At 73.0% G+C, this 56,151-nt stretch carries 51 protein-coding genes (2 of these 51 cut by a window edge); 29 read left to right on the top strand and 22 right to left on the bottom strand.

Annotated features, from left to right (window positions below; genetic code table 11):
* The 3 genes in view from ACIBG7_RS14295 to ACIBG7_RS14285 are tightly spaced (each overlapping or abutting the next) and all read left to right on the top strand, a layout consistent with a single transcriptional unit that may run on beyond the window.
* Positions 1-149: the 3' end of a hypothetical protein gene (locus ACIBG7_RS14295; protein WP_397336439.1), read on the top strand. It extends 862 nt beyond the left edge of the window; 149 of the gene's 1,011 nt are visible here — the last part of the coding sequence; its start codon lies off the left edge, out of view; its stop codon occupies positions 147-149.
* Complete coding sequence (locus ACIBG7_RS14290) at positions 146-1,195, top strand: DUF917 domain-containing protein (RefSeq protein WP_397336438.1); 1,050 nt, start codon at positions 146-148, stop codon at positions 1,193-1,195. The genes ACIBG7_RS14295 and ACIBG7_RS14290 overlap by 4 nt, the downstream gene beginning before the upstream one ends.
* Positions 1,192-2,760: a PucR family transcriptional regulator gene (locus tag ACIBG7_RS14285; RefSeq protein WP_397336437.1), complete on the top strand. Its 1,569-nt coding sequence runs from the start codon at positions 1,192-1,194 to the stop codon at positions 2,758-2,760. Before ACIBG7_RS14290 ends, ACIBG7_RS14285 begins: the two co-directional genes overlap by 4 nt.
* A 245-nt stretch (positions 2,761-3,005) precedes the next feature.
* Here ACIBG7_RS14285 and ACIBG7_RS14280 read toward each other — a convergent pair whose 3' ends face one another.
* The 3 genes from ACIBG7_RS14280 to ACIBG7_RS14270 form a co-directional block, all read right to left on the bottom strand.
* Entirely contained in the window at positions 3,006-4,583 is a 1,578-nt protein-coding gene (locus ACIBG7_RS14280; RefSeq protein WP_397336436.1) for a hydantoinase B/oxoprolinase family protein, read from the bottom strand.
* Positions 4,580-6,604 (bottom strand): hydantoinase/oxoprolinase family protein, encoded by a 2,025-nt coding sequence (locus ACIBG7_RS14275; RefSeq protein ID WP_397336435.1) that lies wholly within the window; start codon positions 6,602-6,604, stop codon positions 4,580-4,582. Before ACIBG7_RS14275 ends, ACIBG7_RS14280 begins: the two co-directional genes overlap by 4 nt.
* 313 nt (positions 6,605-6,917) lie before the next feature.
* Positions 6,918-7,751: an AAA family ATPase gene (locus tag ACIBG7_RS14270; RefSeq protein WP_397336434.1), complete on the bottom strand. Its 834-nt coding sequence runs from the start codon at positions 7,749-7,751 to the stop codon at positions 6,918-6,920.
* Positions 7,752-7,894: 143 nt separating this feature from the next.
* On the opposite strand from ACIBG7_RS14270, the gene ACIBG7_RS14265 reads away from it, so the two are divergent.
* The 3 genes from ACIBG7_RS14265 (at position 7,895) to ACIBG7_RS14255 (ending at position 11,158) form a co-directional block, all read left to right on the top strand.
* Positions 7,895-10,159, top strand: coding sequence for an ATP-binding protein (locus ACIBG7_RS14265; protein ID WP_397336433.1), 2,265 nt, complete (start codon positions 7,895-7,897; stop codon positions 10,157-10,159).
* Positions 10,160-10,189: 30 nt separating this feature from the next.
* Complete coding sequence (locus ACIBG7_RS14260; RefSeq protein ID WP_357923345.1) at positions 10,190-10,810, top strand: YigZ family protein; 621 nt, start codon at positions 10,190-10,192, stop codon at positions 10,808-10,810.
* Between the two features lie 144 nt (positions 10,811-10,954).
* A complete protein-coding gene (locus ACIBG7_RS14255) occupies positions 10,955-11,158 on the top strand; it encodes a cold-shock protein (RefSeq protein ID WP_357923347.1) in 204 nt (67 codons plus the stop codon).
* A 546-nt stretch (positions 11,159-11,704) separates the two neighbouring features.
* Here the strand turns inward: ACIBG7_RS14255 and ACIBG7_RS14250 are convergent.
* Positions 11,705-12,949 (bottom strand): isochorismate synthase, encoded by a 1,245-nt coding sequence (locus tag ACIBG7_RS14250; protein WP_357923348.1) that lies wholly within the window; start codon positions 12,947-12,949, stop codon positions 11,705-11,707.
* Between the two features lie 163 nt (positions 12,950-13,112).
* On the opposite strand from ACIBG7_RS14250, the gene ACIBG7_RS14245 reads away from it, so the two are divergent.
* Positions 13,113-13,934 carry a GDSL-type esterase/lipase family protein gene (locus ACIBG7_RS14245; protein WP_397336432.1) on the top strand — a complete coding sequence of 274 codons (822 nt, stop codon included), beginning with the start codon at positions 13,113-13,115 and terminating at the stop codon, positions 13,932-13,934.
* Here ACIBG7_RS14245 and ACIBG7_RS14240 read toward each other — a convergent pair.
* Both ACIBG7_RS14240 and ACIBG7_RS14235 read right to left on the bottom strand, forming a co-directional pair.
* Entirely contained in the window at positions 13,908-14,603 is a 696-nt protein-coding gene (locus ACIBG7_RS14240; RefSeq protein WP_397336431.1) for an HNH endonuclease family protein, read from the bottom strand. The two genes, ACIBG7_RS14245 and ACIBG7_RS14240, sit on opposite strands and share 27 nt — an antisense overlap.
* Complete coding sequence (locus ACIBG7_RS14235) at positions 14,600-15,511, bottom strand: TetR/AcrR family transcriptional regulator C-terminal domain-containing protein (RefSeq protein ID WP_357923354.1); 912 nt, start codon at positions 15,509-15,511, stop codon at positions 14,600-14,602. The genes ACIBG7_RS14240 and ACIBG7_RS14235 overlap by 4 nt, the downstream gene beginning before the upstream one ends.
* A 73-nt stretch (positions 15,512-15,584) precedes the next feature.
* On the opposite strand from ACIBG7_RS14235, the gene ACIBG7_RS14230 reads away from it, so the two are divergent.
* Complete coding sequence (locus ACIBG7_RS14230; RefSeq protein WP_397336430.1) at positions 15,585-16,799, top strand: FAD-dependent monooxygenase; 1,215 nt, start codon at positions 15,585-15,587, stop codon at positions 16,797-16,799.
* Between the two features lie 189 nt (positions 16,800-16,988).
* On the opposite strand, the gene ACIBG7_RS14225 is transcribed toward ACIBG7_RS14230, so the two are convergent.
* Entirely contained in the window at positions 16,989-18,278 is a 1,290-nt protein-coding gene (locus ACIBG7_RS14225) for a glycosyltransferase family 4 protein (RefSeq protein WP_357923358.1), read from the bottom strand.
* A 151-nt stretch (positions 18,279-18,429) separates the two neighbouring features.
* Positions 18,430-21,546, bottom strand: coding sequence for a S41 family peptidase (locus ACIBG7_RS14220; protein WP_397336429.1), 3,117 nt, complete (start codon positions 21,544-21,546; stop codon positions 18,430-18,432).
* Between the two features lie 339 nt (positions 21,547-21,885).
* Here ACIBG7_RS14220 and ACIBG7_RS14215 point away from each other — a divergent pair, with 339 nt between their 5' ends.
* Positions 21,886-23,058 carry an aminotransferase class V-fold PLP-dependent enzyme gene (locus ACIBG7_RS14215; RefSeq protein WP_397336428.1) on the top strand — a complete coding sequence of 391 codons (1,173 nt, stop codon included), beginning with the start codon at positions 21,886-21,888 and terminating at the stop codon, positions 23,056-23,058.
* On the opposite strand, the gene ACIBG7_RS14210 is transcribed toward ACIBG7_RS14215, so the two are convergent.
* Positions 23,055-24,095 (bottom strand): Rv2578c family radical SAM protein, encoded by a 1,041-nt coding sequence (locus ACIBG7_RS14210; protein ID WP_397336427.1) that lies wholly within the window; start codon positions 24,093-24,095, stop codon positions 23,055-23,057. The genes ACIBG7_RS14215 and ACIBG7_RS14210 overlap by 4 nt on opposite strands.
* A gap of 148 nt (positions 24,096-24,243) precedes the next feature.
* Here ACIBG7_RS14210 and ACIBG7_RS14205 point away from each other — a divergent pair, with 148 nt between their 5' ends.
* The 4 genes from ACIBG7_RS14205 (at position 24,244) to ACIBG7_RS14190 (ending at position 26,399) form a co-directional block, all read left to right on the top strand.
* Entirely contained in the window at positions 24,244-24,510 is a 267-nt protein-coding gene (locus ACIBG7_RS14205) for a DUF3040 domain-containing protein (protein ID WP_357923365.1), read from the top strand.
* A gap of 10 nt (positions 24,511-24,520) precedes the next feature.
* Positions 24,521-24,916: a hypothetical protein gene (locus ACIBG7_RS14200; RefSeq protein WP_397336426.1), complete on the top strand. Its 396-nt coding sequence runs from the start codon at positions 24,521-24,523 to the stop codon at positions 24,914-24,916.
* Between the two features lie 64 nt (positions 24,917-24,980).
* Entirely contained in the window at positions 24,981-25,817 is an 837-nt protein-coding gene (locus ACIBG7_RS14195; RefSeq protein ID WP_397336425.1) for an alpha/beta fold hydrolase, read from the top strand.
* Positions 25,818-25,826: 9 nt separating this feature from the next.
* Positions 25,827-26,399 carry a TetR/AcrR family transcriptional regulator gene (locus tag ACIBG7_RS14190; RefSeq protein ID WP_397336424.1) on the top strand — a complete coding sequence of 191 codons (573 nt, stop codon included), beginning with the start codon at positions 25,827-25,829 and terminating at the stop codon, positions 26,397-26,399.
* A 19-nt stretch (positions 26,400-26,418) separates the two neighbouring features.
* On the opposite strand, the gene ACIBG7_RS14185 is transcribed toward ACIBG7_RS14190, so the two are convergent.
* The 7 genes from ACIBG7_RS14185 to ACIBG7_RS14155 all read right to left on the bottom strand — a co-directional run bounded on the left by ACIBG7_RS14185 (position 26,419) and on the right by ACIBG7_RS14155 (position 34,160).
* Positions 26,419-28,017: a penicillin-binding transpeptidase domain-containing protein gene (locus ACIBG7_RS14185; RefSeq protein WP_397336423.1), complete on the bottom strand. Its 1,599-nt coding sequence runs from the start codon at positions 28,015-28,017 to the stop codon at positions 26,419-26,421.
* Positions 28,018-28,168: 151 nt separating this feature from the next.
* Complete coding sequence (locus tag ACIBG7_RS14180; protein WP_357923373.1) at positions 28,169-28,825, bottom strand: lysophospholipid acyltransferase family protein; 657 nt, start codon at positions 28,823-28,825, stop codon at positions 28,169-28,171.
* Positions 28,826-29,232: 407 nt separating this feature from the next.
* A complete protein-coding gene (locus tag ACIBG7_RS14175; protein WP_397336422.1) occupies positions 29,233-30,738 on the bottom strand; it encodes a sigma-70 family RNA polymerase sigma factor in 1,506 nt (501 codons plus the stop codon).
* An 18-nt stretch (positions 30,739-30,756) separates the two neighbouring features.
* Positions 30,757-31,467 carry a YciI family protein gene (locus tag ACIBG7_RS14170; protein WP_397336421.1) on the bottom strand — a complete coding sequence of 237 codons (711 nt, stop codon included), beginning with the start codon at positions 31,465-31,467 and terminating at the stop codon, positions 30,757-30,759.
* Positions 31,464-32,315: a hypothetical protein gene (locus tag ACIBG7_RS14165; RefSeq protein ID WP_397336420.1), complete on the bottom strand. Its 852-nt coding sequence runs from the start codon at positions 32,313-32,315 to the stop codon at positions 31,464-31,466. Before ACIBG7_RS14165 ends, ACIBG7_RS14170 begins: the two co-directional genes overlap by 4 nt.
* Before the next feature lie 348 nt (positions 32,316-32,663).
* On the bottom strand, positions 32,664-33,410 hold the full coding sequence (locus tag ACIBG7_RS14160) for a MerR family transcriptional regulator (protein ID WP_357923381.1): 747 nt from the start codon (positions 33,408-33,410) through the stop codon (positions 32,664-32,666).
* Positions 33,411-33,560: 150 nt separating this feature from the next.
* On the bottom strand, positions 33,561-34,160 hold the full coding sequence (locus ACIBG7_RS14155; protein WP_397336419.1) for a TetR/AcrR family transcriptional regulator: 600 nt from the start codon (positions 34,158-34,160) through the stop codon (positions 33,561-33,563).
* 66 nt (positions 34,161-34,226) lie between these two features.
* Here ACIBG7_RS14155 and ACIBG7_RS14150 point away from each other — a divergent pair, with 66 nt between their 5' ends.
* Positions 34,227-35,198, top strand: a complete 972-nt coding sequence (locus ACIBG7_RS14150; RefSeq protein ID WP_397336418.1) for an SDR family NAD(P)-dependent oxidoreductase — start codon at positions 34,227-34,229, stop codon at positions 35,196-35,198.
* A 5-nt stretch (positions 35,199-35,203) separates the two neighbouring features.
* Here the strand turns inward: ACIBG7_RS14150 and ACIBG7_RS14145 are convergent, their stop codons facing one another.
* The gene (locus ACIBG7_RS14145; protein ID WP_357923387.1) at positions 35,204-36,145 is read right to left on the bottom strand and encodes a tyrosine-type recombinase/integrase; all 942 of its coding nucleotides are present in this window, start codon (positions 36,143-36,145) and stop codon (positions 35,204-35,206) included.
* 63 nt (positions 36,146-36,208) lie between these two features.
* Here ACIBG7_RS14145 and ACIBG7_RS14140 point away from each other — a divergent pair, with 63 nt between their 5' ends.
* From ACIBG7_RS14140 to ligD, 6 genes are all read left to right on the top strand, one after another.
* A complete protein-coding gene (locus ACIBG7_RS14140) occupies positions 36,209-36,901 on the top strand; it encodes an alpha/beta hydrolase (protein ID WP_357923389.1) in 693 nt (230 codons plus the stop codon).
* A 146-nt stretch (positions 36,902-37,047) separates the two neighbouring features.
* Positions 37,048-37,587, top strand: a complete 540-nt coding sequence (locus ACIBG7_RS14135) for a hypothetical protein (RefSeq protein WP_397336417.1) — start codon at positions 37,048-37,050, stop codon at positions 37,585-37,587.
* A 48-nt stretch (positions 37,588-37,635) separates the two neighbouring features.
* On the top strand, positions 37,636-39,066 hold the full coding sequence (locus tag ACIBG7_RS14130; protein ID WP_397336416.1) for a wax ester/triacylglycerol synthase family O-acyltransferase: 1,431 nt from the start codon (positions 37,636-37,638) through the stop codon (positions 39,064-39,066).
* A 10-nt stretch (positions 39,067-39,076) separates the two neighbouring features.
* Positions 39,077-40,174, top strand: a complete 1,098-nt coding sequence (locus tag ACIBG7_RS14125; protein WP_397336415.1) for a winged helix DNA-binding domain-containing protein — start codon at positions 39,077-39,079, stop codon at positions 40,172-40,174.
* A gap of 50 nt (positions 40,175-40,224) precedes the next feature.
* Positions 40,225-41,163: an adenosine deaminase gene (gene add, locus ACIBG7_RS14120; RefSeq protein ID WP_397336413.1), complete on the top strand. Its 939-nt coding sequence runs from the start codon at positions 40,225-40,227 to the stop codon at positions 41,161-41,163.
* A gap of 171 nt (positions 41,164-41,334) precedes the next feature.
* Positions 41,335-42,354, top strand: a complete 1,020-nt coding sequence (gene ligD / locus ACIBG7_RS14115; protein ID WP_397336412.1) for a non-homologous end-joining DNA ligase — start codon at positions 41,335-41,337, stop codon at positions 42,352-42,354.
* A gap of 26 nt (positions 42,355-42,380) precedes the next feature.
* Here ligD and ACIBG7_RS14110 read toward each other — a convergent pair whose 3' ends face one another.
* Complete coding sequence (locus tag ACIBG7_RS14110; RefSeq protein WP_357923401.1) at positions 42,381-43,775, bottom strand: PLP-dependent aminotransferase family protein; 1,395 nt, start codon at positions 43,773-43,775, stop codon at positions 42,381-42,383.
* 37 nt (positions 43,776-43,812) lie between these two features.
* Between ACIBG7_RS14110 and ACIBG7_RS14105 the strand changes: the two genes are divergently transcribed.
* The 7 genes from ACIBG7_RS14105 to ACIBG7_RS14075 all read left to right on the top strand — a co-directional run bounded on the left by ACIBG7_RS14105 (position 43,813) and on the right by ACIBG7_RS14075 (position 52,366).
* Positions 43,813-45,012: an aminotransferase class V-fold PLP-dependent enzyme gene (locus ACIBG7_RS14105; RefSeq protein ID WP_357923403.1), complete on the top strand. Its 1,200-nt coding sequence runs from the start codon at positions 43,813-43,815 to the stop codon at positions 45,010-45,012.
* A gap of 5 nt (positions 45,013-45,017) precedes the next feature.
* Positions 45,018-45,350 (top strand): YciI family protein, encoded by a 333-nt coding sequence (locus ACIBG7_RS14100; RefSeq protein WP_357924065.1) that lies wholly within the window; start codon positions 45,018-45,020, stop codon positions 45,348-45,350.
* Positions 45,347-46,537, top strand: a complete 1,191-nt coding sequence (locus tag ACIBG7_RS14095; RefSeq protein WP_397336411.1) for an RNA polymerase sigma factor — start codon at positions 45,347-45,349, stop codon at positions 46,535-46,537. Before ACIBG7_RS14100 ends, ACIBG7_RS14095 begins: the two co-directional genes overlap by 4 nt.
* Positions 46,538-46,618: 81 nt before the next feature.
* Positions 46,619-47,452: a universal stress protein gene (locus ACIBG7_RS14090; RefSeq protein WP_397336409.1), complete on the top strand. Its 834-nt coding sequence runs from the start codon at positions 46,619-46,621 to the stop codon at positions 47,450-47,452.
* Between the two features lie 75 nt (positions 47,453-47,527).
* Positions 47,528-48,082 (top strand): MarR family transcriptional regulator, encoded by a 555-nt coding sequence (locus ACIBG7_RS14085; RefSeq protein ID WP_357923408.1) that lies wholly within the window; start codon positions 47,528-47,530, stop codon positions 48,080-48,082.
* 126 nt (positions 48,083-48,208) lie between these two features.
* A complete protein-coding gene (locus ACIBG7_RS14080) occupies positions 48,209-51,520 on the top strand; it encodes a right-handed parallel beta-helix repeat-containing protein (RefSeq protein WP_397336408.1) in 3,312 nt (1,103 codons plus the stop codon).
* A 63-nt stretch (positions 51,521-51,583) separates the two neighbouring features.
* Positions 51,584-52,366 carry an SDR family oxidoreductase gene (locus ACIBG7_RS14075; RefSeq protein ID WP_397336407.1) on the top strand — a complete coding sequence of 261 codons (783 nt, stop codon included), beginning with the start codon at positions 51,584-51,586 and terminating at the stop codon, positions 52,364-52,366.
* Positions 52,367-52,420: 54 nt separating this feature from the next.
* On the opposite strand, the gene ACIBG7_RS14070 is transcribed toward ACIBG7_RS14075, so the two are convergent.
* Both ACIBG7_RS14070 and ACIBG7_RS14065 read right to left on the bottom strand, forming a co-directional pair.
* Complete coding sequence (locus tag ACIBG7_RS14070) at positions 52,421-52,723, bottom strand: hypothetical protein (protein ID WP_357923414.1); 303 nt, start codon at positions 52,721-52,723, stop codon at positions 52,421-52,423.
* An 83-nt stretch (positions 52,724-52,806) separates the two neighbouring features.
* Positions 52,807-53,637 carry an SDR family oxidoreductase gene (locus ACIBG7_RS14065; protein WP_397336406.1) on the bottom strand — a complete coding sequence of 277 codons (831 nt, stop codon included), beginning with the start codon at positions 53,635-53,637 and terminating at the stop codon, positions 52,807-52,809.
* A gap of 71 nt (positions 53,638-53,708) precedes the next feature.
* Between ACIBG7_RS14065 and ACIBG7_RS14060 the strand changes: the two genes are divergently transcribed.
* Positions 53,709-54,638: an AraC family transcriptional regulator gene (locus tag ACIBG7_RS14060; protein ID WP_397336405.1), complete on the top strand. Its 930-nt coding sequence runs from the start codon at positions 53,709-53,711 to the stop codon at positions 54,636-54,638.
* A 3-nt stretch (positions 54,639-54,641) separates the two neighbouring features.
* Here the strand turns inward: ACIBG7_RS14060 and ACIBG7_RS14055 are convergent, their stop codons facing one another.
* Entirely contained in the window at positions 54,642-55,175 is a 534-nt protein-coding gene (locus tag ACIBG7_RS14055) for a hypothetical protein (protein ID WP_357923418.1), read from the bottom strand.
* Between the two features lie 128 nt (positions 55,176-55,303).
* On the opposite strand from ACIBG7_RS14055, the gene ACIBG7_RS14050 reads away from it, so the two are divergent.
* Complete coding sequence (locus ACIBG7_RS14050) at positions 55,304-56,056, top strand: hypothetical protein (RefSeq protein WP_357923420.1); 753 nt, start codon at positions 55,304-55,306, stop codon at positions 56,054-56,056.
* Here ACIBG7_RS14050 and ACIBG7_RS14045 read toward each other — a convergent pair.
* A protein-coding gene (locus ACIBG7_RS14045) for an alpha/beta fold hydrolase (RefSeq protein ID WP_397336404.1) crosses the window boundary here: on the bottom strand, positions 56,028-56,151 show its final stretch. Its footprint extends 707 nt past the window's final position; 124 of the gene's 831 nt are visible here — the last part of the coding sequence; its start codon lies beyond the right edge, outside the window; it ends in the stop codon at positions 56,028-56,030. The genes ACIBG7_RS14050 and ACIBG7_RS14045 overlap by 29 nt on opposite strands.

Raw genomic sequence — 56,151 nt, 5'->3', positions numbered from 1 at the left:
ACGCCCGCGACGAGGCCCTCACCCGCGTGGTCAGCGCCGGCGCCGCCCCCGGCTCGGCCCGCGTGGTGGTGACCGGCGTCAACCCGCTGTCCTACCTGCCCGACGGGCTCTACCGGCTGCACGTCGTCGCGGAAGGAGCCACCCCGTGACGGGCGTGGACCGCGCCTCGCTGCCGGCCCTGGCCGCCGGGTCGCGGGTGTTCGCCACCGGAGCGGCCGAGGCGTCGTTCGCGCTGGTCACCGACTGGTGCGCCGACGTGCTCGGCGAGGGCGGGGTGGAGCTGGTCCAGGCCGCCGACCTGCCGGGGGAGACGCTGTGCGTGGTGGTCAGCCTGGTCGGCTCCACGACCGCGCTGGGGGAGCAACTGCCCTCGGGGGATGAGGCGGCGCGGGCCGTACGGGCGCTGGAGCGGTGGCTGGGCACCCGCGCGGGCGCGGTCGTGCCGCTGAACGTGGCGGCCGAGAACGCCTTCCTGCCGGTGATCGCCGCCGCCGGGCTGGGCCTGCCGCTGGTCGACGGGGACGGCAGCGGCCGGGTCTTCCCGCTGGTGGAGCAGACGACCTACACCCTCGGCGGGGTGGCCGCCGCCCCGCTGGCGCTGGCCGGTCCGGCGGGGGAGCTGGTGCTCCTGGACAGCGCCCCGGACGAGGTGGAGAACCTGGTCCGGCCGGTGGTGCTGGCCGTGGGCGGCTGGGTGGTGGCCGCGTGCTACCCGATGAGCGCGCGCACGCTGGCCGAGGTGGTGGTGCCCGGCACGGTCAGCCGGCTCCTGGAGGCCGGCGTGCCGGGCGCGCCGCGTTCGCTGGCCGCGCCGTACGGCGTGCGGAGGTTGTGCCGGGGGACGATCGCGGCGGTCGAGGGCAGCAGCGGCCACGGCGAGGAACTGGCCCTGCCCTCGCTGCCCTCCAGCATCGTGGTGCACGAGTCGGAGGGGCTGCGCCGGCTGGTGCGGCTGGAGGCGCACAACGAGATCGTGCTGGCGCTGGCCGACGGCGCGGTGGTGGCGACCGCGCCCGACCAGATCTGCCTGATCGGCGCGGCGGACGGGCTGGTGGTGGACGTGGACAAGGCGGAACCGGGCATGGAGGTCGAGGTCATGGTGGTGCGGGCGGCGCCGGTGTGGCACACCGAGCGGGGCAGGGCCCTCGGCGGGCTGCGCGCCTTCGGCGTGCCCGGCGTGGAGGGCACGCCGTGAAGGCGGCCGGATGGGAGTCGCCGGTCACGGTGGCCGAGCTGGTCGACGCCGGGCCGCTGGCCGGGGCGACGATGTACGGCACCGGCGAGAACCCGGTGCACCAGGTGCGCATCGTGGACGAGCTGCCGGTGCTGTCCACCGTGGTGCCGCACACGGCGGTGGTGCTCATCGGCTCGGCGGCCAGCGGCGGCTGGGCGGTGGAGATGGCCATGCGGCGGGCCTGGGAGCAGGCGGCGGCCTGCGTGATCGCCCCCGCCAGCGCGGTGAGCGCCGGGTCGGGAGAGCTGCTGGCCGAACGGCTCGGCGTGACGCTGGTCTTCGTCGAGGAGGACCCCCTGGTGACCGCGGTACGGGTGGCTTCGGCGGCGGCCCGGCCCGAAGCGGCGCGCACCCAGCTCGTCGCCCGCTGTGCCACCCGGCTCGCCGAGGCGGGCCTGTCGGCCCGGCGGGTGCTCGGCGTGCTCAACGCCGAACTGCCGGGCACCTCGGTCGCCTTCGTCGACGGGTACGGCAGGCGCCTGGCCGGCCGGGTCGCCCCCGACCGGGCGAACCTCCTGGCCGAGGTACCGGTGCCCGGCCCCGAACTCGCCCGGACGGGGCTGAACCGCCCGGCCGGGCGCGCCGAACTGGACTCGGGGGGACGCGCCGCCATCCTGGGCACGCTGGTCGCGGCCGGGTCGGCCCGTTCGGCGGGCTGGCCGTCGGTGGTGGCCACCGTGCTCGGCCTCGCGGTGGCCCCCCTCACGGCCTGGGCGGCCACCGAACGGCTGGCCGCGGCCCAGGACTTCGACCTCCAGGCCGCCCTGGGCGAACGCCTCCTCGCCGCCCTGGACCCAGCTCCGCCGTCCACCCCCGAATCGGCCGCTTCCCCTGCGGGGGAGGAGCCCTGGGCCCGGGCGGTGGCGCTCGGCTGGCCGGTCCAGGGACCGGTGACCGCCTTCTGGATCCGCCAGGCCGAGCCTGCCACCCCCACCGGCGAGCCGAGCGCCGGACCCGAGCCGGACGCCGGTCCACAGGTCAGGGCCGTCCTCGCCGCCACAGTGGGGGAGGTCCCGGTGCTGCCCAGAGGCAGGAGCTGGGCCGGCTGGTCCGCCCGCCCGCCGGCGGACCTGGCCGCGGCGTTGCAGCGGGCGGTCGGCAGCCTGCCGTGGCTCGCCGCGGCAGGAGCCGGCGCCCAGGTGACAGACCCGGCCGCCCTGGCCGAGTCGTTGCCGGGCGCCCGAGCGGCGGCCTTCGTGGCCGGGCCTGGCACGGTGGCCAGGGCCGACCGCATGGGACCGGCCGAGCTGCTGGCGGCCCTGCCCGCCGGGGTGCTGAGCGCGCCGGCGGAAGTGGTGCTCGGCCCGCTGCTCGCGGTCGACAAGGACGGGACGCTGGTCGAGACGGTCCGCGCGGTGCTGGAGGAGGGCGGGGCGCTCAAGGCGGCCGAACGCCTGGGCGTGCACCGCAACACGGTGACCACGCGGCTGGACCGGGTGCGGGCGGCGGGGTTCGACCTGGACGACCCGCCGACCCGGCTGGCGCTGCTGCTGGCCACCCACCTGCACAAGAAATCTACAATGTAAAGGCGGTGGGTTGTGGGGGCCCCGCCCCCGAGGGGGCCCCCCGGGGGGCCCCAACCCACACCCCGGGGGGGCCCCCCGGCCCCCCCCCCCCCCCGCCTCGCCCCGGCGCCCCGCCCCCCCGGGCCCCCCCCCCCCCCCGCGGGGGGCGGCTCCGGCCCCCCCCCCGCCACACCCAACCACCCAGCCACGCGGGGTGGGTTGGGGCGCCCCGGCCCCTGAGGGAGCCGCCGGTGCGCCACAACCGATCACCGAGGGGGAGCCCCGTAGCCGCCGCCCCCGCCGGACTCGCAGCGGAGCACGTCACCGGCGTGCACGGGCAGGGCGTTGACCTTGAGCATCTCCCGGGCCTGCGGAGTCCCGGGGTTGAGGGTGACCCGCGGCGGCGCGCCGTCGGCCCCGCCGGCCAGGCCCCAGGCCGGGGTGACCGAGCGCTCGAACCACAACGACAACGAGGTGTCGCCGAGGAACTCGTACTCGCGCAGCACCCCGTCACCGCCCTTCCACCGCCCGGCGCCGCCGGTGCCCTCGCGGATCTCGTAGCGGTGCACGCGCACCGGGAAGAGCGTCTCCAGCACCTCGATGGGCATGTCGCGCAGGTTGCCGTTGACGCTGTTGACCAGCGCGCTCTCGCCGTCGCCGCCCTCCCAGGCGCCCCAGCCGCCGACGGTGGCCTCCTGGGAGACGTACAGCTTGCCGGTGCGCGGGTCGAGGCCGCTGAACTGCACGATCATCGAGTCGCCGAAGGAGGCGGCGGCGGTGCTGCCGGGCAGGACGGGGGCGAGTGCCTTGATCACCAGGTCGATGAGCAGCCCGAGGTGGGAGTAGTAGTACTGGCAGGCGGCCGGGACCTCGGCGGCGAGCATGGAGCCCGGCCGGGTGGCGACGGCCAGCGGGCGGAAGGAGCCGCCGTTGAGCGGCACCTCGCCGGAGACCAGCAGCTTGTAGGCGACGCGGACGGCGGCCACGGCCTGGGCGGCGCCGCAGTTGACCGGCCCGGTGGCCTGGTCGGCGCAGTCGGTGAGGTCGACCTCGATCCGGTCGCCGGAGACGGTCACGGTGACGTTGACCGGCAGGGGAGTGGCCAGGTCGATGCCGTCGTTGTCGAGGAAGCCGCCGGCGGTGTAGACGCCGTCGGGGATGGCGGCGATGGCCTCGCGTTCCAGGCGCTCGGTCTGGGTGAAGATCTCGTCGCGGGCGGCCATGACGGTGTCCAGGCCCCACCGGGAGACGATCTCGGCCAGCCGGCGCTGGCCGGTCATCGCGCAGGCGACCTGGGCGCGCAGGTCGCCTAGGGTGGCGTGCGGGAAGCGCACGTTGCGGGAGATGACCTCGTGCAGGTCGCGGCAGGGCTCGCCGCCGGCGTAGACCTTGACCGGGCCCAGGCGCAGGCCCTCCTGGAAGATGGAGGTGGAGTCCATGGAGCCGCCGGGGTCCTTGGAGCCGACGTCGAGCCAGTGGGCGCGGGAGGCGGCGAAGCCGGCCAGTTCGCCGCCGACGAAGATGGGGCCGTAGACGGTGACGTCGTTGAGGTGGGTGCCGCCGACGTAGGAGTCGTTCAGCACCCAGACGTCGCCTTCCTGCCAGACCTGCTCGCCGTACAGCTCCTCGGTGTGGCGGGTGCAGACCTCCAGGTTGCCGAGGAAGATCGGCAGGCCGCTGGACTGGCCGAGCACGTTGTGCTCGCGGTCGAGCAGGGCGACCGCGCAGTCCTTGGCCTCGTAGATGACGGGGGTGTAGGAGGAGCGGATGAGGGTGGTGTTCATGTCTTCCGCGGCCTGGAGGAGGGCACAGCGGATGATCTCTGTGGTCACCGGGTCGATCATGGGGTCACCTTGATGATCAGGAATCCGTTGGCGTCGGTCGAGGCCACGCAGCCCGGGGGCACGACGGTGGTGGCGGTCTCCTCGACGATGATGGCGGGTCCGGTCAGCTCGCCGGTGAGGGCGGAGCGGCGCAGGACGGGGGTGGCGTGGCGGCGGCCGTCGAAGATCACTTCTCGTACGGCAGGCGCCACGGCCTCGGGGGAGGGGGCGGCGGCGGGGGCGCTCTTGGGGAAGGTGCCGAAGCCGGTGGTGCGGAGCATGACGGCCTCGATGGGCGCCTCGGGGGTGGCGTGGCCGTAGCGCGCGGTGTGCGCGGCGGCGTAGCGGTCGGCGAGGACGCCGAGGAAGCCGGGTTCGCCGGGCTCGGCGGCGTCGCGCAGGGGGATGGTGAGGGTGTAGTCCTGGCCTTCGTAGCGCAGGTCGGCCGCGTGCTCGACGCGGCGCCGGTCGCCGGGCACGCCCTGGGCGGCCAGGGCGTCGAGCGCGTCGGTCTCCAGGCGGCGCAGCTCGGCGGCCATGGCGGGGCCGTCGAGGTCGTCCTGGGCGCGGAAGTGCGGGTGGGTGAGGTCGCGGCGGACGTCGGCCTCGAGCATGCCCCAGGCGGAGAAGGCGCCGGGGAAGCGGGGGACGACGACCTCGGAGATGCCGAGCTCGCGGGCGATGAAGGCGGCGTGCATGGCGCCGGCGCCGCCGAAGGCGACCAGGGCGAACTCGCGCGGTTCGATGCCGTGCTCGACGGTGATGGTGCGGATGGCCTGGGCCATCTTGGCGTTGGCGACGTCGCAGATGCCTTCGGCGAGCTGGATCGGGTCCATGCCGAGGGTGCCGGCCAGGCCGGCGACGGCGGTGCGGGCGGCTTCGGTGTCGAGGCTCATCAGGCCGCCGGCGAACCAGTCGGGGTCGACGCGGCCGAGGACGAGGTTGGCGTCGGTGACGGTCGGCTGGGTGCCGCCGCGGCCGTAGCAGGCGGGTCCGGGGACGGCGCCGGCCGATTCTGGTCCGACGCGGAGCGCGCCGGCTTCGGCGTAGGCCAGGGAGCCGCCGCCGGCGCCGATGGTGTGCAGGTTGACGATGGGCATCAGGACGGGGAAGCCCTCGATGGCGGCCTCGGCGCTGATGTCGGGCCGGCCGCCGACGACGAGGGAGACGTCGAAGGAGGTGCCGCCCATGTCGACGCAGATGGCGTTGTCGCGGCTGAGCAGGCGGGCCGCGGCGACGCCGCCCATGGTGCCGCCGACCGGGCCGGACAGCAGGGTCTGCAGGGGGCGGCGGCGGGCGTGGGCGGCGTTGACCAGGCCGCCGGAGGACTGCATGACGTGCACGGGGACGGTCAGGCCGCGGGCGGCGAAGCGCTGTTCGATCTCGGTGAGGTAGCGGCGGGTGACGGGGCCGGTGTAGGCCTCCAGGACGGCGCTGGAGGTGCGCTCGTACTCGCGCCATTCGCGGGCGACCTCGTGGCTGAGGACGACGAGGGTGTCCTGGCCGAGTTCCTCGGTGAGGATCTCGCCGGCGCGCTGCTCGTGGGCGGGGTTGGCGTAGGCGAACAGCAGGCAGACGGCGACGGCGTCGAAGCCTTCCGCGCGGGCCCGGCGGGCGGCTTGCCGTACGGCCTGCTCGTCGAGGGGGAGCAGCTCGGCGCCGCGCCAGTCGAGGCGGCCGGCGGCTTCCATGACGTGCTCGCGGGGGACCAGGGGGAGGGTCTTGCGGTAGCGCAGCTCGAACATGCGCTCGCGGTTGCCCCGGGCGATCTGGTAGACGTCCCGGGCGCCGGCGCTGGTGAGCAGGAGGACCTTGGCGCCCTTGCGTTCGAGCAGGGCGTTGAGGCCCTGGGTGGTGCCGTGCACGAAGAAGGAGATCTCCGCGGGGTCCTCGACGACGCGGTCGAGGGCGGCGAAGACGCCGGCCGCGAGGTCGCCGGGGGTGCTGGGGGCCTTCGACGCGATCACCGTGCCGGTGCGGCCGTCGTAGCGGACGACGTCGGTGAAGGTACCGCCGATGTCCATGGCGACGCGATAAGTCATGCCGGTCACGGTAGGCCTTGCCCGGCCGGAACGGCTGTGCGCGTGGCACAGCCGGCGATGGCCGGCCGGGCATGGTGCCCCCCATGAGCCTCCGGGGGGCCGCATACTGGACCCCTCCACCAGCGTGCGGTCCCGCCCGGAGGCCTTGGCGGCGGGTGAGGCCGCCAAGGGCCCCTGAGGGCCGTCGCCCCCGTCCGGATACCCTCCAGAATCCTTTCGGGGTCCGTCTCAGGAGCCCGCCCAAAGCTTGGCGCGCGGGCCGAGGGCGCGGCATCGGGTGAGATACCGATCTTCCATACCTAGCTGTTGTGATCTACAATGTAAAGGCGAGCGGTGAAGGCAAAACATAGGCCCGTAGGTACTGCGGCATGCGATACCAGCGCGCGTCCCGCGCGAGCACATCGACGACGAGGACCGACTTCTCCACCAGGCGGGCCACGGGCTCGCGGGCGTCGCGGTCGAGCACGGCCTGGGCCTCGTCGAGGCTGAAGGCGCCGGGCAGCGTCGCCAGCAGCGCCCACGTCATGCGGTCGGCCGAGGAGCAGAGCGCGTGGCTCCACGCCGCCGAGGCGCGTAGCGTGGTGTGGCGTTCGGGGTGGTGGGGCGCGGCGGGCAGGTCGTAGAAGGTGCCGTCGTCGAGGCGGGCGGCCAGGGTGCGGGTGTCGAGCAGGTGCTCGGCGGCGATGTGCACGGCCAGGGGCAGGCCGTCGAGGCGGGCCAGGACGAGCGGGTCGACGGCCAGGCCGCCGGAGACCTGGTGGTAGAGGCGGGCGGCGTCGTCGGGGCCGAGGGGGGCGGGGCTGAGCGTGCGTTCGCCGGCGCCGATGCTCTCGCGGCCGGTGAGCAGGATGCGCTGGCCCGTGCCGGCGGCCAGGCGGTCCTCGACGAGCTGGGCGCAGCGGTCGAGGACGTGCTCGCAGGTCTCCAGGACGAGCAGGCCGGTGCGGGGCAGGTCGGTGAGGTCGCTCTCGCGGGCTCGGGCGAGGTCGACGACGAGGCTGTCGGGGTGGTCGTCGGCGGCGGTGCGGGCCAGGACGCTCTTGCCGCTGCCGCCGGGACCGGTGACGGCGACGAGGCGGTGGCCGTCGAGCGCGTCGAGGAGCCGGGCGCGCTGGTGGTCTTGGCCGACGGGCAGGCGAATCGTCACCTATCGAGTGTGACCGAGCGTAGCGGGGTGGGGCAGCGGGTTGCGTACCTAAAGGCGATACCTAAGCGGGTTGTAGGTATGCCCTCACGAGGAGTGTTCGGGCGCGTACGCTAAGGCGATCCCCGGACATCTCGGAGGTTCTCATGTCGCTCGCCACGCATTCGCGTCAGCCGTCGTTGCCGGTGCAGGTGACCGGTTTCGTGGGCCGGCGGCGTGAGCTGGAGCTGCTGGAGGAGTTGTTGTCGCGGGCGCGGCTGGTGACGTTGTCGGGTCCGGGCGGGGTGGGCAAGACGCGGCTGGCGTTGCGGGCGGCGGAGGCGGCTCGTGACCGATTTCCCGACGGGGTGCATCTGGTGGAGTTGTCGGCGTTGAGCGATGCGGCGTTGCTGGCTCGCACGGTGGCGGGGGCTTTGGGGTTGCCGGAGCAGGAGTCGCGTTCGGCGCTGGAGCAGTTGGTGGAGTTCCTGTCGGTACGGCAGGCGCTGGTGATCCTGGACACCTGCGAGCACCTGGTGGAGGAGTGCGCGCTGCTGGTGGAGCGGTTGCTGCGCGAGACGGTGGGGTTGTGCCTGCTGGTGACGTCGCGGCAGCCGCTGGATGTGGCGGGTGAGCACATGGTGCCGGTGCCGCCGTTGCCGGTGGAGGACGGTGACGGCGGGGCGCTGGCGTTGTTCGAGCAGCGGGCGGCGGCGGTGGTGCCGGGGTTCGCGGTGACGGAGGAGAACCGGGCGGCGGTGCGGGCGTTGTGCGCGCGGCTGGACGGGATGCCGTTGGCGATCGAGCTGGCGTCGGTGCGGTTGCGGGCGATCCCGTTGCAGGGGTTGCTGGCGCGGCTGGAGGACCGGTTCTCGTTGCTGACGGTGCGGCGTGGGGTGCCGCGGCATCAGACGCTGCGGACGACGATCATGTGGAGTCATGATCTGTGCCTGCCGGAGGAGCGGGTGTTGTGGGGGCGGTTGTCGGTCTTCGCGGGGTCGTTCGATCTGGCGGCGGTGGAGGCGGTCTGTTCGGGGGGCGTGCTGGCGGCGGGGGAGATCGTCGAGCATCTGGTGGGCCTGGTGGACAAGTCGATGGTGATGCGGACGGAGGAGGAGGGGCGTTACCGGCTGCTGGACACGATGCGGGAGCTGGCCGGGGAGCAGGTGGACGCGGCTGAGCTGGTGGAGTTGCGGCAGCGGCATCTGGAGTACTTCACGGGGCTGGCGGGCCGGTGGTATGACCGGGCGTTCGGTGACGAGCAGGTGGCGATGGTCTCGGGGCTGGGCCGGGAGCGGGCGAATCTGCGGGCGGCGCTGGAGTTCGCGTTCTCGGCGGAGGGGGATGCGGCGGCGGGTGCGCGGCTGGCGTACGTGTTGTGGCCGTACTGGTTGTGTGCGGGGGCGTTGTCGGAGGCGTGTTACTGGTACGACCGGGTGCTGGTGGCGGTGCCGGCTCCGGTGGTGGAGCGGGCGATGGCGGTGTGCCATCTGGGGTGGTTCCGTTCGGTGCAGGGGGAACGGGAGGGTGCGCTGGGCTGCCTGGAGGCGGCGGGTGCGCTGGCGGCGGAGCTGGGGGATGCGGGGTGGCAGGCTCGGGCGCTGATGGGGCTGGGGATGCAGCGCATGATGGCGGGGGATGCGGCGGGGTCGGTGCGGTCGCTGGAGGAAGCGGCGGGGTCGCTGGCCGAGCGTGATCCGCACATGCATCTGTTGTGCCTGGTGACGTTGTGTGCGGCGCATGTGCTGGCGGGGGATCTGGAGCGGGGGCTGGCGTCGGCCGGTCGGGTGCTGCAGGTGCTGGGTCCGGATTCGCGGGAGGCCTATGCGCAGGGGCTGGCGCTGTATCTGATGAGTTTGTGCCGGGGGCTGCTGGGTGAGGGGGCCGAGGCGTTGCGGCTGGCTCGGCAGGGGTTGCGGTTGACGCAGGGGTTGCGTGATCAGTTCTCGGCGGCGCTGGGGCTGGATCTGCTGGGGTTGCTGGCCGTCGGTGAGGGCCGGATGGTGCGGGCGGCGCGGTTGCACGGGGCGGCTGAGGCGGTGTGGGCGCGGTTCACCCGGCCGTTGTACGGGCTGGAGGGGCTGCTGGTGTTGCGTGATCAGACGTTGGTGTCGGTCGAGCAGGCGCTGGGCGCGGAGCGGTTCGAGCTGGGGTTCGCGCAGGGGCGGGCGATGGGGCTGGAGGCGGCGATCCGGCTGGGTGAGCAGGACGGGGACGCGGTGGCCGCGGCGGTGGAGCGGGCGGATCTGGGGGTGTTGTCGGCCCGGGAGCGTGAGGTGGCGGGTTTGCTGGCGGAGGGGTTGACCAACCGGCAGATCGCGGAGCGGCTGGTGATCTCGAAGCGGACGGCGGACGCGCATGTGGAGCACATCTTCGCGAAGCTGGGGGTGTCGTCGCGGGCGCAGGTGGCGGCGCTGGTGGTGGAGGGTTAGCGGGGTGGGCGGGGTCCCTACGATGGGTGGGTGGGCAAGCCGTATCTGACGTTGTCGTCCGTGGTGGAGCATGAGGTCGAGGTGCGCCGGTCGCGGTTCGTGTGTGCGATCGCGCCGGCGGGTGAGGTGGGGGCGGCGCAGGCGTTCATCGCGGAGCGGCGGGCGTTGCACTCGGGGGCGACGCACAACTGTTCGGCGTATGTCATCGGTGAGCGGGTGGCCAAGGGTGACGATGACGGGGAGCCGGGCGGGACGGCGGGGACGCCGATGGTGCAGGCGTTGCTGGGGCGGGGTTTCGCCGATGTGGTGGCGGTTGTGACGCGGTATTTCGGTGGGGTGTTGCTGGGTGCGGGTGGTTTGGTGCGGGCGTACGGCGGGGCGGTGACCGAGACGCTGGATCGGGTGGTGCCGGTGCGGATGGTGCCGGCTCGGCTGCTGCGGGTGTCGGTGGCGCACGATCAGGCGGGGCGGGTGGAGAACGATCTGCGGGCTTCGGCGTTCGAGGTGCTGGAGGTGGCCTATGGCGCGGAGGTGGTGTTCGGGGTGGCGGTGGAGGAAGCGCAGGTGGGAGCGTTCTCGGAGTGGGTCGCATCTTTGACCGCCGGTCGTGCTCGGGTTTGGCCGGAGCAGGAGGTCCACGTGCTAAGGTAGGGGCTGATGCTGTGTGGTACCCATGAACGTGTAGCGCCTGGTGGACTGGATAGACCCCCGGGCGTCTTTTTGTTTGCCGGGGGCGCATTGCTTCGCCGGGGTTCGCAAAGAGCGGAACCTCTCGCGTATCTAAGGAGATAGAGAATGGCTACCGGCACTGTGAAGTGGTTCAACAGCGAGAAGGGCTTCGGCTTCATCGCTCAGGATGGTGGAGGTGCGGACGTGTTCGCGCACTACTCCAACATCGCCTCTTCCGGGTACCGCGAGCTGCACGAAGGTCAGCGCGTGTCGTTCGACGTCGCCCAGGGCCAGAAGGGCCCGCAGGCGGAGAACATCGTCCCCGAGTAAGGGTTGACGAGCAACTAGAGAGGCCCGCGGCAGCGCCGCGGGCCTTTTCTGTTGGGCTGGGTTTGGGGTGCGCTTTGTCCTGCCTGTGTTCGGCCCGTTGGTTTCTCTGACCTTTCCTCGGATATCCGGCGTTTCCCCCGCGTGTCCAGCCGTACCTCGTTAGGAGGAAAGGCGGCCGTAAAGGGACGGCCCGGCCGCGCGGAGGGCCGCTCGGGAGGAACGGACCGGGTGTCCCGAGAAAGGGCCCGGGGCGTGTCCCGGCGAAAGTCCCGGGTGTGATCCAGGAAGAGAGCTCGGCACCCCGGGAGCGGACCGGGTACCTCGGGAGCGGACCGGGTACCTCGGGAGAGGGCTCGGCACCCGGGAGTGGGCTCGGTGCCCCGAGAGAGGACTGGGGTACCAGGAGGACCCTGGGTTCCCGGGAAGAACCCCTGGCGGCGCACAGATCCGCCCACCTCGGCCTCCGCGGCCCCCCTCCAACCAATGCGGCGAGCCCCCGGGCGGTGGGTGGTGATCCTGTGCGGCGGCAAGCTGGGGTCGGCGAACCTACCCTTCCAACGCGTACTGCATGACCCGGAACTTGGTCTGCGCCTCAGCCAGCTCAGCGGCCGGATCAGAGTCCCCCATGATCCCGCACCCGGCGAAGAGCCGAGCTCGCCGCCCATGGATGTGCCCGGACCGAAGGGCGATCCCCCATTCCCCGTCCCCCCGGGCGTCGATCCACCCGACGGGCCCGGCGTACCCGGCCCGGTTCATCCCTTCGATGTGCCGGATGAGGTCGACAGCGGTCCGCGTGGGCGTCCCTCCCACCGCGGCGGTGGGGTGCATGGCCTGGACGACGTCGAGCACGCTGGCCCCGTCGGCCAGCCGTCCGGTGACGTGGCTGGCCAGGTGTTGAAGGTTGGGCAGCACCAGCAGTTCAGGCTCGTCGGGCGTGGTGAGGCTCGCGCACAGGGGTGTGAGGGTCCGCCGGACCGATTCGATGGCGCATTCGTGTTCGTGCCGGTCCTTGGCCGAGGCCATGAGGGCCTGGCCGCGGGCGTGGTCGTCGGCGGGGTCGGTGCCGCGGGTGGTGGTGCCGGCCAGGACGAGGGATTCGATCTCGGGCCCGGTGCGGCGGATGAGGAGTTCGGGGGTGGCGCCGATGAGGGTGCCGGTGGTGGGGGTGCCGACGGCGAAGGTGTAGCACTCGGGGTAGCGCTGGGCCAGGCGGCTGAGGATGAGGCGCAGGTCGATGGGGTGTTCGGCGGTGGCGAGGAGGTCGCGGGCGAGGACGACTTTTTCGAGGTCGCCGTTGCGGATGCGGCGGCTGGCCTGGGCGACGACGGCTTGCCAGGCGGGGGCGGACATGCTGCCGTCGCCGTAGCTGATGGTTCCGGGGTGGGTGAGGGGGCGGGCGGTGGTGAGGGGGGCGTCGCCGATGGTGGTGAGCCAGGCCTGTCCGTCGCGGCGGGCGAGGATGGTGTGGGGCACGATGAGGACGGATCCGGGGGTGTTCTCGTCGAAGGTGAAGCTGCCGAAGGCGACGGGGCCGGATCCGGGGGTGTTGAGCGGGTCGTCGATGTGGGTGTCGGCGAAGGTTTCGTTGAGCCAGCGGCGGGCCCAGTCGAAGCGGCCGGGGCCGGGCGGGATGTCGGCGCGGGCGGCTTCGCCCCAGCCGACGAGGCCTTGGCCGTGTCTGATCCAGGCGTAGGGCGCTGCGTGGGGCAGCGCCTGGATCAGGTCGCCGGGGTCGCGGACCGTGGTGGTGCGAACCGGCAATGGGTGGGTTGTTCCCAGTGCGACACTCACCCAAGACACTCTATGCCGAATCTGAACGTGTTCGACTTTGGCCCCCTGGGTTGGCGGGATGGGGGCTGGTGTTGGCCTGGTGGCTGTCAAGGGCCGATATGAACTCGGTCGGGTGTGGGCGGAGGTGCCGTCGTCGGGGCTCGGGGGTCTCTACCTTCAGATCATGCTCGGTCACGTGGTGGTTGCCGTGTCGTTGTCGGCGTCGTCGCTCATCGCTCCGGAGGTGCCGCCGGTGCCGCGGGTGATGGCGGCGCTGGGGGATTCGATCAGTGCGGGGTTCAACGCGTGCGGGTGGTTCGTGGCGTGCCCGTCGCGGTCGTGGTCGGCGGGGGAGCATGCGGGGATCTCCAGTCACTATGTGCGGCTGGGGATGAAGGGCGGTAACCGGAACTTCGCCGTGCCGGGGGCGACGAGTGCGGATCTGGCCGGGCAGGTACGGCAGGCGGTGGCGGTGCGGGCGGAGTATGTGACGGTGTTGCTCGGGGCGCAGGATGCGTGCAAGGCGAGCGAGCGGGAGATGACGCCGGTGGCGGTGTACCGGGCGCGGATGGCCAAGGCGTTGTGGGCGTTGCGTGATGGTTTGCCGGGGGTGCGGGTGTTCGTGGCGAGCGTGCCGGATCTGCGGCGGTTGTGGGAGACGGGCAAGGACAACGCGATCGCGCGGATGTTCTGGAAGGTGGGGCGGATCTGCCCGTCGATGCTGGCGTCGCCGACGTCGGTGAAGAAGGCCGATGTGGATCGGCGGGCTCGGGTGCGGGCGCGGGTGATGGCCTACAACCGGGTGCTGGCGGAGGTGTGCGCGCAGTTCGGGCCGGCTTGCCGTACGGACTCGGGGGCGGTTTTCGGTTATCCGTTCACGCTGGAGCACATCAGCAAGTGGGATTTCTTCCATCCGAACGAGGCGGGGCAGCGGGCGCTGGCGAAGGCGACGTTCGCGAAGGGGTTCGAGTGGGTGCCGTCACCGGCATTGCGCGAGCATGGTTGATTTGTCGGCCGGGGTGACGGGGAGCCGGTATTTGCGGGCGACCTGGGCGAATCGGACGGCGTAGGCGCAGCGGATGCGGGCGCGGGGCGGCAGCCAGGAGGCGGGGCCCGAGCCGTCCTTGGCCTCGTTGGCGGCGCCGTCGACGGGCAGCAGGTTGAGCGGGTCCTGGGCGAAGTCGAGGCGTTTGCTCATCGGCCAGGAGCGGGCGCCCATGCGCCAGGCGTAGGACAGCGGGACGACGTGGTCGACCTGGATCTGGCCGGGGCGGGTGATGGTGCGGCCGGTGTAGGGGTCTTCCAGGCGCAGTCGTTTGACGGCGCAGCCGTCGCGGGTGAGGTCGTGGCCGTCGCGGGCGAGCAGGTCGTCGCGGGTGCGGCAGCCGTTGTGGGCGTAGGGGACGCCGGGGGCGGTGTCGGCCCAGTTGGCGCCGTAGTTGAGGCGGTCGTAGCCGGCTTTGGATCCCATCGGGCGGGTGCGCAGGCCGCGGATGACGTCGGCGCCTTGGCGGCGTTCGGTGCCGGTGGTGAGGGGGGCCAGGCCGGAGCGGGTCCCGTCGGTGTTGGTGAGGGGGCTGGCGGCGGCTGCGCGGGAGGTGGTGGCGGGTTTGCCGATCAAGGCGAGGATCATGACGGCGCCGGCGATGACGGCGATCGTGTCCCGGGTGCTCAATCGCGCCTCCTTTCTCCAGCAGTGTCGATGAGGAGGGCCAGGCCGTCCAGCAGGCGGGTGAGTCCGAAGGTGAACAGGCTGTCGAGGTCGTAGTCGAGGGCGGGGTCGGTCAGGAGGGCGGTGAGGGTGGGGTAGTCGCCGGAGTGCAGGAGGCGTTGCAGGGGGTCGTGCTGGGCGGCGAGCCATTGGTCCTCGTCGAGGCCGGTGTCGGCGCGGGCGGCGGTCTCGGTGGGGAGGTTGACGGCGACGCCGCGGACGTAGGTGGCCAGCGACAGGGCGGCGTGCAGGGTGGCGTTGGCGCCCAGGCCGTGGTGGTGCAGGGCGCGCAGGGCCCATTCGGTCTGCGCCATGCCGTGCGGGGACAGGGCGGGGCGGGTGAAGGAGAGGACCTCGGCCAGCCAGGGGTGGTCGCGGTAGGCCTGCCACTGCAGGCGGGCGAGGGTTTCGAGCTGGGTGCGCCAGCCGGGTGGCGGCGGGTCGGGCAGGTGGCGTTCGCCGAGGACGGCATCCGTCATCAGGGTGATGAGCTCGTCCTTGTCGTGGATCTGCCGGTAGAGGGACATGGTGGGGCGGCCGAGGTCGGCAGCCAGGCGGCGCATGCTGAGGGCGGGCAGGCCCTCGGTGTCGGCGATGCGGATGGCGGCGCGCAGGAGGGGGTCGGGGCCGGCCGCGGGTGTCTTCGGGGTGGGGGGTGGGGCGGGGTCGGCGACGATGGTGCCGATGCCGGGGCTGGCGTAGGCCAGGCCCTGGTGTTGCAGGGCGGTGAGGGCCTTGGTGGCGGTGGCCATGGCGACGCCGTAGTCGCGGGCCAGGCGCCGGGTGGAGGGCAGGCGGTCGCCGGGGCGCAGGCGGCCGGTGTCGATGTCGCGGCGGAGGTCGGCGACGATGCGCAGGTAGGGCGCGGTCACCTAGTGCACTGTAGTGGTGCACTAGTGCGGCTGGCCATTTACCAGGGTGAGAAGCCGTTTGTACGGTGTACGCATGGATGTGTTGATCTCTGGGGCCGGGATCGCCGGCCCGGCGCTGGCGTTCTGGCTGGCGCGAGCGGGCCACCGGGTGACGGTGGTGGAGCGGGCGCCGCGGTTGCGCCAGGGCGGGCAGGCGGTGGATTTCCGGGGCCGGGTCCAGCTCGGGGTGCTGGAGCGGATGGGGTTGCTGGCGGCGGTGCGCGAGCGGGCCACGCACGTGGGCGACACGGTGGTGGAGGATGCGGCGGGGCGGCGGCTGGCGCGGTTGCCGGCGGTGTTCACCAGCGGCGATGTGGAGATCGTGCGGGGTGATCTGGTGGGGCTGTTGCACGAGGTCACGCAGGCGGATGTCGAGTACGTCTTCGGTGACGGCGTCGCCGGGCTGCGTGGGGGCGAGGTGGTGTTCGAGCGGTCGGGGGCTCGGCGGTTCGATCTGGTGGTGGGGGCCGACGGGCTGGGGTCGGTGGTGCGGCGGCTGGCCTTCGGGGTGCGGCGGGCTCGGCATCTGGGGATGTACCAGGCGGTCTTCTCGATGCCGGAGGGGGCGGCGGAGCCCGGTAGTGCGGTGATGTTCAGTCTGCCGGGGGTGTCGGCGAGCGTGCACGGGCATCGGGGGCGGGTGCTGGGCGGGCTCGACTTCGCCTCACCGGAGCTGGAGCCGGAGCTGGGCGCGGATGGGCTGGATCCGCATCGGTTGCTGGCCGAGCGGTTCGCGGGGGTGGGGTGGCGGGTGCCGGAGCTGCTGGCCGCGGCTCGGCGGGCGCCGGACTTCTACTTCGCGCCGGCCGCGCAGCTTGAGCTGGAGCGGTGGTCGGCCGGGCCGGTGGTGTTGCTCGGGGACGCGGCGTGGGCGCCCGGGCCCGGTGGGATGGGGACGGGGCTGGGGCTGGTGGGGGCGTATGTGCTGGCCGGTGAGCTGGCGGGCTCGGATGGTGCGGGCTCGGATGGTGCGGGCTCGGATGGTGCGGGCTCGGATGTCGCGGCCGCTGTGGCGGGGGCGGGGCGGCGGTTCGAGGCGGTGATGCGGCCGTTCGTGGCCGAGGGGCAGCGGCAGGCGCTCGGGGCGGAGGGGTTCCTGGTGCCGGGGACGCGGGGGCGGATCTGGGCGCGTAACCAGTTCTTCCGGATGGCGTCGGTGATGCCGGGCAAGGGGCTGGTGGGGCGGCTGGCCTCGCGGGCGGCCGATCGGGTGCCGCTGCCGGACTACCCGCTGCGGGTCGCCGGCTAGCCCACCGCACCAGGCGGGCCCGCCGCACCTCGCAGGCGCCCCACCCCGGGCCTCGCCGTACCTCAGGCTTGGCCCGCCCCGGCTCCGCCGTACCTCCGGGTGGCTCGCCCCGGCTCCGCCGTACCTCGCGGGTGGGCTGCCCGGGCTCCGCCGTACCTCTTTCCCAGGGGTACGGCGGAGCCGGAGGGGTCAGGGCTGGAGGTCGGGCTCGGGCTTGACGGGGCGGACGTAGGTGCCGTTGCGGCGGGCCAGGAGCTCCTCCAGCAGGGCGTCCCACTGGGTGCCGACGGCTTCGACGCTGTAGGTCTTGGCGGTGTCCAGGCCGCCGGCGGCCAGGTCGGCGCGGAGCTGGTCGTCCTCGATGACGCGGTTGATGGCGGCGGCGAGGTTGTCCTCGGTGCGCGGCTTGACCAGCAGCCCGTCGAACTCGTGGGTGATCATTTCCTTGGGGCCGTGCGGGCTGGCGAAGCTGACGACGGCCACGCCCTTGGCCATCGCCTCCAGGACGGTCATGGGGAAGCCCTCGTGGCGGGAGCTGAGGACGAAGATCGAGGCCTGTTCGAGGGCGTCGCCGACGTCGTGGGTGGGGCCCATGAGCTGGACCTTGCCGGTGAGGCCGAGTTCGGTGATCTGGTTGGCGAGGTTCTCCTCCTGGGGGCCGGCGCCGTAGATGCGCAGGGTCCAGTCGGGGTGGCGGGCGGCGACCTGGCGCCAGCAGCTGATCAGGCGGTGGAAGCCCTTGATGCGGGTGAGCCGGCCGACGGCGACGACGACCTTGGCGTCGAGTTTGGCCACGCCGCCGCCCATGGGCGGGACCGCGTTGGGGATGCGGACCAGCTTCTTGGGTTTCTTGGTGAGGGCTTCGCGGTAGTCGCGCAGGTCGGCCTTGGTGAGGGTGACCAGGGCGTCGAAGCGGCGGTAGCGCCACTTGATGAGTTCCTGGATGGGTTCGGCCTGGGTGCGGAAGGCGACGTGTTCCTGGCCGACGGTGATGACGCCGGGCGGGGCGAGCTGGGCCATGGCCAGGTTGAGGCCGGGCCGGGTGGCCATGAGCACGCCGCTTTCGAGGGAGCGGATGTAGCGGGCCAGTTGCAGGTCGGTCCAGAGGTTGAAGCGGTGGAAGGCGGTCTCTTCCTCGGGGATGAGCCGGCTGGGCCGCTTGGAGAGCTGGGCGCGCAGGCCGGTGCGTTCGACGGTGCGGTCGTCCAGGAAGCGGAACTTGACGCGCGGGTCGATGGGGAAGAACGGCTCGTCGGCCTCTTTGAGGATGGAGACGATCTCGACGTCGTGTCCGGTGGCGGCCAGGTAGCTGGCCTGGTTGAACACGGTGCGGATGGTGCCGCCCATGCCGTAGGCGTGCAGGAGCAGGAAGCGCACCTGGTGGATGGAGGGCGGTGGCGCCTTGCGCGCCCGGCGCCGGTTGAGGCCCTGGTAGAGCCGTCTGATCGCTGCCTTGCCCTTGCGTGCCACTCCGCGCACCGGTGGAGGCCCCCTTCTACACACGTGGCCGGTGGCGAGGTCGTTCCGCCACCGGCGCTGGTCGTCGTTCGTCGTTCTCGGCGGGACGGGACCGTCGTTCCCCGTGGTCCCTGCTTCCCCGCTTACGTCCTGTTAGACGCTGTAATGCCGGTCAGGGTTGCATACGGGGGCGAAACTGGCGATCAGGGGTGTGCGGGGGGCGGCTTTCGAGCTGCTCGAGGGCGAGGCGGATGGCGGTGTCGAGCTGCGGGTCGTGGCCTCGAGCGTAGTCCTGGGGGGTGATGTCGACCTCGACGTCGGGGTCGGTGCCGTAGTTCTCCACGCGCCAGCCGACGTCGTCGAAGGCGAAGGAGTATTCGGGCTGGGTGGTGAGGGTGCCGTCGGACAGGCGGTGGCGGGGCTGGATGCCGAAGACGCCGCCCCAGGTGCGTTTGCCGACCAGGGGGCCGAGGCGGAGGAGTTTGAAGGCGTGGCTGAAGACGTCGCCGTCGGAGCCGGCCCATTCGTTGGTGAGGGCGACCATGGGTCCGCGGGGGGATTCGGGCGGGTAGGGCTCGGGGTCGCCCCAGCGGGGGTAGTCGTAGCCGAGGCGGCGGCGGGCGAGTTTTTCCAGCAGGAGGCCGGAGACGTGGCCGCCGCGGTTGTAGCGCACGTCGATGACGAGGGCGGGGCGGTCGTACTCGGTGAGGAAGCCGCGGTGGAACTCGCCGAAGCCGGTGGTGGCCATGTCGGGGATGTGGACGTAGCCGACGCGGCCGCCGGAGGCCTGGTGGCAGCGGGCGCGGTTGTGGTTGACCCAGTCGCGGTAGCGGGCGGGTTGCTCGTCGGCGAGGGCTTTGACGACGGCGGTGAAGGTGGTGCCGTCGCGGGTGAGGGTGAGTTCGACTTCTTGGCCGGCCTGGTTGACCAGGCGCTGGTTGGGGGTGGCGTGTTCGCCGATGGGGGCGCCGTTGATGGCCAGGACGGTGTCGCCTGGCTGGACGACGACGCCGAGCCGGTTGAGGGGTGAGGTGGCGTCGGGGTCCCAGCGGTCGCCGGTGACGATGGCGCCGATGCGGTAGTGGCCGTCGTGGTAGTCCCAGTCGACGCCGAGCTTGCCTTGGGCGTAGTCGGGGCCGGGGCGGTATTCGCCGCCGCTTTCGTAGGCGTGGCTGGTGCCGAGTTCGCCTTGAAGTTCCCACAGCAGGTCGGAGAATTCGCCGCGGGTGGTGACGCGTTCGACGAGGGGCTGGTAGCGGGTGTAGAGGGCGTTCCAGTCGAGGCCGGCCATGTCGCCGCTCCAGAAGTGTTCCAGTTGCAGGCGCCAGGCTTCGCGGAACATCTGCCGCCATTCGGCTTCGGGGCAGAGGGAGACTTTGACGCGGTCGAGGTCGAGCCAGCCGCTGGTGCGGGAGGGCGGGTCGTCGTCGTGTTCGGGGATCTCGCCGGACTTGACCACGCGGATGCGGTCGCCGGCCAGGTAGAGGACGGTTTTGTGGTCGCGGGCCAGTTCGAAGGAGGTGACGCCTTCCGCGAAGGTCTCGCCGGAGTTCTTGTCCAGGTCGTAGAGCTGGAGGGTGGATTCCTCGCCTTCGAGGGGGCTGGACTGGATGAGGATCTTGGTGGCGGAGACGCCGGCGATGCGTTCGTAGCGGCCTTCGGGCAGGGGGAAGGCGGTGACGCGGTCGGCGAGGCCGTCGAGGTCGATGTCGAGGTCGCCGGGTTCGTCCTCGTCGTCGTCCTTGGCGTCGAGGGGGCGGGAGACGGGGACGAACGGGTCGGGGATGCCGGGGCGCAGGGCGAGGGCGTAGGGGCGGGAGCCGAGGGGGAAGCCGAGGTCGAACTGGAGGGCGTCGTAGACGGGGTCGAAGGTGCGTTTGCCGATGAAGTACAGGTAGCGGCCGCGGGGGTCGAAGGCGGGGGCGCTGTCGCGCAGGACGGGTTCGGTGGCCTGGACGGTGGTGGCGGCCGCGGTGGCGGTGGCGGGGCGGTGGAGTTTGATGGCGCTGGTCTGGGAGGTGGTGGGGGCGGCGTAGGCGAGCCAGTTGCCGTCGGGTGACCAGGCGAGGTCTTCGGGGCAGCCGTGCGGGTTGGCCTCGACGAGGGTGGATTCGGCGCGGTCGAGGTCGACCAGGTGCAGTTCGTTGCGGTGGGTGGTGACGGCGACGCGGTCGTGGGCGGGGTCGGGGGCCAGTTCGACGATGCGGCCGAGGGTGGCGATGGTGCGCTGGTGGTGGTCGTCGATGAGGACGAGGTGTTCGTCGGGGCGTTCGCCGCTGGCGGCGGCGATGAGGCGGCGGTGGTCGTTGAGCCAGGTGAGCAGGCGGTAGCGGACGCCGTCGGGCTGGCCGTGCTGCAGGACGGGGCCTTCCCAGCAGGCCAGGGTGTAGGCCTTGCCGCGGGTGGTGAGGGCGACGCCGGTGCCGTCGGGGGCCAGGGTGGCGCTGTCGAGGTAGTCGGCGGCTTCGACGAAGCGGCGGTTGCGCTGGGTGCGGGAGCTGGCCAGGCGGACCTCGACGTGGCGGGCGGGGCGGCCGGGTTCGAGCAGGTAGAGGTCGCCGCCGGCGTGGTAGACGAGGGTGCGGCCGTCGCCGGAGAGGTTGCGGGCGTAGAAGTCGTGGTGGTCGGTGAGTTTGCGCAGGTCGCTGCCGTCGGGCAGGCAGGAGTAGACGTTGCCGACGCCGTCGTGGTCGGACAGGAAGCAGATGCGTTCGCCTTGCCAGCAGGGGGAGGCGAGGTTGCCGGGCAGGGTGATGAGGCGGTGGAACTCGCCGGTGCCGGCGGTGTCGATCCACAGGTCGCCGGCGGTGCCGCCGCGGTAGCGCTTCCAGCGGGCGGGGTCGGCGGTGTTGCGGCCGAGGACGATCATGCCGTCGGGGCCGTGGGCGATGGAGGTGGCCGGGCCGTAGGGCAGGCGGTGGGGCTGGCCGCCGGGGGTGACGCGGTGCAGCCAGGTGCGGCCGTCGAAGGGCTGGCATTCGTCGCTGGCGTAGAGGATGGCGCCGTCGGGGTCCCAGCCGGTGACGGTGGAGCGGGCGCCGTGGAAGGTGAGGCGCTGGGCGGCGCCGCCGTCGGCGGGCATGGCGTAGACCTCTTCGGGGCCTTCTTCGCGGCCGGTGAAGGCGAGCTGGTCGCCTTTGGGGGAGAAGCGGGGGTAGGTGGCTTCGGCCAGGCCGGCGGTCAGGCGGAAGGCGCGTCCGCCGGTGGCGGAGACCATCCACAGGTCGTCTTCGGCGGAGAAGACGACGACGTCGCCGAGGATGGCGGGGAAGCGCAGGTAGGCGGACATGGGCTCGCTTTCGGGCTGGTACGGCTCGCGCGGTCGCCGGTGTCGCGCGCGGCGCGGCCCACGGGTGCGTGCGAGCCGTACCGGTTCGGGTGGCCGGGCGTGGTCCGGCCCCCCGGCGGCCGGATCAGGTGGCGGACGAGGTGCTACCTGTCAGGTGATATCAGGCTTCGGGCTCGCGTGCCGTCTGCTTCTTGGCGTTCTTGGCCGCCCTGGATTCCTTGATCGCGGCCTTCTTGGCCTTGCCGGACTTGGCCGCGGGTTTCTTCTTGCTGTCTGCCATGGTTTCCCCCCGTTGGCGATGAAGTGCCCCTTGTGGGGCTAGTGCGGTAAATACCCACTATGAGGATTGATGTAGACAAGGTTCGGGCCGAGACTCCCGCCTGCCGTACCGTCGTGCACCTGAACAACGCCGGCGCCGCGCTGCCGCCGCTGCCGGTGACCGAGGCGCTCACCGCGCACCTGGCGCTGGAGGCCGGGATCGGCGGTTACGAGGCCGCCGACCGGCAGGCCGGGGCGGTGGAGGGCTTCTACGACTCGGTCGCCGCGCTCGTCGGGGCCGGGCGTGAGGAGATCGCCTACGTCGAGAACGCGACCCGGGCCTGGGACCTGGCCTTCTACGGGCTGGAGTTCGGGCCGGGCGCGCGGGTGGTGACGACCAGCAGCGAGTACGCCAGCAACGGGATCGCCTTCCTGCAGCGGGGACTGGAGGTGGAGGTGCTGCCGGACGAGCCGTCCGGGGAGCTGTCGCTGGCGGCGCTGGAGGCGTCGCTGCGGCGGGGCGGGGTGGGGCTGGTGGCGATCAACTACATGCCCACGCACAACGGGCTGGTCAACCCGGCGGCCGAGGTGGGGCGGCTGACCCGCGAGCACGGGGTCCCCTACCTGCTGGACGCCTGCCAGGCGGTGGGGCAGGTGCCGGTGGACGTGGCCGAGCTGGGGTGCGACTTCCTGTCGGCGACCGGGCGCAAGTTCATGCGCGGGCCGCGCGGGACCGGGTTCCTGTACGTGCGGCGGGAGGTGCTGGGCTGGCACCGGCCGCCGTTCCTCGACCTGCTGTCGGCCGAGTGGACCTCGCCGGGCGGCTACGAGATGCGCGGTGATGCGCGGCGGTATGAGACGTGGGAGCGGTATGTCGCAGGGCAGATCGCCTTGGGGGTGGCGGCCGAGTACGCGCGGGGTCTGGGGATGGAGGCGGTCTGGGCGCGGGTGCGGGAGCTGGCCGCCGGGCTGCGGGAGCGGCTGGCGGGGATCCCCGGGGTGCAGGTGCTGGACCGTGGGGCGGTGCGGGGGGCGATCGTCTCCTTCACCGTCGCCGGGCGAGACAGCGGGGCGGTCCGGCTGGCGCTGCGGGAGCAGGGGATCAACGTCAGCGCCACCGACATCGCCCACCAGCGGCTCGACCCCTTCGCGGTGCCGTCGGCGGTGCGGGCCTCGGTGCACTACTACAACACCGAGGAGGAGCTCGACCGCCTGGCCGCCGCCCTCGGCGAGCTCGCCTCGTCCGCCCGTTAGAGCAGGGCGAGCTGTTCCGGCTCGGGGTGCCGGGCCGGGGCCGGGGCCGGGGCGGGGTGGCGGAGTCTGGGGCGGAGGCGGGGGCGGGTGCCGCCCTTGCCGATGCCGTAGCGCTCGGCCAGCTCGCGGACCTGCCCGGCGATCCGCTCCTGGTAGCCTCGCGGCGCGTAGGCTCCTCTGCCGTACAGCTCCAGGTAGCGGGGCACCAGCCGCGGGTGCGTGCGGCCCAGCCAGGTCAGGAACCACTCGCGCGCCCCCGGCCGCAGGTGCAGCACGATCGGCGTCAGGTGGGTGGCGCCGGACTCGGCGATGGCCCGCACGGTCTGGTCGAGCTGGCCGGGGGAGTCGGTGAGGTAGGGCAGGATCGGCGCCATCAGCACCCCGCAGGGGATCCCGGCCTCGTTGAGCGTACGGCAGGCCTCCAGCCGGCGGTGCGGGTGCGGGGTGCCCGGCTCGACCGCCTGCCAGGCGTCGGCGTCGACGAAGCCGACGGAGAAGGCGGTGCTGACGTCGGTGACCTCGGCCGCCCGGGTGAGCAGGTCGAGGTCGCGCAGGATGAGCGTGCCCTTGGTGAGGATGGAGAAGGGGTTGGCCGCCTCGCTCAGCGCGGTGATGATGCCGGGCATGAGGCGGTAGCGGCCTTCGGCGCGCTGGTAGCAGTCGACGTTGGTGCCCATCGCGATCGGCCGGCCGCGCCAGCGGGGCGAGGCGAGTTCGCGGCGGGTGAGCTCGGGGGCGTTGACCTTCACGATGACCTTGGAGTCGAAGTCGAGGCCGGCGTCGAGGTCGAGGTAGGTGTGGGTGTTGCGGGCGAAGCAGTAGACGCAGCGGTGGGCGCAGCCGCGGTAGGGGTTGATCGTGTGGTCGAAGGGGACGCGGCTGACGGCGGGGACCTTGTTGATGATCGAGCGCGCTCGGACCTCGTAGAAGGTCATCCCGCGGAAGGCGGGGGTGTCGAAGGTGCGCTCGACCGCGCCGAACAGCGGCGAGGCCGCCGCGTCGGTGGAGCCGTCGAGTCGCAGGTTGTCCCAGCGCATAGGCTTGATTAGAACAACTGTTCGGTCTTGATCGCAACTCGGGGGCGCGGGGAAAGCGATCGTAATTCCCAGGCCAAGGAGCGGATAACGATCTTCAAGGGTGGGCAGAACGTCGGCACAGAACGTGCGTTCCGGAGGTGCATCCATCATGGCCTGGTCGCAGGATGAGGAGCGGATGCTGGCCCAGATCGAGCAGCACCTCGTCGAGGAGGACCCGCGACTGGTCGCGCGTCTGGAGTCGTTCAACCGGCGGGCCGGCCGGGGTGAGGCCAGGTCCCGTGACGCCGCCGTGCCCCGTCGCCCGCGACGCTCCACGGTGATCATCCTGGTGAGCTGGGTGCTGATCGCCACGCTGGTGGCGACGCTGCTCATCATGGTCCTGCGCAACGACACCGCCCTCGCCCTGGCCCTGTAGGTCCGTGGCGGTGTATGTGCGGTTCCAGAGCCCGGAGCCGAACCGCCGTGGCGTCCATCCCGGCGTCTTCGGCCTGGTGAACCGGCTGGGCAAGGAGGGCAGGCTCTCCCCGCGGGAGGAGCGGTTCTGGCGGGAGGGCAACGCCTGGTACGAGGCGAACGTCACCGATCCCTCCGCCGTGGATCCCACCGTCTACGACCGGGAGCTGAATCCCGGGGCGGCGGCCTGGTTCAAGGCCTCGGCGAGCCATCTCATCGACCGGGTGGCGGGCTACCTGGAGATCCTCGACGCGCACGGCGAGAGGTGCGTCCGGGTGGAGTCGCCGGACCCCGGCAGGGTCGTCTACGAGGACGACGATCAGGTCGTCGTGGTCCAGCACGAGGACGGGCCGGCGCCCGATCGGTGACGGCGGGGTTGACGGGGGGTCGGGGGGTGGCGAGGCTGGCGCGCAGCCGAGCATGGGAGAGACGATGGAGCACGTCACATCCGCCGACGGGACGGTGCTGGCGCTGGAGCGGGCGGGGAGCGGGCCGGCGATCGTGCTGGTGTGCGGGGCGATCAGCGACCGCAGCGCCAACGCGGCGCTGGCCGGGGAGCTGGCCGGGCACTTCACCGTGTACAACTACGACCGGCGCGGGCGGGGCGGGTCGGGCAACGCCACGCCGTACCGGCTGGAGGCTCCGGCGCAGGAGGCGGGCGAGGAGGCGCTGGCGCGCGAGGCGGAGGACCTGGCGGCGGTGGTGGCCGCGGCGGGCGGACGGGCCTACGCCTACGGGATCTCCTCGGGCGGGGCGCTGGTGCTGGAGGCGGCGGCGCGCGGGGTGGAGCTGGCCGGGGTGGCGGTGTACGAGTGCCCCTACAGCCCGGGCAACGGCGAGGAGGGGCGCGCCTACTACGCCGAGCTGACCCGGCTGCTGCGCGAGGGGCGCGGCGGGGAGGCGGCGGCGCTGTTCCTGACGGTGGCCGGCACGCCGGAGGCGCAGGTCGAGCAGATGCGGCGCGAGCCGTACTGGCCGCAGGTGGAGGCGCTGGCGCCGTCGCTGCCCTACGACTCGGCGGCGCTCGGGCACGGCACGTGCGGCGGGGTGTTCCCGGTGGAGCGCATGGCCTCGCTGGCCGTACCGGCGCTGGTGCTGAGCGGCGGCGCCAGCCCGCGCTTCTTCCACGACGCGGCCCGGCTGATCACGGCGACGCTCGCCGGGGCGCGGCACGAGGTGGTGGCCGGGCAGGATCACCAGGTGCGGGCGGCGGCGCTGGCTCCGGTGCTGGTGGCCGGGCTGCTCGGCAAGACGGACCGTTCCGTATAGTTGGGCGGCATGAGTCCCAACCCCGCCCGCCGCAGCGAACGTTCGCGCACGGCGATCCTGACGGCGGCGCTCGAGCTGGTGCAGGAGATCGGGTACGCGAAGCTGACCGTGGAGGCGATCGCGGCGCGGGCGGGGGTGGGCAAGCAGACGATCTACCGGTGGTGGCCGTCGAAGGCGGCGGTGATGTTCGACGCCTTCCAGCGGCACAACGCCGCCGCCCAAGAGCAGGTGGTGCTGCCCGACACCGGGGACCTGGCCGCCGACCTGCGGCTGGTGCTGCACGAGACGGTCGCGGAGTTCAACGACCCCGCCTTCGCCTCGGCCTACCGGGCGCTCAACACCGAGGTGCAGGACGACCCGGTGCTGGCCGAGCAGTTGCTGGAGCGGCTGCTGCGCCCTGCGCTGGAGGCGGTCAAGGCGCGGCTGCGCACCGCGGGCCTGCCGGCCGGCCTCGACCTGGACGTGGCGGTCGAGGCGCTGTACGGGCCGTTCTACTACCGGTGGCTGCTGCGGACCGGCCCGCTGACCACCGGGTACGCCGACCGGCTGCTGGAGCTGTGGCTGCGCGGGGTACGCGCGTAGAGCCGGCCGGGGCGGGCGGTCACAGGCCGTTGAGGAAGCGGGCGGCGATCGGCGCGGCGACCTTGCCGCCGCCTCCGCCGCCCTCGACGATCACCGCGAAGGCGACCTCGCCCTTGAAGCCCATGAACCAGGCGTGCTGGCCGGCCACCGGGTTGCCGTACTCGGCGGTGCCGGTCTTGCCGTAGGTCCCGGCGGGCAGGCCGGCGGCCTTGGCGGTGCCCTTGGTGACCACCGCGGACATCATCTGGTGCAGCGGCTTGAGCACCTGGTCCGGCAGCGGGCGCGGCTCGGCCTTCTGTTTGCGGCCCTCGACCAGGGTGGGCGGGCGCCAGGTGCCGTCGGCGATGGCGGCGCCGACGGAGGCCATGGTGAGCGGGGTGGCGATCAGCCGGGCCTGGCCGAAGGAGGCGGCGGCCAGCTCGGAGTCGGAGGTGGCCTTCGGGAAGCTGGGCTGGCGGGCCGGCACGCCGATCTGCAGCGGCTGGTTGAAGCCGACCAGCTCGGCGGCCTGCTGGAGCTTGTCGGCGCCGAGCTGCTTCTGGGCCATGGGCGCGATCGTGGTGTTGCAGGAGTAGGCGAAGGAGTCGGAGAAGCTGAGCGAGCCGTACTCGGCGTGCTCGGAGTTGCGGATCTTGAGGCCGCCGACGTAGGCGTACTTGGGGCAGCTCACCCGGTCGGCGGGCTTGACGCCTTCGGCCAGCAGGCCGAGGGCGGTGACGGCCTTGAAGGTGGAGCCGGGGGCGTACTGGCCGTCCAGGGCGCGGTTCATGTCGCCGCGGTTGTTGACGACGGCCAGGATGCCGCCGGTGGACGGCTTGATCGCCACGATCGAGGCGGGCTTGTCGACCTCGCGCACGGCTTCGACGGCGGCGGCCTGGATCCGCGGGTCGAGCGTGGTTTCGAGGGGTTTGCCCTTCTGGCCCTTGATGGTGTGCAGGACCTTGCCGCCGAGCATGATCTGCGTGGCGGGGATGCCGGCCAGGCGCGTCTGGAAGGTGGCCTGCAGGCCGCCGCGGCCGATGGCCTGGCCGACCTTGTAGGAGGGGCCGTACTTGGCCACGTCCTCCTTGGTCGCCTTGTCCAGGAAGCCGACGAGCTGCTGGATCGAGCCGCCGGCGCCGCCGTCGTCGATGCGGTCGCCGTTGGCGTCGGTGACGGCCGCGCGGGCCGGCCAGGCGCTCTTGACGGAGAAGGCGGCGCCGGGCGTGAGCTCGGGGTGCAGGGTGGCCGGCGTCCAGTCGACCTTCCAGGCCCGTTCGTGGACTTTCAGGTTGATGGTCCCCTGGTAGGTCCACTCGCCCGCGTTGCGGAGCTTCAGGGTGGCGGTGTACGGCACGGCCGCGCTGCCGTCGCCCTCGACGGGGGCGCCGAGGGTGACCTTGGTCTGCTCGACGTCCAGGCCCTTGCGCTGCTGCTCGTAGGCGACCAGCGAGGCCGGGGCGGTGAGCTCGGCGGTCATCTTGTCGAGCTGGCCGGCCTGCCAGGCGGCGGCGAAGCGCTGGGCGGTCTCGGCGGGGGTGCCGCGGGTGTGCAGGAGGTAGTACGCGCCGCCTCCGGCTGCGGCCAGGGCGAGGACGCTCGCTCCCGAGATGATCGCGATCGTACGGCCACGCGCCACTCTGACCCCCTGCTTCGTGTCCCCTGTCGTGCCCGGTCCGGCCCCTGGTGATGCTTCCCGTAGGGGCCGGCCACCGAGCCTAGCGACGATAAGGCATGACTCATCCCTTTTTGCGGCGCTTGCTTGATCTTTTGGAGGGGGAGGCGGGGTGCTACTCGCCCGGCTGGGCCTTCACCGACGAGGCGTACTGCGGCACGTACTCCTGGCCCGACAGCTTCTGGATGGCTTCCATGATCTCGTCGGTCACCCGGCGGCGGTCGCGGGCGTTGGTGTGCTCGCCCTTGAACGTCATCGGCTCGCCGATCTTGATGCCGACGCTGACCAGCCGCGGCAGCTTCGCCCCGGCCGGAAGCGCCTGCTCGGTGCCGGACAGCGCCACCGGCAGCACCGGCGCGCCGGTCTTCAGCGCCAGCCACGCCACGCCGACCTTGCCGCGGTAGAGGCGCCCGTCCGGCGAGCGCGTGCCCTCGGGGTGGATGCCGAACAGCTGCCCGCTCTCCAGCAGCTCGGCCGCGCCGTCCAGCATGGCCTGCGCGGAGCTGGCGCTCTCGCGGTCGATCGGCAGGCTGCCGCCCAGGCGCATGAACCACTGGGAGATCGGGTTGCCGGAGAAGTACTCGTTCTTCGCCGTGAAGGTCACGTGGCGGGGCAGCAGCGCGGGGATGAGGAAGGAGTCGATGACCGACAGGTGGTTGGCGGCCAGGATTCCCGGGCCGGTGGCCGGAACGTTCGCCGCACCGGAGATGTGCGGACGCCACAGCACGTGCGCGGTGGGGGCGGCGACGAACTTGACCATCTCGTACAGCAACGCATCACTCCAGGCTCGTGGGACGGCGCACCCCACCATAAAGGCAGGGGCCCCGTCATGTGACGGGACCCCTGATGCTTTAAGGCCGCTGTGGCGGTCGCCTCCTCGGCGAGAGGCACAACACGGCTCCAGCCGAACGGTATTCCGTGAAGGCGGTAATTTGCGGCCCGGGGGACACAGACCACAGCGGCCTTACCGATGCTAACGGACATCCGGGGGTCGCTATTCCATCCGGCCCAAAGATTGCCGGCCCGTGACCGTGAACTCGCCTGGGCCGGGCCGGTGACCAGCGCCGCGACCTCGGCTGGAGCAGCCGGAGGGAGGCGTGATCTTCCCCACGCTCCCCGGGTCTGGACGGCGGGGCCGATTCGTGCGCTCCCGCCCGGGCCGGGGGCGGCTCGCTCGGCTCAGGGGGTGGACTCCTCGTCCAGGGAGCGGCGGCGGGTGATCAGGAACTCCCGCTCCTGGGCCGTCCCCACCAGGGCGATCGCCCTGCCGTACTCCGCCAGGGCCTCCTCCGTGCGGCCGAGGCGGCGCAGCAGTTCGGCCCGGGTGGCAGGCAGCAGGTGGTAGCCGGGCAGGTCCAGACCGTCGAGCAGGTCGAGCCCACGGGCGGCGCCGTGCGCCTCGGCGACGGCGACGGCCCGGTTGAGCCGCACCACCGCCGAGCCGGTGAGCGTTTCGAGCAGGCCGTACAGCTCGCAGATCTCGCGCCAGTCGGTCTCCTCGGCCGTGGCGGCGGTGGCGTGCTGGACGGCGATGGCCGCCTGGATCAGGTACGGGCCGGGCGGGCCGGGACGCAGTACCTCCAGGGCGGCGGCGATCTCGTGGTGGTGCCAGCGCGAGCGGTCCTGGTCGGCGAGGGTGACCAGCGTGCCGTCCGGCTGCACGCGGGCGTCGCGGCGGGCGTGGTGGAGCATCATCAGGGCCTGCAACGCCCGCGCCTCGCTGTCGCCGGGCAGGAGGCCGACGAGCAGGGAGGCCAGCGCGATGGCCTCGCCGGCGAGCTCGTGCGAGATGACCCGCTCGCCCTCGGTCGCGGCGTAGCCCTCGGTGAAGATCAGGTAGATGACCGCCAGCACGCCGTCCCGCCGCCGCGTCAGCTCCTCGCCGTCGGGGACGCGGTAGGGGATTCCGGCCTGGCTGATCTTCTTCTTGGCGCGGGTGAGCCTGGCCGCCATGGTGGCCTCGCTGACCAGGAACAGCCTGGCGATCTGCCGGGTGGTCAGGCCGCCCACGCAGCGCAGCGTGAGCGCCACGCGGGCCTCCATGGACAGGGCCGGGTGGCAGCAGGTGAAGATCAACCGCAGCCGGTCGTCGGGGACCTCGTGGTGGTCGGGCTCGTCCACGATCAGCAGCGGGAGCTTCCTGGCCGCCACCGCGGTACGGCGCAGCCGATCCACCGCCCGGCGGCGGGCGGTGGTCAGCAGCCAGGCCGGCGGGTTGGCCGGCACGGGTGGCCAGGCGGTGACGGCGGCGGTGTAGGCCTCCTGCAGGGCCTCCTCGGCGAGGTCGAGGTCGCGCAGCTCGGAGGTCAGCATGGCCAGCAGCCGGGCCCAGTGCTCCCGATACGCCCGCTCGACCGCCGCCCCGGCCCCGGCATCGACCTCGCCGGAGGTGGCGGGGTCGCCGGAGGTGGCGGGGGTGGCGGGGGTGGCGGCGTTGCCCGGGACGGCGGGGTCGCGGGGGTGGCGGGGATCTCCGAGGTCACCGGGCTCCCCAAGGTCGCGAGGATCTCCGGAATCGTCGAGATCCCCGAGGTCACCGGGCTCCCCAAGGCCCCGGGGGTCGCCGGAATCGTCGAGATCCCCGAGGACGACGGGTTCCGCGGGGTCGCGGAGGGAGCCGGGATCGCGGGGGGCGACGGGATCGCGGGGATCTCCGGCCCTCCTGGCCTCCACCGGGCGGTGCACTTCTTCCTCCACCCTGGGCTACCCGCTGTACTCCACCACAGGGCGGACCTCGACGACCGGCTCCGGGAGGGCCTTGGCCAGTTCGATCGCCTCGTCCAGGTCCTTGGCGACGATCTCGTAGTAGCCGCCCAGGTGCTCGACGGTCTCCGCGAACGGCCCGTGCGTGATCAGGACCCCCTCACCCGGCTTCCGGACGATGGCCGCGGTGTCGAGCCCCTGCAGGGCGACGGTGTCGAGGAAGGCGCCACGGGCAAGGAGCAGCTCGATGTAGGCGTAGTGCTCCTGGGCGGAGGCGGCGGCCTGCTCGGGGGTGGCCTCCTGGCCGCCCGGGCCGTAGACCAGCAGCGTGTAGCGCACCCCCGGCGGCGCTTCGGCCGGGGCCAGGTGGTCCAGGCCGTAGTCGTGGACGGCCCGCAGGAACACCTCCCCCGGCTGGGCCTTGGCGAACTCGACCGCCTGGGCCTGGTCGGCGGCCTCGACGACCATGTAGCCGCTGATCTGCTCGACGGTCTCGGCGAAGGGCCCGTCGGTGATCAGGACCTGGCCGTCCTGCTTGCGGATGGTGGTGGCGGTGGCCGAGGCGGCCAGCTCGTTGCCGCCCCGGCGGGCGCCGTGCTCGGTGAGCAGGGACTCGTAGGCGCCCCACTGGGCGTAGACGGCCTCACGTTCGGCGGCTCCGGCGTCGGCCCAGGGCTTCTCGTCGCCGTAGACGAACAGCACGTACTTCATGGTGTTACCTCCTTGCCCCCATGACGCGCGGCCGGCTCCGGAATCGACAGCGCCCGGACGAATTCTCGCGGATCGTCGGCGTACAGGCGGATCACGCTGGCGGTGCCGGTGCGGCCCAGGGGCCTGACGACGGTGACCGGCTCGCTCAGGTGCACGGTGACGTTGGTCTGGGAGGAGACGATCACGTCGAGGCGGTCGTCGGCCAGCCGGATGAGGCCGCCGTCGTGGATCTTGGCGCCGATGCGGGCGCTGACGACCAGGCCGAGGGGGACGCTCAGGTCGAAGGCGGCGCTGTAGCGGATGCGCAGCACGCCGGCGCCGACGACGTGCGTGCGGACGTGGCCGGCGGCGATCACGCCGAGGACCAGGACGATCGAGTAGACGTGCAGGATGAGCATGATCTTGTGCAGCACGGGCCAGGGGATGATCAGGTAGAAGGCGAAGCCTTCGAGGGTCATCGCGAACAGCCACATCATCAGGGTGGTGGACTGGCCGCGGAAGTAGCCGAAGCCTCGCCGGCCGGGGCCGATGCCGTGCTTGCGGCGGGCGATCCAGTAGCCCAGGCTCGTCAGGCACTTGAGCTCGTGGGCGATCAGCAGGCGGACCTTGGCGGGTACGGCCTGCCGTACCGCTTCGGAGAGGGCGGCCCGGCGGGCGGCGCCCCTGCGGCGGGCGGCGCGGTAGAGGCCGGTCAGGACGGCGGCCTCGAAGAGGACGACGGCCAGCGCCAGGAGCTCGGCGGCCAGGATGACCGGGAGGGGGACGCGGACTCCGGCGAGCACGATGGTCACCAGGGCCAGCTCGAAGGGGATCAGGGTGTAGGCGGCCAGGCGGGCCAGGCGGATCATGGTGGGCCTCTCTCGGCGGGCGCGGGGCGGGCGGGCATGACGGCATCGGCCCGGGGCGGCGGGCCTGGCTGAGGTGACGGGTCGATGGCGGCTCGGGGCGGGCCGGGATCGGGCGGGGCGGCGTAGGGCGGATGCTCGGGACGGGCCATACGGGACCTCGATTCGCAAGCAGACAGGTCAAGCAGACAGGTCAAGCAGGCAGGTCAAGCAGGCAGGTTAAGAAAGCGGATCCAGCAAGCGGATCCAGCAAGCGGCCCCAGCAAGCGGCCCCAGCAAGCGGCCCCAGCAAGCGGCCCCAGGAGACGGGTCCAGGAGACGGGTCCAGGAGTCGGTCATCGAGGGTCTCGGCTATTCGGGGCCTCGTTCGCGCAGGAGGGTGAAGGCGTGGCGGATGACGGCGGCCTGGGCCTCGGTGAGGTCGTCGAGGAAGGCCTGCCCGAACGGGCTGCGCAGGACGTCGCCGTCGGTCGGGCCGATGCCGGGCGGGAACAGCTCCAGCAGGCGTTCGGCCAGCTCGGGGATGGCCGGGTCGGCGGGGTCGGTGAGCGCGTCCATCCGGCTGTAGAGGTCGTTGACCCTGGCTATCACCGCGTGGTCGAGCGCCATCGGGCTGAGCACCGCCATGAGCTCGATCTTGACGTCGACCGGCGCGGCGGTGTCGAGGACGGCGAGCCAGTCGCGCTCCTTGGCCAGCAGGCCGCCCTTGGGCGGGTTGGGCAGGGCGGTGAACAGAGAGGCCATCACCGGCGAGATGGGCTCGTCGGCGCTCAGGTAGTCGCGGGAGAGCAGTTCGGCGAGGTGGGCGCGGCGTTCCTTGAGCTCGTCCTCCTGGCGGGCGAGGTCGGCGTCGAGCTCGGCGAGGACCTCGCGCAGTTCGCGGCCGTAGTCGTCGGCCAGGACGTCACGGACCTCCTCCAGGGACAGGCCGAGCTCCGACAGGCGGCGGATGCGGGCGAGTTCGACCGCGTCGCGCAGCGTGTAGTGCCGGTAGCCGTTGGCCCGGCGCTCGGGCTCGGGCAGGAGGCCGAGGTGGTGGTAGTGGCGCACGGCCCGGGTGGTGACCCCGGCGAGTGCGGCCAGTTCGCCGATCCGCATACCTCCATGAAAAACGTTGACGTCGCGTCAAGGTCAAGCCGGGGGCCCAGCGGCCCCAAAGTCGGCCGGGCCCGCGTGACCTCCAAAGACTCGGCCGGGGGCCCGCGCGGCCTGGAAAAGTCGGCTGGGGCCCACACGGTCCCCGACGGGTCAGGTGACGGATCGGGCCACCAGGGCCGTGGCCTGCCGCATGGCGTCGCGCACCTCGTCGGGTCCGTCGCCGCGGCGCAGCGCGGTCAGCGCGGCGGCGCCGACCGCGCCGACCATCGCGCCGACCAGGGCGGAGGCGGTGATCGCGTCGAGCCGGCCGGGGAAGGCCCGCAGCAGGGCCTGGGCCAGGTCGGCCTGCGCGGTGAGGTAGCGCTGCAGCAGCCGGGCCTGCAACGCCGGCACCGAGGCCGCCAGCCGGGCGCGCAGGGCGGCGAGCCCGGTGGGCAGGTCGCTGTCCCAGGCGTGGGCGATCATCTGGTCCATCGCCCGCACCAGCACGCCGGCCAGCGGCTCGGCGGGGTCACGCTCGGCGATCGCCCGCAGGGCCAGGTCGACGCGCAGGTCGGCGTCGGCCAGCAGCACGTCCTCCTTGGCCGGGAAGTGCAGGAAGAAGGTGCGAGGCGAGACCTCGGCGGCGTCGGCGATCTCGGCCACCGTCACCTGGTCGTAGCCCTGGTCCTCGAACAGCCGCACCGCCGCCTCGATGAGCGCCTGCCGGGTGCGCTGCTTCTTGCGCTCGCGTAGTCCGTGCTTCTCCACATCACTCAGTTTAGTGCAGTCTATGAATCAATGCATAGACTGCAGTGAGTGGAAGGGAGCACCATCATGGGAAGTCTGGACGGACGGGTCGTCCTCATCACCGGAGCGGGGCGCGGCATCGGGCGGGAGGAGGCGTTGTTCTTCGCCGCCGAGGGGGCCAAGGTCGTGGTCAACGATCCGGGCGTCGCGGTTGACGGCTCGGGCGGCGACGCCGGGGTGGCCGCGAAGGTCGTCGAGGAGATCACAGCCCGCGGCGGGCAGGCGGTGGCCAGCACCGGCAGCGTCGCCGACTGGGACGAAGCCCGCCGCATGGTGGAGACGGCCCTGGAGACCTTCGGCGACCTGCACGCCGTGGTCAACAACGCGGCCATCGAACGCAACCGTGGCCTGAGCGACCTGCCGGAGGCGGACTTCGACGACGTCGTGGCGGTCAAGCTGAAGGGCACCTTCGCGGTGACGCGCTGGGCGGCCCGCCACTGGCGCGAGCAGTACGAGGCGGGGGTCCGCACCGACCGCGCGGTGGTGAACACCTCCTCCGGCTCCGGGCTGCTCAACCCGCTGCCCGCCCAGGCCGCCTACGCGGCCGGCAACGCCGGGGTCGCGGCGCTGACCACGGTGGCCGCCCTGGAGCTCGGCCGGTACGGCGTGCGCGTCAACTGCCTGTCGCCCTCGATGGCCCGCACCCGCCTCACCCTCGCCGTGCCCGGCATGAGCGAGGAGCCGCCCGCGGGCCGGTTCGACCCGCTGCACCCGGCCGCGTGCGCGCCGGTCGCCGCCTACCTGGCGAGCCCGGCCTGCCCGCTCACCGGCCAGGTGCTGTCGGTGCGTGGCGGCACGGTCGCGCTCAACCGCGGCTGGTCCCTCGGTGATCACATGCACAAGGACGGGCTGTGGAGCGTGGAGGAGCTGGCCGAGAAGGTGCGGGAGCTGCCGGCCGACGACCCGTTCGACAAGCTGGCCCAGGCGTTGAGCGGCGCGCTCGGCTCCGTCGGGCGGGCCCGGCTGCAGGAGATGATCAACTCCCTGCTGGACGCCTGAGGCGGTCAGCCGCGCAGCGGGCGGGCCTCGGGGAGCTTGATGCGGTCGACGGCCTCGCGGCGGGTGCGTTCGGGGCGGCGGTCGTAGCGGGCGGTGGTGGCCGGGGAGGAGTGACCGACCAGGGCCTGGGCGGTCGCCAGGTCCACGCCGGCGTCCAGGAGCTCGCCGATGAAGGTGCGGCGGAAGTCGTGCGCGGTACGGCGGGGCGCCCCGGCCTCGCCCAGGCGCCGGGCCAGGATGTCGGCGATGCCCTGCCCGCTGAGCGGCCGCGGCCGCAGGCCCCCGGACTTGGTGAACGGCGAGAACAGGGGACCGGGCGCGTCGCCGCGCACCGCGAGCCAGCGTTCGAGCAGCGCGATGGCCTCGGTGGTGAGGTAGGCCAGGCGCTGCTTGTCGCGCTTGCCGAGCACGCGCAGGCTGCGCGAGGCCGGGTCGTAGTCGGCCAGCGTCAGCCCGGCCACCTCCGAGCGGCGGCAGCCGGTGGAGTAGAGCAGGGCGATGAGCGCGGCGTCCCGCACGCCGGCGGGGGTGGCGTCGCAGCTCGCCAGGGCGGCGCCGACCACTTCGGGCGGCACGTGGTGGCCGGTGGGCAGGCGGCTCTGCCGTACCGGGGACAGGTCCGAGGCGCGGGCGTAGTCCTCGGCGGTGAGCTGGCCCAGGCGCCAGGCCTCCTTCAGGACGCGGCGCAGCGCGACCAGGTGCTTGTTGACGTAGGCGGCCGACCAGCCCTGCTCGGTGAGGATCGTGCGGATGCGGACGGTGTGCTCGTAGCGCAGGCGGTGCCAGGGCAGTCCGGCGCCGGAGACGGTGTCGTCGCCGGTCAGGATGCGGGCCAGGCGGTCGAGGCAGCCGCGCATGGTGCGGCGGGATTCGGGGCTGGTGAGCGAGTCCAGGTAGACGTGGTAGGGGTCACGGACCGGTTCGGCGGGCAGGACGGGCAGGCTCACCCTGCCGATCATGCCAGAATGCCGCTAGGTTATACGTATCAGCATCCAGTGAGGAGCCCCCCGATGAAGCTGAACCTGCACGAGCGTGGCGAAGGCGACCGGCTCGCCCTGCTCATCCACGGCGGCATGAGCGACCACCGCACCTGGCACGCGGTGACCGACGAGCTGGTCGCGCGCGGCTACCGCGTGATCGCGCCCGACCTGCGCGGGCACGGGCTGAGCCCGCGCGGCGAGTACGCGCCCGGCCTGCTCGGCGACGACCTGGCCGAGAACCTGCCCGCCGGGGCGGACGTGGCGATCGGGCACTCGCTGGGCGGGCTGTCGCTCGCGCTGGCCGTCGAGCGGTTGCGGCCCCAGCGGGCGATCTACTCCGATCCCGGGTTCAAGCTGGGCAACGTGCCGGCCGGCGCGACGGAGTACATGCGGCAGATGGTGCTCACCGCCACCGCCGCGTCGGTACGGCAGATGAACCCGCGCTGGTCGGAGGCGGACGTCGAGGCGGAACTGGCCGGGTTCGCCCTGTTCGACGTGGACTTCCTCGCCACCGTGCGGGCCTCGGCGGATGCCGACCACACGCCGCCGCCGGTGGTGCCGTCGCTGGTGCAACTGGCCGACCCCAGCTTCACCGTGACCCCCGAGGACGCCGAGCGGCTGCGCGCGGCCGGGTTCGAGGTGCGCACGGTCAAGGGCGCCGGGCACTGCATCCACCGCGACGACCTGCCCGCCTTCCTGGCCTCGCTGGAGGGCTGGATCTGACCCCGCGCGGCTCGGCCGCGAGCGCGCGACACGTGCACCCGAGCCACAAGCGGGCGCGCCACAAGAGCGCGGCAGCCGAGCCACGACGGGTGCGCCACAAGAGCGTTGCAGCCGAGCCACAAGCGGCCCGCCCTAGCCTCCAGAGCATGCTGACCACTCTGACCGTGACCGCCTCCCTCCTGCTCACCGGCGCCCCCGCGCACGGCACGGCGACCAAGCCGCTGACCTTCCGCGGCATGACGCTGCAGATCCCCAAGACCTGGAAGGTCGCCAAGGACGTCTGGGGCCTGCACGTCAGGACCGGCCGCTGCGACCGGCGCGCGGCCGAGTGCCGCGGCTTCCACCTGGTCGGGCCGGAAGGCATCTCCTACGGGCGGCACGGCAACCCCTACCGCCCCGACGCGCAGTACCACCCGGGCAACGGGCTGTCGGCCTGCCTGCCCGACAAGCGGTACGTGGAGGACTTCCCGGGCAAGCTGCTGGAGAGCGGGCTGCGCCCGGCCGGCGCGGGACGCAAGGCCGCCTACAGCGTGTGGCGCGTCGGCTGCACGACGCAGACGGGCAAGTGGACGAGCCTGTCCTTCCAGGAGCGGGTCTGGTACCTGCCCACGTCGAAGATCCTCGTCTTCGACCAGTGGAGCACCGCCGGCCTCGGCTCGATCGTCGGCCGGGCGAGCTGGAGCTGAGCCGCGGGGCCCCTTGAAGTGCCCGGGGAAGTCTGGTTGGTTCGTGACATGGCGCAGCTGACGGCTCTGGACGCGCAGTTCCTCCACTTCGAGACCGCCACCAACCACGCCAACATCGCGGGGCTGGCCATCCTCGACGGCGACGTCAACCGCAGCGACCTGCAGGATCTGCTCCAGCAACGCCTGCCGTACGTTCCGGCCCTGCGGCGCAAGCTGGCGCCGGTGCCGCTCGGGCTGGACCACCCGTACTGGGTGCGGGAGGACGACCTCGACCTCGACTACCACGTGCGCGAGATCGGGCTGCCGCCGCGCGGGGACGACCGCCAGCTCGCCGAGCAGGTCTCGCGGCTGCACGCGCGGCGGCTGGACCGCAGCCGGCCGCTGTGGGAGATCTACCTGATCCACGGCCTGTCCGGCGGGCGGATGGGGCTGTACACGAAGATCCATCACGCGGCCGTGGACGGGATCGGCGGGGCCGACGTGCTGGCCGCGTTGCTCGACCTGACGCCCGAGCCGGCGCCTCCGCCTGCCGTACCGCCGGAGGAGGACGAGGAGCCGCCGACGCCGCTGGCGATGGTGGGGCACGCGCTGACCAGGCTGGCGGCCAACCCGGCGCAGGCGGTGCGGTTCGCCGCCGCGGCGGTGCCGCACCTGGACGAGATCCCGGTGGTCTCCTGGCTGCCCGGGGCGGGGCTGGTGTCGCGGCTGGCGCGGCGCGCGGCCGGGGCCGGGCAGGCCCCGCGCCTGCCGCAACTGCCCGCGCCGCGCACGCCGTTCAGCGGCCCGCTGTCGGCGCACCGCCGCTTCGCCTTCGTCAGCCTGCCGTTGGAGGAGGTCAAGGAGGTACGGCGGGCCTTCGGGGTGACCGTCAACGACGTGGTGATGGCCGTGTGCGCCGGGGCGTTACGGCGCTGGCTGGAGGCGCACGGCGGGGTGCCGGACCGGCCGCTGGTGGCCGGGGTGCCGTTCTCGCTGCGTGAGGCGGGGAGGAGCGAGCCGGGCAACCAGGTGACCATCATGACCGCCCCGCTGGCGGTGCACCTGGAGGACCCGGTGGAGCGGCTGCGGCACGTGCAGCAGGCGATGCGGCGGATCAAGGACCGGTTCTCGCTGGCGCCGGCGCGCTGGCTGCGGGAGTTCTCCGAGTCGATGCCGGCGGCGTTGATGGGGCTGGCGGCGCGCTCGGCGTTCGGGCTGGTGGGGCAGACGATGCCGCCGATCAACGTGGCGATCTCCAACGTGCCGGGCCCGCAGTTCCCGCTGTACGTGTGCGGGGCGCGGCTGCTGACCCACTACCCGGTCTCGGTGATCACCGACGTGAGCGGCGGGGTCAACATCACCGCCTTCTCCTACAACGGCTCCGTCGACGTCGGCGTGGTCACCGACCGGCGCATGGTGCCCGACCCGTGGGAGCTCACCCACGACCTGCGCAAATCCCTCGACGAATTGCGGAACGAAGCTTGCCGCGATACTCCGTAGCGTTGGGGTCATGGACGACAGGACGTTGAACCGCACCACCCTCGAACGCCAGCTCCTGCTGCGCCGCGCCCCCCTCACCCCGCTGGAGGCCGTCCGGCACCTGGTCGCCCTGCAGGGGCAGGAGCCCAACCCGCCCTACCTCGGGCTGTGGTCGCGGCTGTCGGCCTTCGCCCTGGAAGACCTGACCAGCCTGCTGTACGGCAAGCAGGTCGTGCGCTCGTCGCTGCTGCGCGGCACCCAGCACCTGACGGCGGCCGAGGACTACCTGTGGTTGCGCCCGCTGATGCAGGCCCCCATGTCGCGCTCCCGCCAGGCCGCCTTCGGCCGCGACACCCGGGGCCTGGACCTGGAGGAGTTCGCCGGGCACGCCCGCGAGCTGCTGACCGGCCGGACCCTGACCCGCCCGCAGCTCGGCGCGCTGCTGACCGAGCGGTGGCCGCAGTACGACAAGCTGGCGCTCGGCTGGTCGGCCCAGGCGCTGCTGCCCCTGGTGCACACCCCGCCCAACGGCACCTGGAACCGCAAGGGCGCCACGCCCTTCACCCTGGCCGAGGAGTGGCTCGGCCGGCCCGTCGAGGAGCTACCGCAAGTGGAGCGGCTGGTGACGCGCTACCTGGCCGCCTTCGGACCGGCGACGATCATGGACGTGCAGGCGTGGTCGGGGCTGACGCGGCTGCGTGAGGTGATCGAGGCGATGCCGCTCAAGCGGCTGCCCGGCGGGCTGTTCGACCTGCCGGACGCCCCGCTGGCCGACCCTGACACCCCGGCTCCGGCGCGGTTCCTGCCGTGGTTCGACAACCTCATGGTCGCCCACCACGACCGCTCCCGGATCATGACCGCGCAGGCCCGGCGGCGGATCTGCGTGGGCGCGATCGTCTACCCGACCTTCCTGGTGGACGGCACCGTCGGGGGGATCTGGGACATGGTGAACGGCTCGCTGGTCATCCTGCCGTTCGAGCCGCTCGGCGAGGACGCGCGGGAGGAGCTAGCCGCGGAGGGCGCCCGGCTGCTTGCCTTCGCCGGGCACGACGGCGGGGAGATCCGCTGGCTCGCCGATGCGAGCTCCGCGACGAGCTGGCCGCCGAGCGCGTGGCCCGGCTCGCGCTGAAGCTCGGGCCTGGGGGACAGGCTCGGGAGAGCCGGCTCTAGGCTGGCCGGGTGATCCCCAAGGCGCACCTGCACACCCACCTGGAAAGCACCATCCGGCCCCGGACGATCGCCGAGCTGAGCGGCGGCGCGATCGCCGAGCCCGCCGGGCCCGCCGAGACGCGGTTCGCCGACTTCCGCGACTTCGCCGACCAGCGGGCCAAGGTGCGCGAACTGCTCACGGAGCCGGCGCACTTCCGGCGGATCGCGGTGGAGTTCTGCCAGGACGAGGCCGCCCAGGGGGTGCGCTACGCCGAGGTGACCTTCACCGCCGCCTCGCACGGCGAACGGGTCGGGGCGCTGGAGATGCCGCTGGAGTCGGTGCTGGAAGGGCTGGAGGAGGGGCGGCAGCGGTACGGCCTGGAGACGCGGGTCATCCTCGACCACTCGCGGCGGCGGCCCGTGGAGCGGCTGCGCCGTACCGTCGAGCTGGCCGCGCGCTACGAGCAGGTGGTCGCGGTCGGGCTGGCCGGGGACGAGCGGCACTCGCTGAAGCCGTTCGCCGGGGTGCTGCGGGAGGCTCGGGATCTCGGGCTGCACCTGGTGCATCACGCGGGGGAGAGCGCGGGGGCCGAGAGCGTGCGGGAGGCGCTCGAGGTGGGGATGGCTGAGCGGATCGGGCACGGGATCCGGGTGCTGGACGATCCCGCGCTGGTGGCGGAGGTGCGGGAGCGGGGGGTGCCGCTGGAGGTGTGCCCCACGTCCAACGTGATGTTGTCGTTGGTGGGGTCCATGGCGGAGCATCCGCTGGCTCGGCTGGTGGAGGCTGGGCTGGTGGTGACGCTCAACACCGACGGGGAGACCTCGTTGGGTGGGGAGTATCGGGTGGCGGCGGAGGTTTTCGGGCTGGATGTGGGGGAGTTGGCTCGGGCTTCGGTGCGGGCCAGCTTTGCGCCTGCGGCGGTTAAGGAGCGGGTGATGGCGGAGATTGCGGGTTATCGCTCTTCGTAGGGGGCTGGGGGTCGTACTGGGGCAGTTCCGTCTGTCGGGGTGCTCGCCGCATCGGGAGGGCCCGGGGGGTTGGTGGGCTGTGTTGGGACGCCCCGCGGGGTGGGTGGGGTTTGACTGGTTGTTTGCGTGGCGGGGGCGCTGGAGGCTGGGTGGTCCGGGTATGCCCGGCTCATGCCTCTGCCCGCCTATCAGCCCATGCTGGCGCAGCTAGGGTCGCTGCCGACTGCTGCTGAAGAGGCCGGCGTCGCGGTCGAGATGAAGTGGGACGGGATCCGCTGCCTCGGCTACGTCGAGGGGCGCGGGCTGCGGCTGGCCTCCCGGACCGGCAAGGACATCACGCTGGCCTACCCGGAGCTGTATCCGCTGGCGGGGGCGGTGGGCGGGCATGACGTGGTCCTGGACGGGGAGATCATCGCGTTCAACGACGAGGGGGTGCCGTCGTTCGGGGCGCTGCAGGGGCGGATGCAGCAGAACGCGGCCAGGGCCGGGCAACTGGCCCGCACGGTGCCGGTGACGTACATGGTCTTCGACATCCTGCACGTGGACGCCTCGACGACCATCCACCTTCCCTACCGCGAGCGGCGGGAGGTGCTCAAAAGCATCGTGACGCCCGGCTTTCGGTGGCAGGTGCCGGTCGAGTTCCTCGGGCACGCGCAGGAGGCGCTGGACGCCAGTTCCCGCCTCGGGCTGGAGGGGGTGGTCGTCAAGCGGCTGACCAGCCCGTACCGTCCGGGGCGGCGCAGTGCCGAGTGGACGAAGGTGAAGAACTGGGCCGGCATGGACGTGGTCATCGGCGGCTGGACGCAGGGCACCGGGCGCCGCCAGACGACCATCGGCTCGTTGCTGCTCGGGGCCTATGACGCCGACCGCCGCTTGCAGTACGTGGGGAACGTGGGCACCGGGTTCACGCAGGCGATGCTGGCCGATCTGCTCGGGCGGCTCACCCGGCTGGAGCGCTCGCACAGCCCGTTCGCCTCTCCGGTGCCGGCTCCGCATGCCCGCACCGCGCGCTGGGCCGAGCCGGTGCTGGTGGGTGAGGTACGTTACGCCGAGCTGACCGGGGACCGGCGGCTGCGGCACCCGTCGTGGCGCGGGCTGCGACCGGACATCCCGGCCGAACGGGTCACCACCGACCAGATCCGCCCCACCCCGGGCCACGGCCACGGAACCGGCACAGCCGCCGCAGGCTAGCCGACGCCCCCGAACGGGCGCGCAGGCTAGCTCGGCTCTCCCAAGGGGGCGAGGCGGTGGGCGGCCTCGAGGAGGTCGGCCGGGTCGGCGGTGGCGGCGAAGGCCAGGCGCAGGTGGGCGGCCGGAACCTCGGTCGCGAAGAACCGGTGACCCGCGCTGACCGCCACCCCGGCCCCCCGGGCCGCCTCGGCGGCGGCCACGTCCCCGACCCCGTCCGGCAGCCGGACCCACAGGTGCAACCCGCCCCCGGGCACCCGCGCCACCTCCCACCCCGGCACCTGCCGGGCCAGCGCCGCCACGAGCGAGGCGCACCGCTCCCGCAACGCCGCCCCCAGCCCGCGCACATGCCGCTCCCAGGTCGGCGAGCTGAGCAGTTCGACCGCCGCCTCCTGCAGAGGCCGGGCGATGAAGAAGTCGTCCACCAGCCGGATGGCCCGCAACCGCTCCAGCACCGGCCCCCGAGCGACCAGAGCCCCGATGCGCAGGCTCGGCGCCGCCGGCTTGGTGAGGGAGGTCAGCCACACCACCACCCCGTGCCGGTCGTCGGCCAGCAGCGGCGGCGGCACCGGCCCACCGTGCCCGAGGTGCCGGGCGAAGTCGTCCTCGACGACGAACGCGCCCGCCGCCCGCGCCACGTCGAGGACCTGCCGCCGCCGGTGCGGCGCCAGCACCGCCCCGGTCGGGTTGTGGAAGGTCGGCTGGCAGTACAGCACCCGGGCCCGCGTCAGTGCGAAGGCGTCGGCCAGCAAGTCCGGCAGCAGTCCGTCGCCGTCCATGGGCACCGGCACCGGCCGCAGGCCGGCCGCCTTGGCGGCGGCGATCGCGCCCGGATAGGTCGGTGACTCCATCAGCACCGGGTCGCCCGGCGCGGCGATCGCCCGGAAGGCCATCGACAGCCCGCTCTGCCCGCCCGCGGTGACCAGCACGTCCTCGGCGCGCACGCCGTCACCGGCCAGGGCGGCGAACAGGCTCCGCAGCCCCGCCAGCCCGGCGGCCGGTGCCCGGTCCCAGGCGCCGGGCCGGCGCGCGGCCCTGGCCAGCGCCGCGCTCAGGAGCTGCGCCGGCTGGAGCGAGGGGTGCAGGTAGCCGCCGTCCAGCAGGATCGTGCCGGGCGCGGGCTCCTGGAAGGTGAGCAGGCGCGTCTCGACGCTGCGGTCGGCCAGGGTCACGCTCTGCCAGGCGGTGTCGGCCGGTTCGGCGCGCCGCCGGGGACGTTCGGCGACGTAGGTGCCGCTGCCCGGCCTGCTGATCACCACGCCTTCGGCGGCCAGGGCGGCGATGGCCTGGGAGACGGTGCCGGGGCCGACCCGGTAGCGCTGGATGAGCTCCCGGCTGGTCGGCAGCCGCTCGCCCGGGGCCATCCGGCCGATCATCGCCCGCATCGTGGCGGCCAGCTCCGCAGAACTGCTACTGTCCGACATGAGAGATGATAATAGCGCTTCCGGCATCAATGCAGAATTGCTTCTGGACGTGGTGGCCTTGCGCGCCGACACCCCCGGCACCGGCAACGTCGTGCACTTCAACAACGCCGGCTGCGGCCTGCCGGCCACCCCGGTGCTGGCCGCGATGACCGATCACCTGCGCCTGGAGGCGCAGATCGGCGGCTACGAGGCCGCCGCCGCCCGCGCCGAGCAGGTGCGCGGCTTCTACGCCGAGACCGCCGCCCTGCTCAACTGCGCCCCGGAGAACATCGCCTTCGCCTCCAGCGCCACCCACGCCTACTCCACCGCCCTGTCGGCGATCCCCTTCGAGGCCGGCGACGTCATCCTGACCACCCGCAACGACTTCATCTCCAACCAGATCGCCTTCCTGTCGCTGCGCCGGCGCTTCGGCGTCGAGGTCGTGCACGCGCCCGACCTGCCCGAGGGCGGGGTGGACGTGGCGGCGATGGCCGCGCTGATGCGCCGGCACCGGCCCCGGCTGGTGGCCGCCACGCACATCCCCACCAACTCCGGCCTGGTCCAGCCGGTCGCCGAGATCGGCCGGCACTGCCGCGAGCTGGACCTGCTGTACCTGGTCGACGCCTGCCAGTCGGTCGGGCAGTACCCGCTCGACGTCGCCGAGATCGGCTGCGACCTGCTCACCGCCACCTGCCGCAAGTTCCTGCGCGGGCCGCGCGGGTCCGGCTTCCTGTACGTCTCCGACCGGGTGCTGCGGGCGGGGTACGAGCCGCTGTTCATCGACATGTACGGCGCGCGCTGGGTGGAGCCGGGCCGCTACCAGCCGGTCGGCAACGCGGCCCGGTTCGAGGACTGGGAGTTCCCCTACGCCGTCCTGCTCGGCTGCGCCGAGGCCGCCCGGTACGCCCGCCGGGTGGGCATGGACGCCATCGCCCGCCGTACCCCCGCCCTGGCGGCGAGCCTGCGCGACGGCCTGGCCGCCCTGCCCGGCGTCCGCGTGCTGGACCACGGACGGCAGCTCGGCGCGCTGGTGACCTTCGCCGTCGAGGGCTGGGCCGCCGAGCCGTTCAAGGCGGCGATGGACGCCCGCCGGATCAACTCCGCGCTCAGCTTCCGGCACTTCGCCCAGTTCGACTTCGGCGACAAGGACGTCGAGTGGTGCCTGCGGCTGTCGCCGCACTACTACAACACCGAACAGGAGGTCGCCGAGGTCGTCGCCGCCGTCGCCGAGCTCGCCGCCTCTAGCATGGGCGGGTGAAGTACATGCTGATGATCTACACCAACGCCGCCGCCCGCCAGGCCATGGAGCCGGACATCGACCGGATCATGGCCGAGGTAGAGGCGCTGATGAAGGAGCTGGAGTCGACCGGCGAGTGGGTCGGCGGCATGGCCCTGGACGACGTGGCCCGCACGGTGCGGGTCAGCGGCGGGCTGCCCGCGGTGACCGACGGGCCGTTCCTGGAGACCAAGGAGGTGCTCGCCGGGGTCAGCATCGTCGACTGCGCCAGCCTGGAGCGCGCCACCGAGATCGCCGCCCGCTGGCCGGACGCGCGCTACTGCGCGATGGAAGTGCGCCCGGTGGTGGGCGAGGCGTGATCGACGGGCTGCTGCGCGAGCTGGCGCCGCAGGTGCTGGGCTCGCTGGTGCGCCGCCACGGCGACTTCGACACCTGCGAGGACGCGGTGCAGGAGGCGCTGCTGGAGGCGGCCACGCAGTGGCCCGTCCGCGGCCTGCCGGACAACCCGCGCGGCTGGCTGGTGACGGTGGCCTCGCGGCGGCTGATCGACCAGGTGCGCAGCGAGGCCGCCCGCCGGCGGCGCGAGGAGAGCGCGGCGCTGCGGGAGGAACCGCTGCGCCGGGAGGACTCCGAACCCGGCGAGCCCGGCGGGCCGGTCCGCGACGACACCCTGGACCTGCTGTTCCTGTGCTGCCATCCGTCGCTGCCGGAGGCCTCGCAGGTGGCGCTGACGCTGCGCGCGGTCGGCGGGCTCAGCACGGCGGAGATCGCCCGCGCCTTCCTGGTGCCGGAGGCGACGATGGCCCAGCGCATCAGCCGGGCCAAGGCCAGGCTCAAGGGGGTGCGCTTCGGCGAGCCCGGGTCGGTGCCCGTCGTGCTGCACGTCCTGTACCTGATCTTCAACGAGGGCTACACCGCCTTCCGCGGCGACCTGGCCGAGGAGGCGATCCGGCTGGCGCGGGCGGTGCACCGGCTGCTGCCCGGCGACGGCGAGGCGGGCGGGCTGCTGGCGCTGATGTTGCTGTCGCAGGCCCGGCGGGCCGCGCGCACCGGGCCGGACGGGGCGCTGATCCCGCTGGAGCGCCAGGACCGCTCGCGCTGGGACCGGGCGCTGATCGCCGAGGGGGTCGAGCTGGTCAGCCGGGCGCTGAGCGGCTCGCCGCTCGGCCCCTACCAGGTGCAGGCGGCCATCGCGGCCGTGCACGACGAGGCGCGCGGCTGGGCCGAGACCGACTGGCCGCAGGTGCTGGCGCTGTACGGCCTGCTGGAGGACACGCCGGTGGTACGGCTCAACCGGGCGGTCGCGGTCGCGATGGTGCACGGGCCGGAGGCCGGGCTGGCGTTGCTGGAGCCGCTGGAGGCGGAGCTGGCCGGGTTCCACCGGCTGGCCGCCGTCCGCGCGCACCTGCTGGAGCGGGCCGGGCGGGTGCGGGAGGCCCACCAGGCGTACGGCGAAGCCGCCCGGTCCACGCCCAGCGAGCCCGAACGCCGCTACCTGCTCGACCGCGCCGACCGGCTCCACCCCACCTCACACGAGACGCCCTGAACGGCCCTCGTCCGGCGTCCCCCGTCCCGCGTGCCGTACGTTGGGCAGAGGACCTGCATGGATGACTGACCGGGGGGCGTCATGATCGTGGTCGGGGTGGACGGCTCGCGGGCGGGCCTGGAGGCGGTCGCCTGGGCGGCCCGCGAGGCGAGCCTGCGCGAGGAGCCGCTGCGGGTGGCGCACGCCATGCCCGCCTGGGCGATCGAGGAACGCACCGGCCGCCTGTCGGAGGTGTCGGAGTGGATGCGCGAGGGTGCCAAGGTCGTCCTGGACGCCGGGCTGGAGCGCGCCCGGCGTGAGGCGCCCGGCGTCGAGGCCGACTCCCAGCTCCTGCCCGGCGACGCCCGCGAGGCGCTGATCGCCGCCTCCGGCCACGCCGGGCTGCTGGTGGTCGGCAATCACGGGCTCGGCGGCGTGCGCGGGCTGCTGGTCGGCTCGGTCGCCTACGGCGTGGCCGCCCGGGCCGCCTGCGACGTGGTCGTGGTGCGCGAGGCGCCCCGGCGGGGCGAGATCGTCGTCGGCGTGGACGGCTCACCGGCCGGCGAGCACGTGCTCGACTTCGCCTTCGCCGAGGCGCGGCTGCACGGCGCCCGGCTGCGGGCGGTGCACGCCTGGACCATGCTGGAGGCGGGCGGCGGCTTCTACCCGGTCCCCGACGACCTGGGACTGCGCGAGACGCTCGGCGGGCGGCGCGAAAGCCACCCGGACGTGGAGCTGATCGAGGAGATCGTCCGCGGCCACGCCGTGGAGGTGCTGCGCCAGGCGGCCGAGGGCGCCGACCTGCTGGTGGTCGGCACGCGCGGGCAGGGGCAGGTGGCGGGGCTGGTGTTCGGCTCGGTCAGCCAGGCGATGCTGCAGCAGGCTCCGTGCTCGCTGGCCGTGGTCCGCACCGGCGCCGAACGGTTCGGCTCGTGACCGGTTTACCGCGCCACCGGTTTGGTCCGTAGCTGGTTTGGTTCGTAGGGCGAACCTTTCTGCTAGGCTGGGCCGATGGCCAAGGCTGAGCACAGTTTGGGAGTGGTGGCCGCGCTGGTGCGGGCGACCTTCCTGGTGGACGCGGTGTACGTGACCTCCGCGCGCGAGTACGGGCTGACCCAGCAGCAGGGGCAGTTGTTGTGCGTGCTGATGGCCAAGCCGTACCGGATGGGCGAGCTCGGCGCGGTGCTGGGGCTGGCCAAATCGAGCCTGACCGAGCTGGTCGACCGCAGCGCCCAGCGCGGGCTGGTGCGGCGCGAGCCGCACCCCGACGACCGGCGCGCGGTGCAGGTGCGGCTGACCGAGCGCGGCTCCGAGCTGGCCGAGGCGTTCTACACCGCCACCTGCGAGCGCATCGACCTGCTGCCCTCCGGCCTGGACGAGGCCGAGCGCGCCACGCTGGCCGGCCTGCTGAGCCGGGTGGTCGCCGACAACGACGTCCCGGCCGTCTTCAGCGAGCCGGAGCACGCCGAACCAGGCCGAGAGGCGAGCGAGCACACCGAACCGCGCCCGGAGGCGAGCGAGCACGCCGAAGCGAGCCTCGAGACATCCGATCTCCAGACCCGCTAGAAGCGCTCCAGCGCCCCTCTGGCCAACCATACCGGTCTATAGATCGGATGAAACGTGACCTTGGCGTGATCGTCTTCACCATGCCGCGACCCCCAGAATGAGCGCAATTCGCTCTCTGGAGGCACCGTGCACCTCGGCACCCCCTGGCGGCTGCTCCTGGCCGCCGCCCTAGCCGCCGGCGGTCTCACCGTCGCCGGCGCCACCCCCGCACTGGCCGCTGATCCGACCTTTCACGTCTCACCCGACGGCGACGACGCCGCCGCCGGCACCGAGGCCGCGCCGTACAAGACGATCGCCCGCGCGCAGCGCGCCGTCCGCGAGGCGCTGCCCGGCGCGAGCGGCCCGGTCCGGGTGCGGCTGCGCGGCGGCACCTACTACCTGGCCGAGCCGCTGACCTTCACTCCCGCTGATTCCGGCGCCGTCTACGAGGCGGCGCCGGGCGAGCGGGTCGTGCTCAGCGGCGGACGGCGGCTGACCCCGGCCTGGACCTCCTACGAGGGCGCGACCCTGGTCGCCGAGGTCGGCAAGGGCCTCGACTTCGACGAGCTGTTCCTGGACGGCCGCCGCCAGGTGCTGGCCCGCTACCCCAACGCCGACCCCGCCCAGCCGGTCCTGGACGGCTACGCCGCCGACGCGATCTCGCCCGAGCGGGTGGCCCGCTGGAAGCAGCCGACCACCGCGCTGGTGCGCGGCCTGCACCAGGGCGAGTGGGGCGGCAACTCCTTCAAGGTCACCGGCGTCGACGCCGACGGCGCCCCCGTGCTGCAGTGGGTCGGCGACAACAACCGCGGCAGCGGCCTGCACCCGGTCAAGCGCATGGTCGAGAACGTGCTGGAGGAACTGGACGCGCCCGGCGAGTGGTTCTACGACCGCGCCGAGGGCAAGCTGTACCTCCAGCCGCCGCCGGGCGCCGACCCGGCCACCGCCCGGATCGAGACCGCCGAGCGCGAGGAGCTCATCCGGGTCGTCGGCGACTCGCCGGCCACGCCGGTGCACGACCTGACCTTCACCGGCCTGACCTTCACCCAGACGCACCGCACGCTGTTCTCCCGGCCCTTCGACAAGCTGCAGCTCGGCGACTGGGCCATCGCCCGCGCCGGCGCGCTCTACCTGAAGAACACCAAGAACGTCACCGTCACCGGCGCCCGCTTCGACCAGGTCGGCGGCAACGCGATCTTCATGGACGGCTACGCCGAGGGGAACAAGGTCACCGGCGGCGAGTTCCGCGACTCCGGCGCCAGCGACGTGGCCGTCATCGGCTCGCCCGCGGCCGTGCGCGAGCCGTCCACCTGGGACGACATGCGCCGCACCATCACCGACACCACGCCGGGCCCGAAGACCGAGGACTACCCGCGCGACATCACCATCAGCGGCAACCACATGACGCGCAACGGCCGCTTCGAGAAGCAGACCTCCGGGGTGCAGATCTCGATGAGCCGCCGCGTGACCGTGTCCGGCAACACCATCCACGACGGCCCGCGCGCCTGCGTCGACGTCAACGACGGCACCTGGGGCGGCCACCTCATCGAGGACAACGACATCTTCGACTGCGTCAAGGAGACCTCGGACCACGGCCCGTTCAACTCCTGGGGCCGCGACCGCTTCTGGCCGCTGAGCGCCGGCGACGAGGTCAAGAAGGGCTACGCCAAGCTCGACGCGCTGGAGACCACGCGGGTGCGGCACAACCGCATCTGGCACTCCTCGCACTGGGACATCGACCTCGACGACGGCTCCTCCAACTACGAGGTGACCGACAACCTGCTGCTCAACGGCGGGGTCAAGCTGCGCGAAGGCTTCTTCCGCACGGTGCGCAACAACATCTTCGTCAACGGCGGCGGCCACTTCCACGTCTCCTACGCCGACAACGGCGACGTGATCGAGAAGAACATCTTCGTCACCGCCGACCCCTACGACTTCATCCAGAGCGACCCGGCCACCTCCAGGACCGTCTACAACGACAACCTGTTCTGGAACAACGGCCGCGCCGTCGCCGACATCACCGACGCGTGGCGGGCCCGCGGCCTGGACACCCGCTCGGTCATCGCCGACCCGCGCTTCGAGGGCGCCAGCCCCTTCGCCGACCCGGCCAAGCTCGACTACACCCTCAAGAGCGACTCCCCGGCGCTGGCGCTGGGCTTCAAGCCCTTCCCGATGACCTTCGGCAAGCAGGGCGCGCCCACCCCGCCGCCGCTGACCTGGCACTCGGCCCCGGCCGGGATGACGCAGGCCAACCTCGCCGAACCGCTGATGGGCGCGACCGTCACCGAGATCCACAGCGACGAGATCAAGTCGAGCGTCGGCCTGACCGACTACGACGGCCTGTTCTTCGCCTCGGTGCCGGCCCAGTCCTACGCCGCGGCCAAGGGGCTGCGCACCGGCGACGTCATCCGGCAGCTCGGCGACACCAAGGTCACCGATCGCGGCAGCTTCTGGCGGGCCTACACGCTGGTCCCGGCCGGCGCCCCGCTCGTCCTGAAGGTCTGGCGCAACCAGGCCCTGACCGACCTGACCCTGCCGCGCACCGGCGGCGTCGAGACCGTCGACAACGTCTCCGGCGTCACCTACGCCGGCACCGGCTGGGACTGGAAGAACAACCAGCGCGGCGGCGGCAACTCCAGCCTGGACAACCTGCACGCCACCCAGGCCGACGGCGACTCCTTCGAGATCTCCTTTTACGGCACCGGCATCGAGTACATCGCCCAGGTCAACTCCGACGAGGGCAAGGTGGACCTCTACCTCGACGGGCGGCTCGACACCACGATCGACAACTACAGCGACACCCGCGTCCACCAGAAGGTCGTCTACACCAAGACCGGCCTGGCCCCCGGCAGGCACACGCTGCGCGGGGTCAAGAAGGGCGGCGACTACTTCATCGTCGACGGCTTCAAACTGCACAACGCCCCCGCCGGCGGCGACACCAAGCCCCCGGTGACCACCGTGAGCGGCGTGCCCGCCGGATGGAGCGCCGAGCCGGTGCGCGTCACCCTGGCCGCCGACGAGCCCGCCACCACCCGCTACCGGCTGGGCGAGGGGCCCTGGCAGGTGTACGGCGAGCCGTTCACCGTCGACCGCGAGGTGGCGCTGACCTTCCAGAGCACCGACACCGCCGGCAACGCCGAGGCCGAGCGCACCGTCGAGGTCAAGGTCGACACCACCGCGCCGGAGCTCACCGTCCAAGCGGCTCCCGGCCGGATCTGGCCGCCCAACCACAAGCTGGTCCCGGTCGAGCTGACCGTGCAGGCGAGCGACGCCGGGCCGGTGGAGGTCACCCTCGTCTCGGTCACCGGCGGCTCGGAGGGCGACGTGGTCCGCGTCTCCGACACCGTCGTCAAGCTGCGGGCCGAGCGGGGCAACCGCTACGTCGTCACCTACCGGGCCGTGGACCGCGCCGGCCACACGGTGACCGCGAGCGCCGAGATGGTGGTCGGCAAACGCTGACCTGAGGGGAGGAGGCGGCGGCCGGGAGTGTCACATTCCCGGCCGCCGTCTCGTCCAGCCCGCATGACGACAGTTCTGGTGACAGGGGCGAGCGGCCGGCTGGGCCGCGTCCTGGTGGAACGGCTGGCCGCGGACGGCCACCAGGTGCGGGCGGCCAGCCGTACCGCTCGAAGCGGGCCCGGCTCTGTGCGGTGGGTCGTGGCCGACGTGGCCACCGGCGAGGGACTCGCCGAGGCGGTGGCCGGCGCGGAGGTGATCGTGCACGCGGCCTCGGCGCCCTACAAGGGCCGCTACACCGCGAAGGTCGAGGTCGAGGGCACCGCCAACCTGCTGGAGGCGGCCGGAAGAGCCGGCGTCGGGCATCTGGTCTACGTCTCGATCGTCGGCGCCGACCGGGTACCGATGGGCTACTACCGGTCCAAGGTGCGCGCCGAGGACCTCGTGCGCGGCGGGCCGGTGCCGTGGACGATCCTGCGGGCCACGCAGTTCCACGAGTTCGTCGCCGATGGCTTCCGCCTGCTGTCCAGGCTCGGCTTCCTGCCCGTCGACCCGGACGTGCGCGCCCAGCCGGTCGCGCTGGCCGACGTCGCCGGCCGCCTGGCCGGGCTGATCGCCGCCGGGCCCGCGAGGGCGATCGTGGAGTACGGCGGGCCGCGCGTGCTCGGCATGGCCGAGGCGGGCGAGGGCTGGTTGCGCGCCCAGGGCCTGCGGCGGCCGATCGTGCGGGTGCGGCTGCCCGGCGCGATGGGCCGCGCCTTCCGGGCCGGGCACCTGGTCACCGCCGCCGAACCGGCCGGGAGCGGCACGTGGGAGGACTACCTGCGGCAGGTCGCCGCGAAACGGTGAAGGTCCGGTCTCGCCGCGGGGGTTCCGTCCGCCCCCGCGGCGAGCGGCCTGGGGTTAGCCCAGCTTGTTGGTCCAGACGCGCTGGACGGGCCACGGGGTGATCTGGGTCGAGGAGATCGTCCCCGGCGGCTGCCAGGGGCCGGTGACCAGGATCGGGCCGGCGTAGGGGTGCCACTGCTGGACGGCCACGCTGTGCTGGCCGGTCCCGCCGGTGCACTGGCTGTAGGCCATGTTGCCCGACACCCAGGCGGTGCAGCCGGTGGGCGCGGCCAGGGCGGGGGAGGGGAGGAGGGCTGCGGTGCCGAGGGCCAGGGCGGCCGAACCGGCGAGGGCGGCGACGCGACGACGAAGGCTCATACGAGTCTCCTGCGGGGGGTGGGGGTGAGCTTTCTTTTAGGAAAGTTTCCTAAAGGAAAAGCTAGATCGCGTCCCGGTTCACGTCAATAGGCGATCAAGCCGTTCTCGGCCAGCCAGGCGGCGGCCGGGGTCGGCTCGACGCCCAGCCGCTCGGCCGCGGCCGGGTCGGCCCGGAAGAAGCCGGGATGTGCGGCGCCCCAGTGGTAGGTCGCGGCCACCGGCGGACCGGCCGGGCCGAGCGCCGCGGTGAAGGCGTCCGGGTCGGCGGCCTCGTAACGGGCGCCGGCCAGCGCCGCCAGTTCGGGGCCGGTGAGTTCCTGCGGGCCGCCCAGGTCGAGCCGCGCGCCCTCCAGGCCGTCGCGGGTCAGCGCGGCCTCGGTCGCCACGGCCAGGTCGTGGTGGCTCAACCACGCCACCGGCTGCTCGGCCGGCAGCGGATAGCGCAGCACCCGCTCGGCCCCCTGCCCCGCCCAGACCCAGGGGGCGTGCAGGTTGTCCAGGTAGACCGGCGGGCACAGCACCACCAGCGGCACCCCGGCCGCCTCCAGTTCGGCGACCGCGGCTCGCCTGGTATCGAACGCGGCCACCCCCGACGGCCCGGCCGGCAGCCGGTTGGCGGTGTTGAGCACCACCCGCTCGACCCCGGCCGCCTTCGCCGCCGAGACGAGGTTGGCGGTGTAGCGGGCGACCGTCTCGGCCTCGAACACCAGCGGCAGCGTCACCGACACCCGCCGCACGCCGGCGAAGGCCGCCCGAACCGCCCGCTCGTCGCCGAGGTCGCCGGCGAAGCCCTCCACCCCGGACGGCACGCGCCCCGAACGCCCGAACCCGCGCACGGCCAGCCCCCTGCTCGCCAGCCGCGCCGCCACCGCTCCACCCTGGGCGCCCGAGGCGCCGATCACCAGAATCGTCATGCCGCCCAGCCTGCCCGCCCGGCGGGATACGCTCTATTAAGAACTCAACTGCTGTCTTTAAGGATCGTCCCGTGCCCGGTGACCTGCTGAGCGAGCTGCTCGCGCCGCTCCGGCTGGAAGGCGTCTTCCATAGCCGCTGGCTGGCCCGCGCGCCGTGGGCGATCGAGGGCGAGCGGGAGAGTTGCGCGCTGCTGCACTACGTCGCCGAAGGCGCGGTCACCGTCGAGGCGCCGGGGTGTGCGCCGGTCCGCCTGGAGGCCGGCGACCTGGCCGTCTTCCCGCACGGGAGCGTGCACAAGCTGGCCGACCGGCCGGGGCGCGCCGCCGTACCGCTGTCGGCGGTCCTGCCCGAGCGCTCGCCCGGCACCACCCGCTCGATCGAGCTCGGCGGGCCGGGACCGGCGGCGGTGCTGCTGTGCGGCGGGCTGCACTACCAGCGCGACGCCGCCTCGCCGCTGTATCGCGCCCTGCCGCCGGTGATCGTGCTCACCGCGCCGGCGCTGGCCGCCCACCCGCTGCTCGGCGACACCCTCGACCGGCTGGCCGGGGCATGGGACCCGGCCGAGCCTGGCGCGGAACTGGTCGCGCTGCGCGCCTTCGAGCTGGTCTTCGTGCTGGCCTTGCGGGCCGCGATGGCCGGCAGGACCGGCGGACCGGTCCTGGCCGCGCTGCGCGACCCCGCCATCGCGGCCGCGCTGCACGCGGTGCAGACCCGCTTCGCCGAGCCGTGGACGGTCGCCGCCCTGGCCTCCGAAGCGGGCCTGTCCCGCTCGGCCTTCGCCGCCGCCTTCCGCGCGCTGGTGGGCGAGGCGCCCATGCGGCACCTGACCGCCCGCCGCATGCAGGAGGCCGCGCGGCTGCTGACCGAGACCGGACTGGCGCACGAGCGCATCGGGCAGCGCGTCGGCTACCAGTCCGGCGTCGGGTTCCATCTGGCGTTCCGGCAGTGGTTCGGCGTCACCCCCGGCGACTACCGGCGCACCCGCCGGGAAGGCCCGTAGCGCTCAGTTGAGCTCGCAGGCCACCTCGGACTCGGCGACGCAGACGTCGGTGCCGCTGCCGCCGTCGGCCGAGTCGACCCCCGGGCCGCCGTCCATGATGTCGTTGCCGCCGTTGCCGACCATCGTGTCCCGGCCGAAGTCGCCCGAGACGCGGTCCTGGTTGGAACCGCCGAAGTACTGGTCGCTCCCGATGCCCAGGAAGGCCTGCAGCGGCAGCGCGGTGTTGTTCCGCACGATGTCGCTGCCGTCCTTGACGTTGGCCACGATCCTGGAGACCGAGGCGCTCGGGCAGCGGACGGTGTTGGGGTTCACCTGCGCGCAGGCGAAGTTGGTGATCAGCGTGTCGTTGGTGTTGACCACCTCGATCGTGGTGCCGACCACCTTGATGGTGATGTTGTCCGACACGGTGCCGGAGTTGATGGAGAGCAGCCCCCCGGTCAGCGTGACGTTCGTCAGCGCGTGCGCCGGCGCGGCGGCCAGCACCAGCGGTGCGGCAGCCAGGAGGCCGACGGTGAGGGCCTTGAACGTGGTGCGCATGGTTCTCCTCGACGGAATCGGTTGTGTCGAGGGGAAGTACATCCTGTGCACCCGCCCGCGCTCCGCGTCCTCCTGCACACTGCGACTGTGTCATCTTCCGTTGCCTTTTGTGGTGAATGATGAGGGCCGTGAGTCGCATCATCACCCCCATCGCGGTCGCCGCGGCCGTCGTCGTCCAGGTGTTCCATCTCGTGCTCGTGCTCAGCGGCATGTTCCTGCTGGACGGCTACTGGCTGCTGCTGGCCGTTCCCCTGCGCCTGGCCGCGCTGGCGTGGGCGTTGCGGGAGGTGCTGCGGCTGCGGACGCTCGTGCTGCGCGGCGCGCTGCGGGTCCTCCTCTACCTGTCGATCATGTACGCGCTGCTGGGGTCCTTCCTGGTGGACCTCCTGCTGGCCTGGAGCGGGCCGCAGCCGCTCGGTGACGCCGTGGAGGCGGCCGTCCCGCGGGCCTTGCAGGCGCCGCTGACGGTCCTGCTGGTCCTGGCGGTCAGCCGCGGCCGGTCGCGCCTGCGGATCGGCGGGCTGGCCTTCGCCGCCTTCTACATCGCGGTGCTGGTCATGGAGGTGATCCAGGAGGTCCCGTTGAGCGGGGTGGTGGTGTCGATCCTGGTCTCCTACGGGGCCGAGGCGGCCTGGCTGCTCGTGGTGCTGGCCGGGCAGTGGGCCGACGGGCGCTGGAGCAGGACGACCGTCCTGGTCGGGGCGGCGGCGTTCCTGCTGGAGGTCCTGTGGCTGGCGTTGCTCGCCGCCGGGGTGGAGACGGCCGTGCTGGCCTTCCAGGGCGTCGGCGTCATCGGCGTGGTCTGGCTCGCGCGCACCGCCCGCGAGTTGGAGGCCCCCATGCCGCCGCCGGTCAGCGTGCTTCGTCCAGGAACCGCCTGACCAGGTCGCCGACCGCCTCGGGCTGCTCGGTGAGCATGGTGTGGCCCGCCTCCATCTCCACCACCCGTACGGCAGGCGGCAGCCCGGCCAGGTCG

The sequence above is a fragment of the Nonomuraea sp. NPDC050328 genome (genome assembly GCF_044459405.1).
Taxonomy (GTDB): Bacteria; Actinomycetota; Actinomycetes; order Streptosporangiales; family Streptosporangiaceae; genus Nonomuraea.
Note: the sequence above shows the minus strand (reverse complement) of the source record. Positions and strands in the feature narration are given on the sequence as shown.

Coding starts and splice junctions, on each gene's coding strand:
- ACIBG7_RS14280 (WP_397336436.1), bottom strand. CDS start 4,583: ATGATCGACCCGGTGACCACAGAGATCATCCGCTGTGCCCTCCTCCAG.
- ACIBG7_RS14275 (WP_397336435.1), bottom strand. CDS start 6,604: ATGACTTATCGCGTCGCCATGGACATCGGCGGTACCTTCACCGACGTC.
- ACIBG7_RS14265 (WP_397336433.1), top strand. CDS start 7,895: ATGTCGCTCGCCACGCATTCGCGTCAGCCGTCGTTGCCGGTGCAGGTG.
- ACIBG7_RS14255 (WP_357923347.1), top strand. CDS start 10,955: ATGGCTACCGGCACTGTGAAGTGGTTCAACAGCGAGAAGGGCTTCGGC.
- ACIBG7_RS14245 (WP_397336432.1), top strand. CDS start 13,113: ATGCTCGGTCACGTGGTGGTTGCCGTGTCGTTGTCGGCGTCGTCGCTC.
- ACIBG7_RS14230 (WP_397336430.1), top strand. CDS start 15,585: ATGGATGTGTTGATCTCTGGGGCCGGGATCGCCGGCCCGGCGCTGGCG.
- ACIBG7_RS14220 (WP_397336429.1), bottom strand. CDS start 21,546: ATGTCCGCCTACCTGCGCTTCCCCGCCATCCTCGGCGACGTCGTCGTC.
- ACIBG7_RS14215 (WP_397336428.1), top strand. CDS start 21,886: ATGAGGATTGATGTAGACAAGGTTCGGGCCGAGACTCCCGCCTGCCGT.
- ACIBG7_RS14210 (WP_397336427.1), bottom strand. CDS start 24,095: ATGCGCTGGGACAACCTGCGACTCGACGGCTCCACCGACGCGGCGGCC.
- ACIBG7_RS14205 (WP_357923365.1), top strand. CDS start 24,244: ATGGCCTGGTCGCAGGATGAGGAGCGGATGCTGGCCCAGATCGAGCAG.
- ACIBG7_RS14195 (WP_397336425.1), top strand. CDS start 24,981: ATGGAGCACGTCACATCCGCCGACGGGACGGTGCTGGCGCTGGAGCGG.
- ACIBG7_RS14190 (WP_397336424.1), top strand. CDS start 25,827: ATGAGTCCCAACCCCGCCCGCCGCAGCGAACGTTCGCGCACGGCGATC.
- ACIBG7_RS14170 (WP_397336421.1), bottom strand. CDS start 31,467: ATGAAGTACGTGCTGTTCGTCTACGGCGACGAGAAGCCCTGGGCCGAC.
- ACIBG7_RS14165 (WP_397336420.1), bottom strand. CDS start 32,315: ATGATCCGCCTGGCCCGCCTGGCCGCCTACACCCTGATCCCCTTCGAG.
- ACIBG7_RS14160 (WP_357923381.1), bottom strand. CDS start 33,410: ATGCGGATCGGCGAACTGGCCGCACTCGCCGGGGTCACCACCCGGGCC.
- ACIBG7_RS14150 (WP_397336418.1), top strand. CDS start 34,227: ATGGGAAGTCTGGACGGACGGGTCGTCCTCATCACCGGAGCGGGGCGC.
- ACIBG7_RS14140 (WP_357923389.1), top strand. CDS start 36,209: ATGAAGCTGAACCTGCACGAGCGTGGCGAAGGCGACCGGCTCGCCCTG.
- ACIBG7_RS14135 (WP_397336417.1), top strand. CDS start 37,048: ATGCTGACCACTCTGACCGTGACCGCCTCCCTCCTGCTCACCGGCGCC.
- ACIBG7_RS14130 (WP_397336416.1), top strand. CDS start 37,636: ATGGCGCAGCTGACGGCTCTGGACGCGCAGTTCCTCCACTTCGAGACC.
- ACIBG7_RS14125 (WP_397336415.1), top strand. CDS start 39,077: ATGGACGACAGGACGTTGAACCGCACCACCCTCGAACGCCAGCTCCTG.
- ligD (WP_397336412.1), top strand. CDS start 41,335: ATGCCTCTGCCCGCCTATCAGCCCATGCTGGCGCAGCTAGGGTCGCTG.
- ACIBG7_RS14110 (WP_357923401.1), bottom strand. CDS start 43,775: ATGTCGGACAGTAGCAGTTCTGCGGAGCTGGCCGCCACGATGCGGGCG.
- ACIBG7_RS14100 (WP_357924065.1), top strand. CDS start 45,018: ATGCTGATGATCTACACCAACGCCGCCGCCCGCCAGGCCATGGAGCCG.
- ACIBG7_RS14090 (WP_397336409.1), top strand. CDS start 46,619: ATGATCGTGGTCGGGGTGGACGGCTCGCGGGCGGGCCTGGAGGCGGTC.
- ACIBG7_RS14085 (WP_357923408.1), top strand. CDS start 47,528: ATGGCCAAGGCTGAGCACAGTTTGGGAGTGGTGGCCGCGCTGGTGCGG.
- ACIBG7_RS14075 (WP_397336407.1), top strand. CDS start 51,584: ATGACGACAGTTCTGGTGACAGGGGCGAGCGGCCGGCTGGGCCGCGTC.
- ACIBG7_RS14070 (WP_357923414.1), bottom strand. CDS start 52,723: ATGAGCCTTCGTCGTCGCGTCGCCGCCCTCGCCGGTTCGGCCGCCCTG.
- ACIBG7_RS14065 (WP_397336406.1), bottom strand. CDS start 53,637: ATGACGATTCTGGTGATCGGCGCCTCGGGCGCCCAGGGTGGAGCGGTG.
- ACIBG7_RS14055 (WP_357923418.1), bottom strand. CDS start 55,175: ATGCGCACCACGTTCAAGGCCCTCACCGTCGGCCTCCTGGCTGCCGCA.